51 protein-coding genes and 2 riboswitches (2 of these 53 running past the window's edge) are annotated in these 57,671 nt (G+C 71.1%); of the genes, 21 read left to right on the forward strand and 30 right to left on the reverse strand.

The window, feature by feature from the left end:
* The 12 genes from N553_RS0100785 to N553_RS0100840 all read left to right on the forward strand — a co-directional run.
* Positions 1-204: the end of a DUF1003 domain-containing protein gene (locus N553_RS0100785; protein WP_028044950.1), read on the forward strand. It extends 348 nt beyond the left edge of the window; only the last 204 of its 552 coding nucleotides appear in the window; the start codon falls outside the window, past its left edge; the stop codon is at positions 202-204.
* Positions 205-262: 58 nt separating this feature from the next.
* Complete coding sequence (locus tag N553_RS0100790; RefSeq protein WP_028044951.1) at positions 263-1,408, forward strand: Mrp/NBP35 family ATP-binding protein; 1,146 nt, start codon at positions 263-265, stop codon at positions 1,406-1,408.
* A gap of 76 nt (positions 1,409-1,484) precedes the next feature.
* Complete coding sequence (locus tag N553_RS0100795; protein WP_028044952.1) at positions 1,485-2,321, forward strand: DeoR/GlpR family DNA-binding transcription regulator; 837 nt, start codon at positions 1,485-1,487, stop codon at positions 2,319-2,321.
* A gap of 2 nt (positions 2,322-2,323) precedes the next feature.
* A complete protein-coding gene (gene galT / locus N553_RS0100800; RefSeq protein WP_034620935.1) occupies positions 2,324-3,517 on the forward strand; it encodes a galactose-1-phosphate uridylyltransferase in 1,194 nt (397 codons plus the stop codon).
* Positions 3,514-4,737: a galactokinase gene (gene galK, locus N553_RS0100805; RefSeq protein ID WP_034620435.1), complete on the forward strand. Its 1,224-nt coding sequence runs from the start codon at positions 3,514-3,516 to the stop codon at positions 4,735-4,737. The genes galT and galK overlap by 4 nt, the downstream gene beginning before the upstream one ends.
* 238 nt (positions 4,738-4,975) lie before the next feature.
* On the forward strand, positions 4,976-6,004 hold the full coding sequence (locus N553_RS0100810) for a secretion protein HlyD (RefSeq protein WP_028044955.1): 1,029 nt from the start codon (positions 4,976-4,978) through the stop codon (positions 6,002-6,004).
* Positions 6,001-6,783 (forward strand): ABC transporter ATP-binding protein, encoded by a 783-nt coding sequence (locus N553_RS20455; protein ID WP_034620936.1) that lies wholly within the window; start codon positions 6,001-6,003, stop codon positions 6,781-6,783. Before N553_RS0100810 ends, N553_RS20455 begins: the two co-directional genes overlap by 4 nt.
* Positions 6,780-8,030, forward strand: coding sequence for an ABC transporter permease (locus tag N553_RS0100820; RefSeq protein WP_028044956.1), 1,251 nt, complete (start codon positions 6,780-6,782; stop codon positions 8,028-8,030). Before N553_RS20455 ends, N553_RS0100820 begins: the two co-directional genes overlap by 4 nt.
* 138 nt (positions 8,031-8,168) lie before the next feature.
* Complete coding sequence (locus tag N553_RS0100825; RefSeq protein ID WP_156043646.1) at positions 8,169-9,179, forward strand: hypothetical protein; 1,011 nt, start codon at positions 8,169-8,171, stop codon at positions 9,177-9,179.
* A gap of 47 nt (positions 9,180-9,226) precedes the next feature.
* Complete coding sequence (locus N553_RS20460; protein WP_034620441.1) at positions 9,227-10,870, forward strand: peptidoglycan-binding domain-containing protein; 1,644 nt, start codon at positions 9,227-9,229, stop codon at positions 10,868-10,870.
* Entirely contained in the window at positions 10,867-11,586 is a 720-nt protein-coding gene (locus tag N553_RS0100835) for an ABC transporter ATP-binding protein (RefSeq protein ID WP_051639726.1), read from the forward strand. Before N553_RS20460 ends, N553_RS0100835 begins: the two co-directional genes overlap by 4 nt.
* Entirely contained in the window at positions 11,583-12,830 is a 1,248-nt protein-coding gene (locus N553_RS0100840; protein WP_028044959.1) for an ABC transporter permease, read from the forward strand. Before N553_RS0100835 ends, N553_RS0100840 begins: the two co-directional genes overlap by 4 nt.
* A gap of 61 nt (positions 12,831-12,891) precedes the next feature.
* Here the strand turns inward: N553_RS0100840 and N553_RS0100845 are convergent, their stop codons facing one another.
* The 8 genes from N553_RS0100845 to glyA form a co-directional block, all read right to left on the reverse strand.
* Positions 12,892-13,194: an SHOCT domain-containing protein gene (locus N553_RS0100845; RefSeq protein WP_028044960.1), complete on the reverse strand. Its 303-nt coding sequence runs from the start codon at positions 13,192-13,194 to the stop codon at positions 12,892-12,894.
* Positions 13,195-13,308: 114 nt separating this feature from the next.
* On the reverse strand, positions 13,309-13,971 hold the full coding sequence (locus tag N553_RS0100850; RefSeq protein ID WP_028044961.1) for a response regulator transcription factor: 663 nt from the start codon (positions 13,969-13,971) through the stop codon (positions 13,309-13,311).
* Positions 13,968-15,107 carry a sensor histidine kinase gene (locus tag N553_RS23990; RefSeq protein ID WP_156043647.1) on the reverse strand — a complete coding sequence of 380 codons (1,140 nt, stop codon included), beginning with the start codon at positions 15,105-15,107 and terminating at the stop codon, positions 13,968-13,970. The genes N553_RS0100850 and N553_RS23990 overlap by 4 nt, the downstream gene beginning before the upstream one ends.
* A 73-nt stretch (positions 15,108-15,180) precedes the next feature.
* A complete protein-coding gene (locus N553_RS0100860; RefSeq protein WP_156043648.1) occupies positions 15,181-17,907 on the reverse strand; it encodes an Ig-like domain-containing protein in 2,727 nt (908 codons plus the stop codon).
* Between the two features lie 66 nt (positions 17,908-17,973).
* The gene (locus N553_RS0100865; protein ID WP_028044963.1) at positions 17,974-18,786 is read right to left on the reverse strand and encodes an exodeoxyribonuclease III; all 813 of its coding nucleotides are present in this window, start codon (positions 18,784-18,786) and stop codon (positions 17,974-17,976) included.
* Between the two features lie 39 nt (positions 18,787-18,825).
* Entirely contained in the window at positions 18,826-19,305 is a 480-nt protein-coding gene (locus tag N553_RS0100870; RefSeq protein ID WP_028044964.1) for a VOC family protein, read from the reverse strand.
* A 73-nt stretch (positions 19,306-19,378) separates the two neighbouring features.
* Complete coding sequence (locus tag N553_RS0100875) at positions 19,379-20,263, reverse strand: bifunctional methylenetetrahydrofolate dehydrogenase/methenyltetrahydrofolate cyclohydrolase (protein WP_028044965.1); 885 nt, start codon at positions 20,261-20,263, stop codon at positions 19,379-19,381.
* Entirely contained in the window at positions 20,263-21,546 is a 1,284-nt protein-coding gene (glyA, locus tag N553_RS0100880; RefSeq protein ID WP_028044966.1) for a serine hydroxymethyltransferase, read from the reverse strand. Before glyA ends, N553_RS0100875 begins: the two co-directional genes overlap by 1 nt.
* 64 nt (positions 21,547-21,610) lie before the next feature.
* Positions 21,611-21,701: riboswitch (ZMP/ZTP riboswitch) on the reverse strand.
* A gap of 149 nt (positions 21,702-21,850) precedes the next feature.
* Here glyA and N553_RS0100885 point away from each other — a divergent pair.
* Positions 21,851-22,525, forward strand: coding sequence for a hypothetical protein (locus N553_RS0100885; protein WP_028044967.1), 675 nt, complete (start codon positions 21,851-21,853; stop codon positions 22,523-22,525).
* A gap of 8 nt (positions 22,526-22,533) precedes the next feature.
* Here the strand turns inward: N553_RS0100885 and N553_RS0100890 are convergent, their stop codons facing one another.
* Positions 22,534-23,025: a GNAT family N-acetyltransferase gene (locus N553_RS0100890; RefSeq protein WP_028044968.1), complete on the reverse strand. Its 492-nt coding sequence runs from the start codon at positions 23,023-23,025 to the stop codon at positions 22,534-22,536.
* Positions 23,026-23,073: 48 nt separating this feature from the next.
* Here N553_RS0100890 and purU point away from each other — a divergent pair, with 48 nt between their 5' ends.
* Together purU and N553_RS0100900 are read left to right on the forward strand one after the other, a co-directional pair.
* The gene (purU, locus tag N553_RS0100895; RefSeq protein ID WP_028044969.1) at positions 23,074-23,937 is read left to right on the forward strand and encodes a formyltetrahydrofolate deformylase; all 864 of its coding nucleotides are present in this window, start codon (positions 23,074-23,076) and stop codon (positions 23,935-23,937) included.
* 368 nt (positions 23,938-24,305) lie between these two features.
* Positions 24,306-25,604 (forward strand): ABC transporter substrate-binding protein, encoded by a 1,299-nt coding sequence (locus tag N553_RS0100900; RefSeq protein WP_028044970.1) that lies wholly within the window; start codon positions 24,306-24,308, stop codon positions 25,602-25,604.
* A gap of 62 nt (positions 25,605-25,666) precedes the next feature.
* Here N553_RS0100900 and N553_RS20470 read toward each other — a convergent pair whose 3' ends face one another.
* The 10 genes from N553_RS20470 to N553_RS0100955 form a co-directional block, all read right to left on the reverse strand.
* Positions 25,667-26,446 carry an ATP-binding cassette domain-containing protein gene (locus N553_RS20470; protein ID WP_051639728.1) on the reverse strand — a complete coding sequence of 260 codons (780 nt, stop codon included), beginning with the start codon at positions 26,444-26,446 and terminating at the stop codon, positions 25,667-25,669.
* A 63-nt stretch (positions 26,447-26,509) separates the two neighbouring features.
* The gene (locus N553_RS20475) at positions 26,510-27,721 is read right to left on the reverse strand and encodes an ROK family transcriptional regulator (RefSeq protein ID WP_369796641.1); all 1,212 of its coding nucleotides are present in this window, start codon (positions 27,719-27,721) and stop codon (positions 26,510-26,512) included.
* Between the two features lie 63 nt (positions 27,722-27,784).
* Positions 27,785-28,966, reverse strand: a complete 1,182-nt coding sequence (gene mmsB, locus N553_RS0100915; RefSeq protein WP_028044971.1) for a multiple monosaccharide ABC transporter permease — start codon at positions 28,964-28,966, stop codon at positions 27,785-27,787.
* Positions 28,963-30,501, reverse strand: coding sequence for a multiple monosaccharide ABC transporter ATP-binding protein (mmsA, locus tag N553_RS0100920; protein WP_028044972.1), 1,539 nt, complete (start codon positions 30,499-30,501; stop codon positions 28,963-28,965). The genes mmsB and mmsA overlap by 4 nt, the downstream gene beginning before the upstream one ends.
* 94 nt (positions 30,502-30,595) lie before the next feature.
* Positions 30,596-31,744 (reverse strand): multiple monosaccharide ABC transporter substrate-binding protein, encoded by a 1,149-nt coding sequence (gene chvE, locus N553_RS0100925; RefSeq protein ID WP_028044973.1) that lies wholly within the window; start codon positions 31,742-31,744, stop codon positions 30,596-30,598.
* 371 nt (positions 31,745-32,115) lie between these two features.
* Positions 32,116-37,926, reverse strand: a complete 5,811-nt coding sequence (gene pulA / locus N553_RS20480; protein ID WP_051639729.1) for a pullulanase-type alpha-1,6-glucosidase — start codon at positions 37,924-37,926, stop codon at positions 32,116-32,118.
* A 307-nt stretch (positions 37,927-38,233) separates the two neighbouring features.
* On the reverse strand, positions 38,234-38,566 hold the full coding sequence (locus N553_RS0100940; RefSeq protein ID WP_369796642.1) for a DUF167 domain-containing protein: 333 nt from the start codon (positions 38,564-38,566) through the stop codon (positions 38,234-38,236).
* Positions 38,505-38,915 carry a hypothetical protein gene (locus tag N553_RS20485; protein WP_051639730.1) on the reverse strand — a complete coding sequence of 137 codons (411 nt, stop codon included), beginning with the start codon at positions 38,913-38,915 and terminating at the stop codon, positions 38,505-38,507. The genes N553_RS0100940 and N553_RS20485 overlap by 62 nt, the downstream gene beginning before the upstream one ends.
* Position 38,916: 1 nt before the next feature.
* On the reverse strand, positions 38,917-39,909 hold the full coding sequence (locus N553_RS0100950; RefSeq protein WP_028044975.1) for a malate dehydrogenase: 993 nt from the start codon (positions 39,907-39,909) through the stop codon (positions 38,917-38,919).
* 194 nt (positions 39,910-40,103) lie between these two features.
* Positions 40,104-41,321, reverse strand: a complete 1,218-nt coding sequence (locus N553_RS0100955) for an NADP-dependent isocitrate dehydrogenase (protein ID WP_028044976.1) — start codon at positions 41,319-41,321, stop codon at positions 40,104-40,106.
* A 306-nt stretch (positions 41,322-41,627) separates the two neighbouring features.
* On the opposite strand from N553_RS0100955, the gene N553_RS20490 reads away from it, so the two are divergent.
* The gene (locus N553_RS20490) at positions 41,628-42,629 is read left to right on the forward strand and encodes an MIP family channel protein (protein ID WP_028044977.1); all 1,002 of its coding nucleotides are present in this window, start codon (positions 41,628-41,630) and stop codon (positions 42,627-42,629) included.
* Between the two features lie 70 nt (positions 42,630-42,699).
* Here the strand turns inward: N553_RS20490 and N553_RS0100965 are convergent, their stop codons facing one another.
* The gene (locus N553_RS0100965; protein ID WP_231505129.1) at positions 42,700-43,002 is read right to left on the reverse strand and encodes a DUF3017 domain-containing protein; all 303 of its coding nucleotides are present in this window, start codon (positions 43,000-43,002) and stop codon (positions 42,700-42,702) included.
* A gap of 173 nt (positions 43,003-43,175) precedes the next feature.
* Between N553_RS0100965 and N553_RS0100970 the strand changes: the two genes are divergently transcribed.
* Positions 43,176-44,429 carry an NAD(P)/FAD-dependent oxidoreductase gene (locus tag N553_RS0100970; protein WP_051639731.1) on the forward strand — a complete coding sequence of 418 codons (1,254 nt, stop codon included), beginning with the start codon at positions 43,176-43,178 and terminating at the stop codon, positions 44,427-44,429.
* Positions 44,430-44,439: 10 nt separating this feature from the next.
* On the opposite strand, the gene purH is transcribed toward N553_RS0100970, so the two are convergent.
* Positions 44,440-46,014, reverse strand: a complete 1,575-nt coding sequence (gene purH / locus N553_RS0100975) for a bifunctional phosphoribosylaminoimidazolecarboxamide formyltransferase/IMP cyclohydrolase (protein WP_028044980.1) — start codon at positions 46,012-46,014, stop codon at positions 44,440-44,442.
* Between the two features lie 33 nt (positions 46,015-46,047).
* Positions 46,048-46,135: riboswitch (ZMP/ZTP riboswitch) on the reverse strand.
* 4 nt (positions 46,136-46,139) lie between these two features.
* Positions 46,140-46,775: a phosphoribosylglycinamide formyltransferase gene (purN, locus tag N553_RS0100980; protein WP_028044981.1), complete on the reverse strand. Its 636-nt coding sequence runs from the start codon at positions 46,773-46,775 to the stop codon at positions 46,140-46,142.
* Between the two features lie 94 nt (positions 46,776-46,869).
* Here purN and N553_RS24895 point away from each other — a divergent pair, with 94 nt between their 5' ends.
* A complete protein-coding gene (locus N553_RS24895; protein WP_156043651.1) occupies positions 46,870-47,412 on the forward strand; it encodes a hypothetical protein in 543 nt (180 codons plus the stop codon).
* 1 nt (position 47,413) lies between these two features.
* Here N553_RS24895 and N553_RS20495 read toward each other — a convergent pair whose 3' ends face one another.
* The 4 genes from N553_RS20495 to N553_RS23995 all read right to left on the reverse strand — a co-directional run bounded on the left by N553_RS20495 (position 47,414) and on the right by N553_RS23995 (position 52,652).
* Positions 47,414-48,718 carry a DUF6350 family protein gene (locus tag N553_RS20495; protein ID WP_051639732.1) on the reverse strand — a complete coding sequence of 435 codons (1,305 nt, stop codon included), beginning with the start codon at positions 48,716-48,718 and terminating at the stop codon, positions 47,414-47,416.
* Positions 48,719-48,854: 136 nt separating this feature from the next.
* On the reverse strand, positions 48,855-49,742 hold the full coding sequence (sucD, locus tag N553_RS0100995) for a succinate--CoA ligase subunit alpha (protein WP_028044983.1): 888 nt from the start codon (positions 49,740-49,742) through the stop codon (positions 48,855-48,857).
* A 28-nt stretch (positions 49,743-49,770) separates the two neighbouring features.
* Positions 49,771-50,952, reverse strand: a complete 1,182-nt coding sequence (sucC, locus tag N553_RS0101000; RefSeq protein ID WP_028044984.1) for an ADP-forming succinate--CoA ligase subunit beta — start codon at positions 50,950-50,952, stop codon at positions 49,771-49,773.
* 155 nt (positions 50,953-51,107) lie between these two features.
* Positions 51,108-52,652, reverse strand: a complete 1,545-nt coding sequence (locus tag N553_RS23995; protein WP_081844305.1) for an OmpA family protein — start codon at positions 52,650-52,652, stop codon at positions 51,108-51,110.
* 184 nt (positions 52,653-52,836) lie between these two features.
* Between N553_RS23995 and N553_RS0101010 the strand changes: the two genes are divergently transcribed.
* The 3 genes from N553_RS0101010 (at position 52,837) to N553_RS0101020 (ending at position 54,084) form a co-directional block, all read left to right on the forward strand.
* Positions 52,837-53,049, forward strand: coding sequence for a hypothetical protein (locus N553_RS0101010; RefSeq protein WP_028044985.1), 213 nt, complete (start codon positions 52,837-52,839; stop codon positions 53,047-53,049).
* Positions 53,049-53,597 carry a Clp protease N-terminal domain-containing protein gene (locus N553_RS0101015; RefSeq protein ID WP_028044986.1) on the forward strand — a complete coding sequence of 183 codons (549 nt, stop codon included), beginning with the start codon at positions 53,049-53,051 and terminating at the stop codon, positions 53,595-53,597. Before N553_RS0101010 ends, N553_RS0101015 begins: the two co-directional genes overlap by 1 nt.
* 103 nt (positions 53,598-53,700) lie before the next feature.
* Complete coding sequence (locus N553_RS0101020; protein WP_156043652.1) at positions 53,701-54,084, forward strand: hypothetical protein; 384 nt, start codon at positions 53,701-53,703, stop codon at positions 54,082-54,084.
* A gap of 24 nt (positions 54,085-54,108) precedes the next feature.
* Here the strand turns inward: N553_RS0101020 and pcrA are convergent, their stop codons facing one another.
* The 4 genes from pcrA to N553_RS0101040 form a co-directional block, all read right to left on the reverse strand.
* The gene (gene pcrA / locus N553_RS0101025) at positions 54,109-56,610 is read right to left on the reverse strand and encodes a DNA helicase PcrA (RefSeq protein WP_028044988.1); all 2,502 of its coding nucleotides are present in this window, start codon (positions 56,608-56,610) and stop codon (positions 54,109-54,111) included.
* A gap of 61 nt (positions 56,611-56,671) precedes the next feature.
* Positions 56,672-57,154 carry a DUF456 domain-containing protein gene (locus N553_RS0101030; RefSeq protein WP_028044989.1) on the reverse strand — a complete coding sequence of 161 codons (483 nt, stop codon included), beginning with the start codon at positions 57,152-57,154 and terminating at the stop codon, positions 56,672-56,674.
* Between the two features lie 34 nt (positions 57,155-57,188).
* Positions 57,189-57,539: a hypothetical protein gene (locus tag N553_RS0101035; RefSeq protein WP_028044990.1), complete on the reverse strand. Its 351-nt coding sequence runs from the start codon at positions 57,537-57,539 to the stop codon at positions 57,189-57,191.
* 43 nt (positions 57,540-57,582) lie between these two features.
* A protein-coding gene (locus tag N553_RS0101040) for a response regulator transcription factor (RefSeq protein WP_028044991.1) crosses the window boundary here: on the reverse strand, positions 57,583-57,671 show its end. It continues 568 nt past the right edge of the window; the window shows 89 of its 657 coding nt (coding positions 569-657); the start codon falls outside the window, past its right edge — the gene reads right to left on this strand; its stop codon occupies positions 57,583-57,585.

Genomic DNA, 57,671 nt, shown 5'->3' on the forward strand with positions numbered 1-57,671 from the left:
AACCTCGCCGACACCGAGTTCCTCGCGCGCGAGATGGCCGCGCTCCGGATCGCGCTGTCCGAGGTGGCCACCCGTGACTTCGTCCGCTCGGAGCTGCGCGCGCTGCTCGAGGACATGACCGCCGAGCGCGACGACGACAAGGATCCCGAGGCCGACCAAGGGCCGAAGGAGTCCAAGAAGGCTCGTCGCAACCAGCGCCCGTAGCCTCCGCCGACCACGGACCCGGGGCGGACGGGCCGGCTCGCCGACCTACGATGGGCACATGCCCGAGCCGACCGACCCGTTGACCGCTGCGATCCGCGCCGCTCTGGCGGGCGTCCTGGACCCGGAGATCAAGCGCCCGATCACGGACCTCGGGATGGTGCGCTCGATCGAGCTCACCGACGGCGACGGCCGGGTGAGGGTCGGGATCGACCTGACGACTCCCGGCTGCCCGCTCAAGGACACGCTCACCCGTGACGTGTCCGCTGCGGCGGCGGCCGTCGAGGGGGTCCGGGCCGTCGAGGTGGTGTTCGGTGTGATGTCAGCGGAGCAGCGCGCCGACCTGCGCACGCTGCTGCGCGGCCCCGGTTCCGAGCCGGTCATCCCCTTCGCGCAGCCGCAGTCGCTCACCAAGGTGTTCGCGATCGCGTCCGGCAAGGGTGGGGTGGGGAAGTCGTCGGTCACGGCGAACCTCGCGGTCGCGATGGCCGCCGACGGCCTGCGGGTGGGCATCGTCGACGCCGACATCTACGGCTTCTCGATCCCCCGGATGCTCGGCGTGACGCGGCAGCCCACGCGGGTCGACGACATGCTGCTGCCGCCGGAGGCGTTCGGGGTGCTCGTCGTGTCCATCGGCATGTTCGTGCCGCCGGGGCAGCCTGTGGTCTGGCGTGGACCGATGCTCCACCGCGCCCTGCAGCAGTTCCTGGCCGACGTCTTCTGGGGCGACCTGGACGTCCTGCTCCTCGACCTGCCGCCCGGCACGGGGGACATCGCCATCTCCGTGGCTCAGCTGCTGCCGAGCTCCGAGCTGGTCGTGGTGACCACTCCTCAGCTCGCCGCGGCCGAGGTGGCTGAGCGGGCGGGGTCGATCGCCGTGCAGACGCGGCAGAACGTCGTCGGCGTGGTCGAGAACATGTCGTGGCTGGCGCAGCCGGACGGCACGCGGCTGGAGCTGTTCGGCTCGGGCGGTGGGCAGCGCGTCGCGGACAACCTGTCGACGCTGACGGGGAGCGACGTTCCCCTGCTCGGGCAGATCCCGCTGGACGTGCGCCTGCGCGAGGCGGGGGACGGCGGGGTCCCGGTGGTGCTGTCGGAGCCGGACTCGCCCGCCGCCGAGGTCCTGCGTGGCGTCGCGCGCTCGCTCGCCGGTCGTCGTCGTGGGCTGGCCGGCCGCTCGCTGGGGCTCTCCCCCGCGGCGCGGTGAGAAATCACCCGCTCAGGCGGCACGATCTCCACGAGCGCTCGTTGGATTCTGTTCGACCCTGTGCGACGATGTTCACATGCTCGCCAGCCAGCGCCAGGAGCGCATCCTCGCGGCCGTCCGCACGCACGGCGCCGCACGCGTAGCAGACCTGGTCGAGAGCCTCGACGTGTCGGACATGACGGTCCGTCGGGACATCGCCGAGCTCGCCCGCGCCGGACTGGTGCGCCGCGTCCACGGTGGTGCCGTAGCACCCGACGCGCCGGGGCGACCCACCGACGAACCAGGGTTCGACGCCAAGCGCGGGTGGGCGAGCACCGAGAAGCTCGTCATCGCGCAGGCCGCGCTCGGCACGATCGAGCCCGGGCAGGCCATCGCACTGTCTGCCGGGACCACGACCTTCCTGCTCGCCGAGCTCATCGCGTCGGATCCTGCCCTGCGCCCTCTCACGGTCGTGACCAACGGGCTGCGGATCGCCGAGGTGCTGCACAACGCCACCGGGGTCCAGGTCATCCTCACCGGCGGTGTGCGCACGCCGTCGGACGCCCTGGTCGGGCCCGTCGCGGACTCGACCCTGGCCAGCCTGCGCGTCGACCGCACGTACCTCGGCGTGCACGGGTTCGACGCCGCGGGCCTGACCACCCCGAACCTGGCCGAGGCGGCGACGGACCGCGCGCTCATGTCCTGCGCCGCGGTCACCACCGTCCTTGCCGACCACACCAAGTGGGGCGTCGTCGGCCTGGCCCGCATCGTGCCGCTGGACGACGTGGACACCGTGATCAGCGACGACTCCCTGCCGTCGGACGCACGCCGCCACCTGACGGGCGGAGCGACCCAGCTCCGGCTCGTCAGCGTGGACCCGCTCGGCTCACCGACGAGCACCGCCCCCGCACCGCTTCCTGGAGCCCCATCGTGACCGTGCCCGACGCGACGACACTGCCCGTCCGAGTCACCACCACCCGTCTCGCCGACGGTCGTGAGCTCCTCTACTTCGACGACAGCGAGCCGTACCTCTCGGGCGCCCTGACCCGTCGGCTCGACGACCCGCGGCCCCTGCCGGACCGCTTCGAGCCGCTCGTCGGTGAGGACGGTGTCGCTCGCCCCGTGACCGGGCCCGAGCTGCGCCGCGACCCGCTGACGGGCGAGTGGATCCCGATGGCTGCCCACCGGATGAACCGCACGTTCCTGCCGCCCGCCGACGCGAACCCGCTCGCCCCGGCGAAGCCGGGTGCGGTCTACCAGGACGGCGAGATCCCGGCCGAGGACTACGACGTCGTGGTGTTCGAGAACCGGTTCCCGTCCCTGCTGGCCGTCCCGGGCGTCCCGGACGCACCGACGCTGCGCTCGGACGAGCCGCTGTGGACCGTCCGGCCGGCCGCCGGCCGCTGCGAGGTCATCTGCTTCTCCTCGGACCCCACCGCGTCCCTGAGGACAGTCGGCCCGCGACGCATGCGGACGATCGTCGAGGCCTGGGCGCAGCGGACCGAGGCACTGAGCGCGCTGCCCGGGATCGAGCAGGTCTTCATCTTCGAGAACCGCGGCAAGGAGATCGGCGTCACCCTGCACCACCCCCACGGGCAGATCTACGCGTTCCCTTACGTGACGCCGCGCACGCAGGCGATGCTCGGTGAGGCCCGCGCCCACGCCGCACGCACCGGCCGTCTGCTCGGACGCGACGTCCTGGACGCCGAGCTGGAGCACGGCGAGCGGATCGTGATCGAGTCCGAGCACTGGGTGGCGTACGTGCCGTTCGCTGCGCGCTGGCCGGTCGAGGTGCACCTCGCCCCCCGCCGGGACGTCCCTGACCTGCCGTCGCTCACGGGCGACGAGCGCGAGGACCTGGCTCGCACGTACCTGACCCTCCTGGAGCGGCTCGACCGGTTCTTCGTCGGCCCGGAGGGTGAGGCCATCCCGCTCCCGTACATCTCCGGCTGGCACCAGGCACCCGTCGGCGAGGGGCGCGACGTGTCCCGCCTGCACCTGCAGCTCTTCTCGGTCCTGCGGGCACCGGGCAAGCTCAAGTACCTGGCCGGCGTCGAGTCCGGCATGGGGGCGTGGATCAGCGACACCACCCCCGAGCGGATCGCGGCTCGCCTGCAGGAGATCGCGTGAGCGCGGAGGCCACCTCGGTCCCGTGGCTCGATGCGTGGACGCCTGAGGAGGGCGCCGAGCGGGTCCGTGCACTCTTCGAGGCCCGCTTCGGCGACGGTCCCCCGGACGGCACCTGGTCGGCCCCGGGCCGGGTGAACCTGATCGGCGAGCACACCGACTACAACGGCGGCCTGTGCCTGCCCATCGCCCTGCCGCACCGCACCTACGTCGCGCTGCGGCGCCGCGACGACGACCGGGTCCGGCTCGTCTCCGCCCAGGAACGGACCGGGCAGCGCGAGCTCGAGCTCGCGGACGTCGCGCCCGGAACGGTCGACGGGTGGGCCGGCTACGTGGTCGGTGTCGCCTGGGCCATGCGCGAGGCCGGTCTGGCCGTCGGCGGGTTCGACGTCGCCGTGGACTCCTGCGTCCCGTACGGCGCGGGGTTGTCGTCGTCCGCGGCGCTCGAGGCGTCGGTCGCGGTCGCGCTGGATGCGGTGTTCGGACTCGGGCTCGCCGGCGCCACCGACGACGCCGGACGGAGCAGGCTCGCCGCGATGTGCGTGCGCGCCGAGAACGAGATCGCCGGCGCCCCGACGGGTGGCATGGACCAGGCGGCCTCGCTGCGCGCGCGCGCCGGCCACGCGCTGCTGCTCGACTGCCTGGACGGGTCGCTACGGCACGTGCCCTTCGACCTGAGTGCGCACGGGCTTGCGCTCCTCGTCGTCGACACGCGCGCCGAGCACCAGCTCGCGGACGGTCAGTACGCCGCTCGCCGGGCGTCGTGCGAGGCCGCCGCGGCGCGCCTGGGAGTCGCGACCCTCCGGGAGATCACGGTGGACCCCCGGGGCATGGAGTGGGCGCTCGACAAGCTCGACGACGAGGTCCAGGTGCGTCGGGTGCGGCACGTCGTCACCGAGATCGACCGCGTGACCTGGTTCGTGGCGCTCCTCGAGTCGGGCGCGGTCGACGCGGTCGGCCCGCTGATGAACGCGTCGCACGCGTCGCTGCGCGACGACTACGAGGTGTCCTGCCTCGAGCTCGACCTCGTGGTCTCCGCGGCGATGTCGGCGGGCGCGCTCGGTGCCCGGATGACCGGCGGCGGCTTCGGCGGCTCTGCGATCGCACTCGTCCGGGCTGACTCGGTCGACGAGGTGGCCCGCGCCGTGCACGCCGCGTTCACGAGCGCGGGCCTGCGGTCGCCCGCGTTCCTCGTCGCGACCGCGCAGACCCCGGCGGCCTGAGAGTCGCCCGTCGCGCAGGCGTGACCTGCGACGTGGCGTGTGCGCGCTAGCGCGGTTCGCACAGTAGTGTCTCACTCGCGGTTGCGGTTCCAGATCATCCTCGAGGCGGATCCGAGCCCTCTCCCGGGTCGATACCGTCCGACCAGCCGTTCGGCAACGCACCAGCTCATGAGCACAGGCACCACCCCGGGGCGACCACGTCGCACCCGCACAGCCACTCGACCCGAGGAGTCCGACCGTGGGGGTCACCCGCAGGATCATCTTTCCGATCGTCCGCCTGCTCCTGTGGGCGGTCATCGCAGCAGCACTGGTCAAGATCGCGTTCACCGGAGCGGACGTCGGCGGTGAGGGCACCTCGTTGATGCCGACGGGCGCCGCCGTGGAGCCGACCGTCCAGGTGGAGACGGCCGCGGTGACCAACGCCGTCACGATCCAGGCCTCCGTCGTCGCCGACCCGGCCGTCGTGGTCAAGGCGACGCTCGCCGGGACGGTCAAGAAGCTGCGGGCCAAGGACGGTGACGTCGTGGCTGTCGACACACCCATCCTCGAGATCCGCAAGGAGACGCCACAGGACCCCGTGGTCACCACGAACGCCGAGACGGGTGAGACCACCACGACCGAGGTCAAGCCCAAGGTCGAGGTGGTCGTCGTGAAGTCGCCCGTCGCGGGGACGCTGTCGCTGCCCACGCTGAAGGATCAGGAGGTCACGGTGGGGACCCAGGTCGCGACCGTCGCGCCCGGCACGCTCTCCGTGAGCGGGACACTCACGCCTGACCAGCAGTACCGGCTGGTCGGAGCCCCCACCCAGGCGAGCGTGACGCTCAACGGCGGACCGGCGCCGTTCGACTGCGCAGGGCTGCGAGTCGGTACCGCTCCGCAGAGCACCAGCGCGGACCCCGACACGGACCCGGGCGCGACACCGCAGTCGAGCGGCACCGTGGCCTGCGCGATCCCGGCGGGCGTCACCGCGTTCCCCGGTCTCGGCGCGACCGTGGAGATCCTCAACGGGTCGGTCGACGGCGCCGTCGTGGTCCCGATCTCTGCCGTGCAGGGCACGATCCAGACGGGCAATGTCTGGCTCGTCGGCGCGGACGGCGAGAGCACCAAGAAGGCCGTCTCGCTCGGGCTCACCGACGGGAAGGTCGTGCAGGTCACCGACGGCCTCGCCGCAGGCGACACGGTCCTGCAGTTCATCCCGGTGCCCGGCGGGGCCGGCCTGCCCGTTGACTGCACCATGAACTACGACCCGACGGTGTGCGGCGGATGAGCCTGCTCGAGCTCACCGACGTCACCCGTTCGGTCCGGCTGCCCGACGACCGCCTGCTGCACATCCTGCAGGGCGTCACCCTCTCGGTCGACGCCGGCGAGCACGTCGCCGTCGTCGGCCGCTCGGGAACGGGCAAGTCGACGCTGCTCAACATCCTCGGTCTGCTGGATGCTCCGACCAGCGGCGAGTACCTGCTCGAAGGCGTTCCGATCGGGCGCCTCTCCCACGGCACCCGCACCCGCCGCCGAGGCCGCGACTTCGGGTTCGTCTTCCAGCAGTTCAACCTGCTTCCCGGGCGGACCGCGCTCGAGAACGTGACCGCTCCCCTGCTGTACGCCCGCGGGAAGCAGTTCTGGCGCCGCGCCACGCTGGCGCGGCAGATGCTCGAGCGCGTGGGCCTCGGCGACCGGGTCGACACCATGCCGGACAAGCTCTCGGGCGGTGAGCAGCAGCGCGTCGCCATCGCCCGCGCCCTCGTGCGTGGACCGCGCGTGATCCTCGCCGACGAGCCGACCGGCGCGCTCGACGTCGAGACGGGCGGCTCGGTCATGGACCTGCTCGACGAGATCGCGTCCCAGACCGGCGCCGCACTCGTCACCATCACGCACGACCTGGCCGTCGCGGCTCGCGCCGAACGGCAGTACCGCCTGACCGAAGGAGTGCTGGTGCCGATCCGGCTGGACTCGGGCTCGGACTGGGTGGGCGACGTGCCGACCCTGGTCGCCGACCGGTCGCGAGCGACCGAACGGCCGATGCCCGAACCCGAGGTGCTCGCATGACCGGCATCGTCGGAGCGATAGTCGAGGCCTGGGACGAGCTGCGGATCCACAAGCTCCGCGTCCTGCTCGCACTGATCGGCGTCGCGTGCGCGGTCACCGCCATCACGAGCGTCACGGCGGTCATCGCGATGCTCAAGCAGGCGACCCAGGAGCAGACCGACCGGCAGAACGGTCGCCAGATCACCCTCATGGTGAGCGCCTACCCGAAGGGTCAGTCCGCCGCGACACCCGCCGAGTGGGACACCGCGTTCGGGGAGCTTCTCGACCGCTACTCGATCACCTACGCGAGCCGCGACGCGTGGCTGCAAGTCCCTGTGCGCCTCGCCGCCGGGAAGCGGACGATCCAGATCCGCACCGTGGACGCGGACCTGGGCACGATCAACCGCATCGTTCCTGTCGCGGGCCGCTGGTTCACCGACGTGGACGAGACCGCTTTCGCTCCCACCCTCGTCGTGAACGAGTCCTTCCTGCACCAGCTCGGGCTCAACGACCTGTCCAGCCACCCGACCGTCGAGATCGGGGACCGGGCGCCGGTCACCGCGACGATCGTCGGAGTGATGGCGAACGACTGGCCGCAGGCCGACCCGCTCGCGATGGCCCTCTACACCCCGTACCACCGGTGGATCGGCGCCGACGGGTCGGGCATCCAGTCCGGCGGTGCGGCACCGCCCGAGGGGTCGATGGCGGCGTCGATGAACCAGCAGGTTCCGACGGTGTACCTGTGGGTGCCGAGCGACCAGGCGCACGAGCTGACCGAGCGGATCACGCAGGACATGCAGAGCGTCGCGCCCGGCTGGCAGGTCGACGTCTCTGACAACGCCTACCGCGGCGGCGGGCTCGGCAGGGCGACGACGTACGTCGGCATCGGGATCGGCGGGCTGGCACTTCTGCTCGGCGGACTCGGCCTGGTGAACATCGCCCTCGTGACGGTGCGCTACCGGATCCGTGAGATCGGCATCCGACGCTCCTTCGGCGCAACGTCGGGCCGCGTGTTCTTCGGCGTGCTGCTCGAGTCGGTCGTCGCCACCTTCGTCGCGGGGCTCGTCGGCGTGACGATCTCGGTGGCGATCATCAAGAACATCCCGGTCGACCGCCTGTTCGGAGGCGGGATCCAGGACATGCCGCCCTTCCCGATCTCCGCAGCGGTCGTCGGGATGCTCTGCGCAACCGCGGTCGGTGCGCTGGCTGGGATCATCCCGGCGAGCTTCGCGGTGCGCGTCCGGGTCATCGACGCGATCCGCTACTGAGGGGGGATGCAGCGGTCGCAGGCCACCGGGGCCAAAAGTCCACCCACAGGCGGATCAACTGCCCCGGTCGGACCACTAACGTCACGTTCGGCGCCCCCGCGACGGGCGCCAACCACAACGCCGAGGGGGCAACCGCACGTGAGAAAGACTCAGTTCGCAGCAGCCATCACGACCGCTTCGGTGCTCGTCCTGCTGGTCGCCGGGTGTAGCGGCGGGCCGGCGGACTCCGAGCCCACCGGCGGATCCTCGACCGACGACATGGGTCCGCTCTCCGAGATCATGAACAACCTGGGCGGCGCCCAGGACGAGGCCAAGATGAACGAGCAGGCGGCCGCCTCCGAGGAGATCGTCGCCGCCTGCATGCGCGACCAGGGCTTCGACTACATCCCGCAGGACACGAGCGCGATGGCCCCCTCCGAGGCGGATGCCGACATGCCGGACTGGGACTCGCTCGAGTTCGCCCAGCAGTACGGCTACGGAGCGACCACGTGGCAGGACATGCCCGGCTCGCAGACCGAGGGTCCCGAGGACCCGAACGCCGATGCCGTCGCGGCCATGAGCGAGAGCGAGCAGACCGCGTACTACGAGGCCCTCTACGGCAAGCAGGAGGAAGAGCCCGCACCGACCGGCGTCGAGACCGCCGACGCGTCCGGAGAGTCGTCCGAGGACGACATGCAGGAGTACGACTGGACGACCGCCGGGTGCCAGGGCAAGGCCCAGCACGAGACGTACGAGCAGGGCCAGATCTGGGAGGACCCGGAGTTCAAGCCGCTGTTCGACGAGATCAGCAAGCTGTACGAGAACAGCGCGGACGACGAGAGCGTCCTCGCCGCTCAGGAGGAGTGGGCGCAGTGCATGGCCGACGCGGGCTTCGACTTCGACACCCCGCAGGACGCCCAGCAGAGCATCTACACCGCCTCGGACGGCATCCCCTACGACGAGACGACCGGTGAGCAGGACCCGACCGCCCTCGCCGACCTGAAGAAGACAGAGATCGCCACGGCCGTCGCCGACCGCACCTGCAACACGAAGGCCGATCTCGACAAGGCCACGCTGGCGGCCAGCAAGAAGGCCGAGCAGGAGTTCGTCGACTCGCACAAGGAGGAGCTGGACGCTCTCGTCGCGAAGGCCGCCGAGAACGCCGGCTGAGGCACGCCGCTCTCCCCACCGTGCCCGCTACCTCGCAAGGAGAACGCATGAGCTCCCCACTGTCCACCGGGCGCCGCACCATCGTCGCGATGGCGGTCGTCGCGGTGGTCTGCCTCGGCGCCGGGCTGCTGCTGAGTCGGCTGCTGACGTCTCCGGGCAAGGCTGCCGCCGACGCGGCGCCACCCGTCGCGGGGCCGATCACCGTCCCGGTCGAGAACCGGGTGATCGCCAACACCGTCGTCATCCGAGGCGACGTCGGGTACGACGACCCGGTGACGCTCCGGGTCGAGACCGGAGACCTCGGCGGACCGGCAGTGGTCACGGGCCAGGTGCCGGCGGTCGACGCGATCCTGCAGCCGGCGTCGGTCGCGCTCGAGGTGGTGGGCCGCCCGGTGATCGTGCTGCCCGGGGACCTGCCGACCTACCGGACGCTCCGGGCCGGTGTCTCGGGGCCCGACGTCGTCCAGCTCAAGGCGGCGCTGGCGTCGCTCGGGATCGACGCGGGCGCCTCCACCGACACGTACGACGCAGCGACGGCCGCCGGAGTCCGTGCCCTGTACCAGCGCGTGGGGTACGAGCCGCCGACGGCCGGCGAGGACCTGACCGCGGCCGCCGAGTCCGCGCAGGACGAGGTCAGGAGCGCGAAGTCCGCTCTGGCGGCAGCCCAGCGTGCGCTCGCAGCCGCAGGCACCGGTCAGGCACGCTCCGCGCTGATCGGTCTGGACACGGCGGTGGCGGTCGCCAGGCAGACCCTGGCGACCGAGCAGGCGCGGTGCGCCTCGCCGGCGCCTGCGCCTGCGCCTTCCCCTTCGTCCGAAGGGGGTTCGCCCGCACCTGAGCAGGGCGAGCCGTGCAGCCCGGTCGCCGTCACCCAGGCACAGGGCGCGCTGGACCAGGCCCTCGCCGCACGCCAGGAAGCCGATGCTGCGCCACAGACGGCTGCCGAGCGCGACGCCGTCGCCTCCGCCCAGCTGCAGCTCAGCACGGCGCAGAAGCGGCAGACGGAGGCCGAGAGCGCGACGATCACCCCCCTGCCGGCGAGCGAGGTGGTGTTCGTCCCGACCCTGCCGCGCCGGGTGGACAGCGTGGACGTCCAGCGCGGCGGCACGGTGTCGGGGAACTTCATGTCGGTGTCGGGCGCGACGATCCAGGTGGTGGGGGTCGTCTCGCGTGAGGACACCGAGCTGCTGCCCGTCGGCACCACCGGCACGGTGTCGGTCGACGACACCGACCTCACGGTCACCGTGACCGAGGTCCGCGACCCCAAGCCGAAGACACCAGCCGACCCGGCCGCCCCGGCGGACCCGGCCAAGGACGACGCTGCGGCCCCCGGTGACCGCAAGGAGGTCGTCTTCACGCTGCCTGCCCTGACCGCGGAGCAGGCCGCCTCGCTCCAGGACTCGAACGTCCGTGTCCGTGTCCCGGTCAGCTCGACCAACGGAGAGGTGCTGGCCGTGCCGCTCGCCGCACTGACGGCCGGACCCGGTGGCGAGTCCCGGCTCGAGCTCGCCGGCAAGGCCGGTGCGAGCACCCTGGTGACCGTGACGACGGGGCTGGCCGCGGACGGTTTCGTCGAGATCGCGAAGGCGGAGAAGCCGCTCGCCGCCGGCGACCTGGTGGTCGTGGGAACCGCCAAGAAGGACGAGCCGGACCCGAAGGCCACGGCCAAGGACTCGAAGGCGAAGGGATGAGCGTCCTGGAGCTGCTCGACGCGGCGGAGGACGTCGGACCGCAGGCTCCGGTGCTCGAGCTGCGGGCCGCGACGAGGTCGTTCGCGGGTGATCCGCCGGTGCACGCCCTGCACCAGACGGACCTCGTGGTGCAGGCGGGTGACTACGTCTCGGTGATCGGCCCCTCGGGCTCCGGCAAGTCCACCCTGCTCAACCTCCTCGGGCTGCTCGACCGGCCGACCGAGGGCGAGTACCTGCTCGACGGCATCCCGACGCGCGACTCGGGCGAACGAGAGCGCGCGGCCCTGCGGGCGGGGCACATCGGCTTCGTCTTCCAGGCGTTCCACCTCATGCCGCACCGCACGGTCCTGGAGAACGTCATGCTCGCGACCCTCTACAGCGGCGTACCGCGCGCGGAGCGCCGTGAGCGCGCCATGAGCGCCCTCGACCGTGTCGGGCTCGCCCACCGGACGGACTTCCTGCCGACCGTGCTGTCCGGCGGCGAGCGTCAGCGCACGGCGGTCGCACGAGCGGTCGTCGCCCAGCCGCGCGTCCTGCTGGCCGACGAGCCGACCGGCAACCTCGACTCCGAGAGCACGTCCGCCGTGCTCGACCTCTTCGACGAGCTGCACGCCGACGGTCTGACGCTGCTCGTGATCACGCACGACGCCGACGTCTCGGCGCGGGCTCAACGTCGTGTCCGGATCGCCGACGGTCACCTGCGGGAGCTGACGTGACGACGCAGACGGTGCGCGGCGCGCGCAGCGACCGGTTTGGCATCCGCGACCTGCTCGCCGAGGCCTCGGCCGGCATCGGTGCGCGACCCGGCCGGCTGATGCTCACCATCCTCGGCACGGTTCTGGGCATCGCGTCGGTCGTCGTGACGGTCGGTCTCGCCCAGACGGCATCCGGCCAGATCAACAAGCAGTTCGACGCGGTCGCCGCCACGCAGGCGTCCGCACGACCCACGACCTCGTATGGTCGCGACGGGCAGGAGCATGCGCAGGCGCCGCTCCCCTGGGACTCCGCCGCACGCGCCCTGCGGCTGGCCGGCGTCGAGGCGGCCGGCACGATCTCGCCGGTCACCGTCGGCGACGTCGAGGTGACGGCCGTCCCGGTGCACGACCCGTCCGCGCCGCGCACCACGTCCCCCGACGTCGTGGCCACGTCGCCCGGCGCGCTCGACGCGGTGCGCGGCCACGTGGTCCAAGGCCGCTACTTCGACTCGGGGCACGATGCGCGCGGTGACCGTGTGGTCGTCCTGGGTGCCAAGGCCGCCGAACGGCTGGGCGTGACGCGTGTCGACCGGCAGCCCTCGATCTTCATCGGGACCGACGCGTACCAGGTCATCGGCATCGTCGACGGTGTCGCGCGTCGCTCGGACCTCCTCGGCGCCGTCATCATCCCCGAGGGCACCGCACGAGCGGACTTCGGCCTCACGTCGCCGGCCGAGCTCGACCTGCACCTGGCCGTCGCGGCCGGCCCCGTGGTGCACGACCAGCTGCCGGTCGCGCTCAACCCGAACGCGCCGGAGACGGTCGACGTGGACACCCCACCGGCCACGTCCTCCGTCCGGGCTGGCGTGCAGACCGACGTCAACACGATCTTCCTGGCGCTCGGCGGTGTGGCGCTCCTGATCGGCGGCGTCGGCATCGCGAACGTCACGCTGCTGTCCGTGCTGGAGCGCGTCGGTGAGATCGGCCTGCGCCGCGCGCTGGGTGCCACGCGCCGGGACATCGGTGCCCAGTTCATGGTGGAGTCGGTCGTGGTCGGGCTGCTGGGTGGCCTGATCGGCGCGGCGGTCGGCGTCGCTGCCGTCGTCGCGGTGAGTGCGGCGCAGGACTGGACGCCGATCCTCGATCTGCGGATGGTGGCGGTCGCAGCGCTGGCCGGTGGCGTGATCGGTCTGCTCGCGGGCCTCTACCCGTCGCTCAAGGCCTCGTCCATCGAACCGATCGCCGCGCTGCGCGGGGGCGTCTGACGCGTCGCGACCTCCCCGACGTGCCCGTCCCTGACGGACCACCGAGGAGGTCGCCTGACGATCAGGCGGGCGGCTGCGGACCGGTCGCGAGCAGTACCTCGAGGCGGGCCCGGTACTCGGACTCGTCGATCTCGCCGCGGGCGTACCGCTCGGCGAGCACGGAGCGAGCGCTCTGGGTGCCGCCGCGCGGGCCCCACCCGCCGTACTCCGCCCAGTACGCGCGGCGGCGGCGAGCGCCGAAGAAGATGCACAGGGCGACGACGCCCAGCCAGAAGAACGGGATGAACAGGAACCAGGGGCCGGGACCCCAGCCCCAGCCCGTCCCCACGGGGTGTGCCGCCACCGCGGCGAGCGAGCTGAACATGATGACCTCCGGGTCGTGCGGGGCGGCCGACCGTCGGCCGCACCACCACACTCGCTCGCGGCAACCTCGGCCGTCGTCGTCCAGCCGGAGCGTCCGCCCGCTCCATCCGGACCGTCAGGCCCAGCCCGGCCGGACCACGCCCGACTCGTACGCGACGACCACCAGCTGCGCCCGGTCGCGGGCCCCGACCTTCGCCATCGCCCGCAGCACGTGGGTCTTGACGGTGAGTGGCGACAGGAACATACGAGCGCCGATCTCGTCGTTGGACAGCCCTTCCGCGACGAGCGTGAGCACCTCACGCTCGCGTGGCGTCAGGTCGGTCAGGCCCGGTACCTCTGCCACCTCACGGGTCGCGCGCGCGACGGTCGCGAGCAGCCGACGTGTCACCGTCGGCGAGAGCAGCGCGTCACCGGCCGCGACCACCCGCACCGCGCGCAGCAGGTCCGCGGGCTCGGTGTCCTTCACGAGGAACCCCGACGCTCCCCCACGGATCGCCTCGGCGACGTACTCGTCGAGCTCGAACGTGGTCACCACAACCACCCGCACCCCGCCCGTGCGGGGGTCCTCGATGATCCGCCGGGTCGCTGTCAGGCCGTCACCGCCGGGCATCCGTATGTCCATGAGGACGACGTCCGGCAGAAGCTCGGTCGCGAGCCGGACTGCATCGTCGCCCGTCGCTGCCTCGCCGACGACGGTCAGGTCCGCCTCGGCATCGATGAGCGCTCGAAACCCACCCCGCACGAGCGCCTGGTCGTCGGCGAGCAGCACCCGGATCACGAGTCCACCACCGGGATCTCGAGGCGCACGCGGAAGCCGTCAGGCCCCGGCTCGACCAGCAGGGCGCCACCGACGGCCGCGGCACGCTCGCGCATGCCGCGCAGCCCGTACCCCTCGACGAGCATGCTCACCGGCGGCCCGTCATCGTTGACCTCGAGCACGACCGGTCGACCGCCATCCAGCCTCACCTGGACGGACGCGCCCGGGGCGTGCCGCCGGACGTTCGTCAGCGCCTCCTGCAGCGTCCGGTGCAGCACGGGCGCGACCAGGGGCGGAACCGGCGTCTCCAGGCCCTCGGCGCGAACGGTGAGGCCGTCGGCACGCGCCCGGTCGACGAGGCGCACCAGACCACCTGCGGGGCTCTTCGGTGCCTGGTCGTCCGGCCCGCCGTCCGCGCGGAGCACTCCCAGGACATCACGGACCTCGTCGAGCGCGTCGCGGCTGGCATCGCGGATCTCGACGAGCGCTCGTCGGGCGGCGCCGGGCTCGCGGTCCATGAGGTGCAGACCGACACCGGCCTGCACCGTGATCCCCGACAGCGAGTGGGCGAGCACGTCGTGCAGCTCACGTGCGATGCGGAGCCGCTCCGCCACGACGGCCGACTCCTCGCGTGACGCCCGTGCCGCCCGCAGTGCCTGGAGCCGTTCCCCTCGACCGCGGGCACCCTCCCCGAGGAGCATCGCGGCAGCGAGCCCGGTGATGGTGAGGGTCGCGTAGATCCCGTTGAGCCCGTCGGGTCGGACGGCAAGGGCGCCCACCGCGAGGGCTCCGACCGTCCCCGACCCCCACGACAACGCGCGACGACGGGTGGCCCCCAGGGCCACGACCACGAAGCCGAGCGGCACCATCGCCGGACCTGGCCCGTACCCCAGCGCCAGGTAGCTCACCGGTCCGATGACCGACACGGATGCTGCGAGCGCGGCTGCCCGCCCGCCACGCACGGCCAGCACGAGCCCGGTGGGGGCCAGCAGCAGGAGCAGCGCCGCGACCGCGTCGAACGACCTGGCCGACGCCTGCCACGCACTGACCGCAGCACAGCCGAGGATCGTCACCAGCGCCAGGAAGGTCGCCGGAACCACGATCCATGTCGACCGGCCGCGGCCCCACGGTGGTCCGGTCCACGGCGCGGGCGTCATCCGCCCACCGTAGCCACGGTCCACCCGCCGCCACGTCGTCCGCACGGAGTGCTGGGCCGCTCCGCTTGGAGGACTAGGTGCGGCGTCGCGCCACGCGGACGAGCAGGCCACCGCCGAGCACCAGTGCGAGGGTGATCACGACCAGAGGCCCCGGTGTGGCGCCGGTGGCCGCGATCGTCCCACCGCCGCCTGCGACCGTGCCGGGCGCCGGGCCGGGGCCGGGGCCGGGTGCCGGGCCGGGTTGCGGCACGCCGGGCGTGGGCGGTTCCGTCGGGGTTGCGGCGCTCACCACCACGGTGACGGTCGTGGACGAGCACAGGTCGGGGGCCGTCGTCGCGCAGATCGAGTAGGTGAAGGTGTCCGTGCCCGTGAACCCGGCACGCGGCACGTAGTCCGCGATGCTGCCGGTGAACGTCACCGTCCCGTTGGTAGGCATCCGTCCCGCCGGACCTGCAGGTATCGGTGGCGCGACGAGACCTGCGTCGTTGGTCGCGACGTCGACCTGGACGGCGGTCCCCGCGGTGGTCTGCACGCTGTCCGGCGCAGCGACCGGGTAGACCTCCACGTCCACCCGCGCGGTCGCGCACAGCTGGGGGACGCCGTCGTCACACCCGTACACGCCGTACTGGTCGCGTCCGGCGTACGAGCCGGCAGGCGAGTACCTGGTCGAGCCGCCGGGGGCGACCAGCTCGGTGCCCGTCCGCGGCGGGATGCCGGACTGCGTGCTGACGTTGTCGTCGTTGGGGTCGTCGACGGTAAGGAGCCCGGTCGCCGGGATGCCGGTCGTCGTGACCAGGAGGAGCGGCGCGATCGTCGGCGGGTCGTTGCGCACCAGGACGGTGACGGTGACGACCGCGGTGTCGCAGAACGTGGGTTGCGTCGGCGAGCAGATCCGGTACCCGAACGCGTCCCCGCCGGTGAACCCCGCGACGGGTGTGTAGGTGGCCGACCCGGTCGCCGGGTCGAGGACGACCGTCCCGTTCGTCGGCGGGGTCACGGTGGTCGCGTCGAGGGGTGCCCCATCGGTGTCGTTCGCGACGACGGGCACGGTCACGGGGACGCTCACGAACGTCTGCGCGAGGTCGTCGGTGGCGACCGGCCGGACGTTGATCGTGACGAGGCCGTCGTCGCACAGGGACCCGGACCCGTTGTCGCACGCCTGGTAGGTGAACGTGTCCACGCCCGCGAAGTCGGGCTCCGACCAGTACTGGAACTCACCGCTCGGGGCCAGGCCGACGGTGCCACGCGCCGGCGGCGTCAGCAGCGAGAAGGTGAGCACCTGCCCGGCGTCGGGATCGGTCGCCTTCACCGTCCCGAGCACGAGCATGCCCGTCGTCGTGTCACGGACGAGGTCACCGGCTGCAGGGGGGACGTTGGCAGGCGGCGGAGCACCGACCACCTCGGTGGTCACCCGGCTCGACTGTGCACTCCCGTCGTTGTTGGACGGCGCGGGGTCCGCGGTGGTCGACGTGCTGCTCACCACGTTGACGAGCGTGGCGGGCGGTGCCGCCGTCACGACACCCGAGTACTTGAGCGACAGGCGCACTCCCGGGGGCAACGTCGCGAGCTGCCAGGTCAGAGCGCCACCGACGACCGTCCCGTTGGTCGACGCCGGGTCGAGGGCGAAGCCGACCGGCAGCGTGTCGCTGACCACCACGTCCCTCGCGGCGTCGGGCCCCTGGTTGGTCACCAGGATCTCGTACGTCACCGTGCCACCCTGCAGGGCTTTGGCCGGACCCGTCTTGAAGGCCGCCACGTCGGCGCCGGGAACCTCGCCCGGCAGTGCGCAACCCGCCGGCGGGCTGCCGGCCTCGACTGTCGTGCGGACCACGTTCTCGACCGTGCCGGTCTGCTCGTCGAACACCTGCCCCGGCGGCGCGACGGACTGCACGCGGATGGGGTCGTTGGCGGAGTCGCCGACGAACGCCCCCTGGACGCTCGTCGGGCCCGAGAACTGGTACCCACCGAAGCCCCCGACGGAGCCGTCGTCCGTCAGCGTGGAGGCAGTCAGCACGCCTGCGCCCGACTGACGCCAGCCGCCGTTGTTGAGGAAGGTGACGGCTGCCGTGACGGTCCCGGCGTTCTCCGAGGCGGAGCCGTTGTTGAGCAGGCTCCCGGCCGTGCTCAACGTGCAGGTGTTCTGCAGGACGCCGGACCCGTTGACCGTGAGCAAGGAACCGAACGTCACGACCCCCGAGTTGTCCAAGGTCCCGTCGACCGTCGCCGAACCGGCGACGTGCAGGGTGCCCGCGTTCTCCAGACGCACCGCAGAGTTGACGCCGAGGGCTCCCTGGACCTCGAACGCGCCCTCGTTGCGGAAGGCGCCGCCGCCCGGCGCGAACGAGCTCTCGACCACGAGACGGGCGCCGGGGTGGACGCGCACGTCGACGCTGCCGTTGGCGCCCAGTGCGTCGAAGCGAGCCGTCCCCTCGAGGTCCAACGAGAACCCGGCGCCGACCACGACCGGGGCGAAGTCGAGGGCACCCCCGGTGGCCACGACGAGCGCCCCCGCCGCGTTGTTCATGTAGAAGCCGTACAGGGTCGCCCCTGGCCCGATGCAGAGGGTCCCGCCCTGCGGGAGCGCGTCGATACCGCCGCTGAAGTCGGCGGCCACGAGGACGACCTCGCCCGGACGCACCGAGATCGAGCGTTCGGACTGACTTGCCACGCGGTCCGGGGCGCTGCACTGCGACGCGAAGTCCGCGCGGGCGACCGGCGCCGGGACGAGGACCGAGACGGCGACGGTCAGCACGGCAGCGAAGATCGCAACCCCTGGTCGCAGGATCGATCCTCGACTCATACCACCCGTCCGAGTCCGGCAGCTCTCCTGTCACGCTACCCGATCGGACATCCGGGACAGATCACCTCATAGGTCGTACTCGACGACGACCGGCGCGTGGTCGGAGAAGCGCTCGGCGTAGGTGGGCGCCCGGTCGACCGTCGCACTGACGGCCGCATCGGCCAGGTCGGGTGTCGCCAGCTGGTAGTCGATGCGCCAGCCGGCGTCGTTGTCGAAGGCCTGGCCGCGCCACGACCACCACGTGTACGGTCCCGGCCCTTCCCCGCCGAGCTCGCGGCCGAGGTCGCGCCAGCCGAGGTCGTCGAACCAACGGTCGAGGTAGGCGCGCTCGCGCGGGAGGAACCCCGCGTGCTTGAGGTTCCCCTTCCAGTTCTTGAGGTCGACCTCGCGGTGAGCGATGTTCAGGTCCCCGGCGACGACGGCGTACCCGCCGCCCTCGGCGATCTCGGCCAGACGCGAGGTCACGTGGTCGAGGAACTCGTACTTCGCGTCCAACGACGGCGTACCGGCGGTCGCGGAGTGCTGGTAGGTCGACACGACCGTCAGGGTCCGTGCCGGTGCGCCCTCGTGCGCAGCCAGCGCCAGCTCCGCTTCCACCCAGCGCCCCGAGTCGCCGGTGACGCCCGTCTTGAGCCCGATCCGCACGGCGTTCATCGGCAGCCGCGACGCGATGGCGACACCGGCCCGGCCGGCCTTCTCGCTCGCCTCGTGCGCGAGGTGCCACTCACCGGGCGGCAGGTGGTCGGCCAGGATCTCGTCGGACGCACGGACCTCCTGCAGGAGCACCACGTCGGGCTTGCGCGCCTCGAGCCACGCACCCATCCCCCGCTTGTAGGCGGCCCGGATCCCGTTGACGTTCACGCTCGCGATGGTCAGCACCGGACCATCCAAGCATCGCCCGAGGACACCGATCGACGGCTACCCGGCGTACGCGGCCTCGAGCGTCGCGAGGTCGAGCTTGACCATGGACAGGAGCGCCGCCATCACGCGAGCCGTGCCCTCCGGGTCGGCGCCCTCGCCCATCCAGCGCTCCAGGTCTGCGGGTGTGACCTGCCACGACACGCCGAACCGGTCCTTCAGCCACCCGCACTGCGACTCCACGCCACCGTCGGCGAGCAGCGCCGACCAGTAGTGGTCGATCTCGTCCTGGGTCCGGCAGTCGACGACGAACGAGAACGCGTCGTCCAGCGTGAGCACGGGCCCGCCGTTGAGGAACGTGACGGGCATGCCGTCGAGCGTGAGCTCCACGATGAACGCCGCACCCTCGGCCACCCCCGGCGTCCCCGCAGGTGCGCGCACGACCGACCGGATCGCCGTGTTGGGGATGACCGAGACGTAGAAGCGGGCGGCATCCTCGGCCTGGTCGTCGAACCACAGGTGCGGACGGACGATACCCATCATCGGCTCCTTCGGCGGCGGGGACGGCGTCACGCCCCGACAGCCGCGAGGGCTGCCGGGGCGTGACGGTGTCTCAGGCTCCGAGCAGTCGTTCTGCGGTGTCGACGACGTTGCTCAACAGCATGGCGCGCGTCATCGGACCCACGCCACCCGGGTTGGGTGACACCCAGGAGGCGACCTCGCGCACGCCCGGGTCCACGTCGCCGACGACTCGGCTCTTGCCGGTCTCCGCGTCCACCGACCGCGAGACGCCGACGTCGATCACGACGGCGCCGGGCTTGACGATGTCCGCCGTGATGATCCCCGGCACGCCGGCGGCCGCCACGATCACGTCCGCGTTCCGGGTGTGCTCCGCGAGGTCGTCGGTGCCCGTGTGGGTGAGGGTCACGGTCGCGTTGATCTCCCGGCGCGTGAGCAGCAGCCCGATCGAACGGCCGACCGTCACGCCCCGACCGACGACGACGACGTCCGCACCGTGCAGGTCGATGTCGTGCCGCAGCATCAGGTCGATGATCCCGCGCGGGGTGCACGGCAGCGGAGACGTGACCGGCTCGTTGACCCGCAGCACCAGGCGTCCGAGGTTGGTCGGGTGGAGGCCGTCGGCGTCCTTGTCGGGGTCGACCAGCTCGAGCACCCGGTTGGTGTCGATGCCCTTGGGCAGCGGGAGCTGCACGATGAACCCCGTACAGGTGGGGTCCTCGTTGAGCCGCCGGACCGCCGCCTCGATCTCGTCCTGCGTCGCCGTGGCGGGCAGGTCCTCACGGATCGAGGCGATGCCCACCTCGGCGCAGTCCTTGTGCTTGCCGGCCACGTACCACTGCGACCCCGGGTCGTCGCCGACCAGGAGCGTGCCCAGGCCAGGCCGGACCCCGCGGGTGGCCAGTGCGGCCACCCGCTCGGTCAGCTCGGCCTTGATCCGCTTCGCGGTGGCGGTCCCGTCGAGAAGCTGGGCCGTCATCAGTACTGCTGCAGGCCGTCGTAGAGCGGGAAGGAGTCGGTGAGCTTGAGGACGCGGGCCTTGAGCGCGTCGAGGTCCGTCGAGGCACCGTTGATCAGGGCGTTCGCGATGATGTCCGCGACCTCCGTGAACTCGGCGTCGCCGAAGCCACGCGACGCGAGCGCCGGCGTGCCGATGCGCAGACCCGACGTGACGCGCGGGGGGCGCGGGTCGAAGGGCACCGCGTTGCGGTTGACCGTGATGCCGGCCGAGTGCAGGAGGTCCTCGGCCTGCTGGCCGTCGAGGTCCGAGTGCCGCAGGTCGACGAGCACCAGGTGCACGTCCGTACCGCCCGTGAGGACCGAGACACCGGCCTTGGCGACGTCGGGCGCGGAGAGCCGCTCGGCGATGAGCCGGGCACCGTCCAGCGTGCGCTGCTGGCGGTCCTTGAACTCGTCGGTGCCGGCGACCTTGAACGCGACGGCCTTGGCGGCGATCACGTGCATGAGCGGGCCACCCTGCTGACCCGGGAAGACGGCCGAGTCGATCTTCTTGGCGTACTCCTCGCGGCTCAGGATGAAGCCGGAGCGCGGGCCGCCGATCGTCTTGTGCACCGTGCTGGAGACGACGTCGGAGTGCGGCACGGGGCTCGGGTGCAGACCGGCCGCGACCAGTCCGGCGAAGTGCGCCATGTCCACCCAGAGCTTTGCGCCGACCTCGTCGGCGATCGACCGGAAGGCCGCGAAGTCGAGGTGCCGCGGGTAGGCGGACCAGCCGCCGATGATCACGTCGGGCCGCTGCTCCAGAGCCTTCTCCCGGACCACGTCCATGTCGACGAGGAAGGTGTCCGGGTCCACGCCGTAGGCGCCGACCTGGTACAGCTTGCCGGAGAAGTTGATCTTCATGCCGTGCGTGAGGTGGCCGCCGTGGGCCAGCTCGAGGCCGAGGATCTTGTCGCCCGCGTTGATCAGGGCGTGCAGCACGGCCGCGTTGGCGGTGGCACCCGAGTGCGGCTGGACGTTCGCGTGCTCGGCGCCGAACAGGGACTTGGCGCGGTCGATCGCGATGTTCTCGGCGATGTCGACCTGCTCGCAGCCGCCGTAGTAGCGGCGGCCCGGGTAGCCCTCGGCGTACTTGTTGGTCAGCACGGAGCCCTGCGCCTGCAGGACGGCACGGGGCACGAAGTTCTCGCTCGCGATCATCTCGAGCGTGCCCTGCTGGCGAGCCAGCTCACCGTCGAGGACGGCGGCGATCTCGGGGTCGAGCTCGGAGATGTTCTGGTCGAGGATCGGGGTGTTGCTCATGGCACTCCCTGGCAGTCAGCGCGCACGGTGTCACCGCGCACTCGGTAGTCGGACCGGTGGGGTGACCGGGGGCCCAGGCGTCCGACCCATGGTCTGCTGCTGCTGCGTCGCTCCCCGGTGGTGACCCACCCGTTTCGCCAGTCGCGACGCCGCACAGACTAGCAAGCGGAACGCCGAGTGGGGAGCGGTCGATCGTGGGACGGTCGGCGGCGCGACGAGCTGCGCCTGTGCACAACCGTGACCCGAGAGCGTGCGATCTCCGTACCGTCCCCCCACGGCACCGACCGCCAGCCGAGGAGCACACATGACCCAGGCCCACGCCACCAGCACCACCACCCGCCCCGACGAGGACCAACCTGTCCCGGCCCGTCGTCGGCGGTCCCTGCCGCGACCGGCGTGGCGCCTCACGGGGCTGGTCGGCGTCGCAGCGCTGGCCGTCGCGGGCGTCCTAACGCTGGCCGGCCACGATGGCTCGGCACCCGTCGACGAACGCGCGGTCAGGTCGGTCGTCGTGGACGCCGCCGAGCCAGTCCATTCCGACGACGACATCGTGACCACTGCGTGCTTCAGCTATCGCGTGCCCGAAGGCCTGGAGCTCGACCGGCAGTCTGCGGGCTGCTCGACGGCGGTCGGCTTCGGATCTGACAGCCTCACCCAGATACAGGTACGGGCGCAGACGGGCGACCTCGGAACCGATCGCGGCGATCTCGCCGCCGCGGTTCGCCAGTCGCTCGTCGACGCGGGTGTCGACGGCGTCGACGTCGACGTCCTGACGGTCGACGGGCGCGACGCGGCCCGGTTGCGCTCCGTCGACTCGTGGGGGATTCGCCGCACGTCGTACGTCGTCCCTCTGCCCCCGGGCCGGTTCACGCAAGCGGGCAAGGATCTCGGGAGCATCTGGCTGACCGGCCCCTCGTCGCCGGAGTTCGACGCCTGGATGGCGACCGTCCTCGGCTCCCTGGAGATCCCCGGCGACTGAGCTGCAGGTCAGCCTTCGGAGCCGTCGCCGAGGATCTTGCGCAGGTAGGCGTACGTCAGGTCGCCGGCCGTCTGGTCGTGCTGGTGCTTGTAGCCGTGCTTGGCGTAGAGGGCGATGTTCTGCACGGAGTCGCGTCCGGTGAACACCCAGACCTCCTCGATGCCGTCGGGCAGGAACGGCAGGATCGCCATGAGCATCTGGGTGCCGAAGCCCTGGCCCTGGAGATCAGGGGCCACGGCGAACCGGCCGAGCGTCGCCTTCGAGCCCTCGATGAGCACGCGGATGGAGCCGACGAGACGGTTCCCGTACCAGCCGCCGAGCGTGATGACGCCGTCTGCCTGGAGGTCGGCCTGCAGCTCGCCGAGGGTCTGCGTCAGTGGCGGGATGTGCGGGTCGCCGTACTGCTGGGCCTCGGTGACGAACGCGGCGCGACGGAGCGTCAGCAGCTCCCCGGCGTCATCGAGGGTCACGGAACGGATGTCGAGGTCGGCCGTGGTCATGTCGCCCATCGTGTCAGCCGATCACGGCGACCACTACTCTCGGGACTCGTGTCCTCCGCCACGATCGAGCCGACCCACTGGGTGCTCTCCCTGTCCTGCCCCGACCGGCCCGGCATCGTCCACGCCGTCGCCGGGCTGCTGGCCGAGCTCGGCGGCAACATCACCGAGTCCCAGCAGTTCGGGGACCCGCTGTCGGGCCTGTTCTTCATGCGCGTGCAGGTCACCGCGTCAGCGCCGCGCGAGGCCCTCACCGCAGCCCTCGAGTCCCTGGGCGACGAGTTCGGCATGCAGTGGTCCCTCGACGTCGTGGGCCGGCCGATGCGGACGCTCGTCATGGGCTCCACAGCGGCGCACTGCCTGAACGACCTCGCGTTCCGCCAGCGGTCGGAGAACCTTCCCGTCGACCTCGTCGCCGTCGTCTCCAACCACACCGCCCTCGAGCCGCTGGCCGGGTTCTACGGGATCCCGTTCCACCACGTGCCCGTCACCGCAGCGACGAAGGCGCAGGCCGAGGCCCGCCTTCTCGAGCTCGTCGCGGAGCTCGACGTCGAGCTCGTCGTCCTCGCGCGGTACATGCAGATCCTGTCCGACGACCTGTGCCGAGCGTTGCAGGGCCGCGTGATCAACATCCACCACTCGTTCCTCCCGTCGTTCAAGGGCGCCCGACCGTACGCGCAGGCGCACGACCGCGGGGTCAAGCTGATCGGGGCCACCGCGCACTACGTGACGGGCGACCTCGACGAGGGCCCGATCATCGAGCAGGACGTCGAGCGGGTGGACCACTCCCGCGCGGTCGAGGACCTGGTCGCTCTCGGTCAGGACGTAGAGCGTCGGGCACTCGCACGGGCCGTCCGCTGGCACGCCGAGCACCGCGTCCTGCTCGACGGCCACCGAACCATCGTCTTCAAGTAGCTCCGCCGTGAGGCGGCAGGTCACGGCCCACCGTCGACCGACTCCACAGCGCTCCCCGGCACGGTTTCACCTGCGGCTGTACGGGTGAATCACACCGCGCCCGGCGCGGACCTCACGGCGGCCCATACGGGCTTGACCTGCTGTCTAGCCTTGGGGAGCCCAGATCACGATGTGGCGAAGCATTCGGTCAGTTCATTGACTTCGACGGCGAATCAGCCGATGGAATGCCATGCGGATCGTTCTGGGCGTGTCGCCGGGCCTGCGACGATCGCTCCCGTCTCGTCGGGCGGCGGATCAGTCCGCTGCCGTTCGGGTCACTCGGCGAGCATCACCTCTTTCACCAACGGCAAAGAAGGCGTAGGAAACACATGCGTACAGGACGCAAGTTCACAGCGGTGGCCGCCGGGATCGCAGTAGCGACCCTCGCGCTGGCAGCCTGCTCGGGGAACGACGGCGACTCCTCCGGCGGTGGCGACACTGGTGACGCCGCCCAGGCTGAGGTCTTCACCTGGTGGGCCGACGGTTCCGAGAAGGCCGGCCTCGACGCGCTCGTGACCGTGTTCAACCAGCAGTTCCCCGACACCGAGTTCGTGAACGGTGCGATCGCCGGTGGCGCCGGTTCGGCTGCCAAGGAGCTGCTGCAGACCCGCCTGCAGAGCAACAACCCGCCGGACACGTTCCAGGCGCACGCCGGAGCCGAGCTCACCGACTACATCAAGGCCGGCCAGGTCCAGGACGTCTCGAACCTGTACGACGAGTTCGGTCTGCGCGACTCCTTCCCGAAGGACCTGGTGGACCGGCTCACGGTCAACGGCAAGATCTACTCGGTCCCCTCGAACATCCACCGCGCCAACGTCGTCTGGGCCAACCCTGAGGTGCTCAAGGGCGCAGGGCTGGACCCGGCCGCCACCTACGCCACGTTGGACGACTGGTTCGCTGCCATGGACGCCGTCAAGGAGAACACCGGCCTGACGCCGCTGTCGATCGCGACGACCTGGACGCAGATCAACCTGCTGGAGACCGTCCTGCTGTCCGACCTGGGCGCCGACGCCTACACGGGTCTGTGGAACGGGAAGACCGACTGGCAGGGCCCCGAGGTCACCAAGGCGCTGACCGACTTCGGCAGGGCGATCAGCTACACCAACGAGGACCGTGACGGCCTCGAGTGGCCGGACGCCACGCAGCAGATCATCGACGGCACCGCGGCGTTCAACGTCATGGGCGACTGGGCCGCGGCGGCGTTCGACGGGGCCGGCAAGCAGGCACCCACCGACTACGTCTACTTCCCGGTGCCCGGCACCGACGGCGTCTTCGACTTCCTGGCCGACTCCTTCACGCTGCCCGTGAACGCCCCGCACCCCGCCGGCGCGAAGAACTGGCTGAGCACGATCGGCTCGCTCGAGGGTCAGGTCGCGTTCAACAAGGCCAAGGGCTCGATCCCGGCCCGCACCGACGCCAACCCGGCAGACTTCTCGGCCTACCAGCAGACGGCCATCACGTCGTTCGGCCAGGACACCATCGTGTCCTCGCTCGCGCACGGTGCCGCTGCCCCGGGAGCGTGGGTGAGCGCGATCAGTGACGCCACGGTGAACTTCACGACCGGCGTCTCGGACCTCGAGACGTTCCAGACGGAGCTCGTCGACGCGTGGCTGGCCAACGTGGGCTGACACGCCGACCACCAAGAAGAGGGCCTCCCGACGCTGCGTCGGGAGGCCCTCTTCTTGTCGGCTCAGCGGAAGGCGGCCATCCGGCGCACCATCTCGTCGTCCGGTGAGGTCGCACCCGTGATCGCGGCGAGGATCGACTCGTAGCTCGCGGTCGCGGCGTCGAACGACCCGTTGTTCCTGCCGTGCCGCAGCACGACGATGCGGTCGGACACGGCCCGCACGTCGTTCATGTTGTGGCTGATGAGGATGACGCCGTGGCCCAGCTCGCGCAGTCGCTCGATGTAGGTGAGCACCTCGGCGGTCTGGGCGACCGAGAGTGCGGCGGTGGGCTCGTCGAGCACGACGAGCCGCGGCGACCCGATGAGAGTCCGGGCGATCGCGACCGCCTGACGCTGACCCGCCGACAGCTCCGACAGCGGGGTGCGCACCGACGGGATCCGGCTGGTCAGGTCCAGCAGGAGGCGCCGGGCCACCTGCTCCATCTGACCGTCGTCGAGCAGTCCGCCGTCGGTGAGCTCGCGCCCGAGGAAGATGTTCGACGTCACGTCGAGGTTCCCGCACAGGGCAAGGTCCTGGAACACGGTCGCGATGCCCAGGGTGTGCGCAGCCGAAGGTGAGGCGATCGTCTGGGCGTCACCGTCGATCTCGATGAGCCCCGAGTCAGGCTGCAGGACCCCGGAGATGACCTTCGCCAGGGTGGACTTCCCCGCACCGTTGTCGCCGACGAGCGCGACGACCTGGTGGGCGTAAACGTCGAGGTCGACACCGACGAGAGCTTCCACGGCCCCGAACCGCTTGGTGATCTGCCGGAGCGAGAGCAGCGGCACGCGACTTGCGATCATGTTGTCACCTGCTCCCCTTTGGGCACGTGGTAGGACGTAGTGAAGACCCGTTACGCATGCGCGTCAATCACCCATCCCCGGTTCGCTCGGGGAGGAGTGCTCCGACGGGCGCGCGACGAAGTCGATGGACCGGAACACCATCTCGAGCGCACCGATGACCTCCGCACGTTCGCCGAGCTCGGCGGGAACCACCTCGAGCGGAGCGATCTGGTTGAGCAGGACACGATGGCGGATGGCGTCGCGCAGCGGCGCGAGCAGGGTCTCACCGGTCTCCGCCAGCTCACCGCCGACCACGACGGCCTGCGGGTTGAGGGCGATGGCGAGCCCGGCGACGACGGCACCGATCGTCGAGCCCGCGTCGGCGACGACCCGCGCGCAGCCGGCGTCGCCGTCGGCCGCCCTCTGCACCACGTCGCGCAGCGTCAGCGGGCCGTGGCTCGCCCGCAGAGGTTCGATGAGGGAGGACGCACCCACGACGGTGTCCAGGCAGCCACGGCTCCCGCACCGGCAGATGTCGCCGGCCGGGTCGACCTGGACGTGCCCGATCTCCCCCGCTGTTCCCGCGAAGCCCGGGTGCACCTGGCCGCCGAGAACCACCCCGGCACCGGTGGTGTAGGACGCACGCACGAAGACGGAGTCCCGATAGAAGCGTGAGGCGCCCTGCACGCTCTCGGCGAGCGCTCCGAGGTTGGCGTCGTTGTCGACGAACACAGGACACCCGAGCCGCTTGGACAGGATGTGTCCGATGTGGATCTCGTCCCAGCCGCGCATGATGCCGCGGACGGAGATCATGCCGGTCGCGCTGTCGACGGGCGCGGGCAGCGCGATGCCGACACCGACCACCTCGTCGAGCCCGGAACCCACCCGCTCGAGCAGGTCGGTGACGAGCAGGGCAGCGCGGTCCAGGCTGGTGTCCATGCGGTGCTCGTGCGGCAGCGGGAGGGTCTGCTCGGCGACGACCTCGTGCGAGACGTCGCCGAGGGCGACCCTGAGCTGCCGCACCCCGATGTGGATCCCGACGGCCAGGCCGACGCGGTGCGCGATGGTGACCATCTGCGCCCGACGGCCGCTGCGGGTGGTGTTGCGGGTGTCCACCACGCCCGCCGACAGGAGCTCCTTGACGATCGTGGAGATCGTCGCCGTCGAGAGCCCGGTCGCCCCGGCGAGCTCGACCTGGGTGAGCCCACCGTGGCGGTGGACGGTCTCGACGATGAGCGCGCGGTTGGCCTCGCGCAGCGCGGACTGCGAGCCCGACATCGCCACCCGCCCTTCCACGGTCGCGAGCATAGACGCCCCGCCCCGCTCGCAGCGGGGAACGGGGCAGGGCGTCCTACCAGGTCAGCGGGCTGCGCTCGCCCGCCGCTTGTTGAAGATGTCGAAGGCGACGGCCAGCAGGAGGACCAGACCCTTGACCACCTGCTGGACGGCCTGGTCGATGCCCATGAGCTGCATGCCGTTGCTCATCACGCCGACGAGCAGACCGCCGACGATGGCGCCGGAGATCCGTCCGACACCGCCGGTCGTCGACGCTCCGCCGATGAAGCAGGCGGCGATCGCGTCGAGCTCGAACATGTTGCCGGCACCCGGCTGGGCGCCGTTGGACCGCGACGAGTAGACGACGCCCGCCACCGCGGCGAGCAGGCCCATGTTCACGAAGATCAAGAAGTTGACCCGCGGGACCTTCACACCGGAGAGCTGGGCGGCCGACAGGTTCCCGCCGATCGCGTAGACGTGGCGCCCGAACTTCGTCTTCGACGTCAGGACGGAGTAGGTGATGATCAGCACGCCCAGGATGAGCAGCACGATCGGCAGGCCACGGCTGCGCGACAGCTGGTAGGCGAACGCCATGACGACGATCCCGACGAGCGCGATCTTGGTGATGAAGATCGGCATCGACTCGACCGCCTGCTGGTAGCGGATGCGACCCTGGCGGCTGCGCAGCTGGCTGACGGCGTAGCCCACCACCGCCACGGCACCGATGAGGATGGTGAACACGTCGTACCCGTTGCCGCCGAGGAACCCGTTCAGGAAGCCACCGGCGATGCGCTGGTACTCGGCCGGGAACGGCGACAGAGAGATGTTGTCGAGGACCTTGAGGGTCAGGCCGCGGAATATGAGCATCCCCGCGAGCGTGACGATGAACGCCGGGATCCCGACGTACGCGACCCAGAGCCCCTGCCACATGCCGCACAGGAGCCCGACGGCGACGCCGGCCAGGACGCCGACCCACCAGGGCTGACCGTGCCGGATCACGACGACGGCGGACACGGATCCCGTGAGGGCCACCAGCGACCCGACCGAGAGGTCGATGTGGCCGGCGATGATGACGATCATCATGCCGATCGCGAGGATCAGGACGTAGGAGTACTGCAGCACGATGTTGGTGACGTTGCCGGGGCTCAGCAGCGTCCCGTCCGTCAGGATGGCGAACAGGCCCACGATCGCGATGAACGCGACGAAGATGCCACTCTGCCGCAGGTTCCTCGTGAAGAGGTCCTTCAGGCCTACCACTGCGGTCATCGGACCGGGCCCCTTTCCATAGTCATGAGCTCCATCAGGTGTTCCTGTGTCGCGTGCTCCTTGCCGACCTCACCGGTGATCCGGCCTGCCGAGAGCGTGTAGATCCGGTCGCACATGCCGATGAGCTCGGGCAGCTCCGAGGAGATCAGGATCACTGCCCGGCCTGCCTCGGCCAGCCTGTTGATGAGCGTGTAGATCTCGTACTTGGCTCCGACGTCGATGCCACGGGTCGGCTCGTCGAGGATGAGCACCTGCGGATCGGTGAACAGCCACTTGCTCAGCACGACCTTCTGCTGGTTCCCGCCCGAGAGCTTGCCGGTCACGGCCATCACGGAGGGCGCCTTGATGTTCATGCTCTGGCGGTACTCCTCGGCAACCTTGATCTCCTCGTTCGAGTTGACGAAGCCCCCGCGGGAGATCTGGTCGAGGTTGGCCGACGAGATGTTGGTCCGGATGTCCTCGATGAGGTTGAGGCCGAACTTCTTGCGGTCCTCGGTGGCGTAGGCGATGCCGTGCTCGATCGCTTCGTCCACCGTGCGCGTCTGGATCTCGTTGCCGTGCAGGAAGACCTTCCCCGAGATATCACGGCCGTAGCTGCGGCCGAACACCGACATCGCCAGCTCGGTTCGTCCCGCGCCCATGAGGCCTGCGATCCCGACGATCTCCCCGGCGCGCACCGAGAGCGACGCGTTGTCGACGACGACGCGCTCGGCCTGGGTCGGGTGGTTGACGGTCCAGTTCTCGATCCTGAGCACCTCCTCGCCGACGACGGAGTCGTGCGGGGGGAACCGGTGGCCCAGGTCACGGCCGACCATGCCGCGGATGATGCGCTCCTGGGTGACCTCGTCGGCCACCATGTTGAGCGTCTCGACGGTCTTGCCGTCTCGGATGATCGTCGTGGAGTCCGCGATCTCCGCGATCTCGTTGAGCTTGTGGGAGATCATGATCGACGTGATCCCGTGGCCCTTGAGCTGACGGAGCAGCTCGAGCAGGTGCTCGGAGTCGTTGTCGTTCAGCGCGGCGGTCGGCTCGTCGAGGATGAGGAGCTTGACCTCCTTGGACAGCGCCTTCGCGATCTCCACCAGCTGCTGCTTGCCGACACCCAGCTGTCCGACGGGAGTCACCGGGAGCTCGTCGAGGCCGACCCGGGCGAGCAGCGCGGCTGCGTCCTGGTTGGTCAGGTTCCAGTCGATGAGCCCGCGTCGGACGCGTTCGTTGCCGAGGAAGATGTTCTCCGCGACCGAGAGGTACGGGACGAGCGCAAGCTCCTGGTGGATGATCACGATCCCGCGGGCCTCCGAGTCGTTGATCGACCCGAACTCCATCTCCTCACCGTCGAAGATGATCTTGCCCTCGTACGTCCCGTGGCCGTAGACGCCCGACAGCACCTTCATCAGGGTCGACTTGCCAGCCCCGTTCTCACCACAGATCGCGTGGATCTCGCCGCGTTCGACGCTGATCGACACGTCCTGCAACGCCTTGACGCCGGGAAACGTCTTGGTGATGGACTGCATCTCCAGAATGGGTGTCGCCATGGCGGCCTCCACCATCCTTCGTGGTCGTGGGCACGCCCCCACGCCGGCCGGACGCTGCCGGCCGGCGTGGGGAGCGCGATCCCTGCAGGGTGGGTCAGGACGCCTGGCCGCTGGCGACCTCGTCCGCAGACCAGTAGCCGGAGTCGATCAGCAGCGACTGGATGTTGTCCTTGTAGACGATGTCCGAGTCGAGCAGGAAGGACGGGACGACCTTGACGCCGTTGTCGTACGACTCGGTGTCGTTCGCCTCGGGCTTGTCGCCGGCCAGGAAGGCCTGGGCCGACGTGACGGCCTGGTCGGCGAGCTTGCGCGTGTCCTTGAAGATCGTCGAGTACTGCACGCCGTCGTTGATGAGCTTGACGGACGCGATCTCGGCGTCCTGGCCGGTCACGATCGGCATGCCTGCGTCGATGCCCGGGCCGTAGCCGGCGTTCTGCAGCGCGGTGATGATGCCGCGGGACAGGCCGTCGTACGGCGACAGGACGCCCTGGACCTTGGAGCCGTCCGAGTAGGTCGACGTCAGGAGGTCCTCCATGCGCTTCTGCGCGGTCTCCTGCAGCCAGCGCAGCGTGGCGACCTGCTCGATCTTGGTCTGGTCGGACTTCACGACGAGCGTCTTGTCGTCGATGTACGGCTGCAGCGTGTCCATCGCGCCCTTGAAGAAGAAGTGCGCGTTGTTGTCGTCCAGCGAGCCGGCGAACAGCTCGATGTTGAACGGTCCGGCCGCGTCGCCCTTCGAGCCGTCAGCCTTGAGGAGGCCCAGGCCGACGAGCAGGGACGTCGCCTGCTGGACGCCGACCTTGTAGTTGTCGAACGTCACGTAGAAGTCGACGTTCTCGCTGTCACGGATCAGACGGTCGTACGCGATGACCGGGATGTCGTTGTCCGCGGCCGACTGCAGCTGGTTGGACAGTGCGGTGCCGTCGATCGAGGCGAGGATCAGAAGGTCGGCGCCCTTGGTGATCATCTGGTCGATCTGCTGCTGCTGCGTGGGGATGTCGTTGTTCGCGTACTGGAGGTCGACCTTGTACCCGGCCTTCTCCAGACCCGACTTGACGGCGTCGCCGTCCGCGATCCACCGCTCGGACTCCTGCGTCGGCATGGCGACACCGATGGTGAGGTCGCCGGTGTCGGCCGGAGCCCCGGTGCTCTCGTCGTCGGTGCTGCCTGCACCGCTGCCCGAGCATGCGGCCAGGGAGAGCGCGAAGATCGCACCCGCCGCAGCCATCGTGATCCGTCGCATTGCTGTGCTCCTACTCGTCGTTGAGAGAGGCCCGGAGAGATCGGACCTGGGATGCACGGGCGCTCCTGAACCGCGCGCGATCTGGTACCTCGCTGCGGTCGGTCCCCGGCTGCACCGACCCCAGGGCGTGGTCTGCGGCGGTGCAGCGGAGAAAGATTCTTACGTTCGGTTCGCGAAGTCAATGGATCGTGGTGATATTGCTTTGTATCTGTTTGATAACGGCCGGATTCCTGCGGGTTCCGCGACGCATACGGGTGATGTGAGCGCTCACCCGAACACCCGAACGGTGCGGAGTTCAGTCCAGCACAGAGGCCCGCGACCACCTGGTCGCGGGCCTCTGTGTCTGCGGTCCTGGCGTCACCTGAGGCGACTCACGACCGGTGCGCACCTCCCCCGGAGCCCGAGTGCGCCCTCTCCACCAGCACCGCGACGGTCCGAGGCGGGACGGTGACCGTCCCCGTGGCCTTCTCCCACGTCGTCGCACGCACCACCGGGTCACTGCCCCGCGCCTGGACCGGCGACAGCGTCAGCGCGTGGCGAGCCAACGCCGGCACGCTCTGCGTCGTGGTCACGTCCGAGGCGTTCACCACGACGAGAACACCGTCCAGTGCCTTGTCCACGTCCTTGCTCCACCGCTTGGCGGTGCCGTCCCAGTGCGGTCGGTCGTCGATCGTCATGACGACCACGCCAGGGGCGGCGTCCGGCCCCGAGCCCGGGAACGCCACCTTCTGCTCGATCAGGGACGCCGAGCCCAGGCGGAACAGAGGCGTCGAGAACCGCAGCTTCAGCAGGTCGTCGGCAGCGGCCGAGGCCGTCGCGATGTCGGCCGGCGTCGGCTTGAGCGCAGGGTCGGCCAGCAGCGGCTGCTGGAACGGCCACTTCGGCTCGTTGTCGCCCTTGGGCGGCAGACCCCGACCGAAGCCGTTGTCCTTGCCGGACAGGTCGAGCGAGTTGAACCAGTCGCCTGAGTCGTAGCTGTTGCGGTCGAGCGACTTGCTGCGCAGCAGGTCGGCGCCCGCGTGCCAGAAGGACGGCGTCTGCGCCAGTGCCGTCGTGGCCAGCGAGACCGTGTTCATCCGCACGCGGTCCGCCATAACGGTGTCCGTCGGCAGCTTGTACGTCAGGGAGTCCCACAGGGTCTCGTTGTCGTGGGCGTCGACGTACGTGATGACCTCCTCCGGGGAGTCGGCGTAGCCAGCCGGCTGCCCGTTGTAGTCGATCTCCGCACCGGTCTGGACCGTGCCGCCACTCGTCTCGAAGGCGAAGTCGCGCAGGTTGCCGGCCATCCCGAGCCTCACGAGGTCGGCGTCGTGCGCCGCTCGCGCAGCCTGTTCGGCGTCCGTGCCGTTGACCGGGTCACCGTTCGGGTCCGTCCCACCGCCCGAGCCGAAGCCCTGGATGTGCGGGTTGGTGTCGAACGGGCCGCCGCCGCGGACGGCGTCGCGCAGGCGGTCGGAGAACGTCCCGATGCCCGTGCCGCCCAGCTGGCCCTGCGTCGCCTGCGTGAACAGGGCGTTGTTCGCCACCTCCCCGAAGTTCCAGCCCTCGCCGTAGAGGTAGACCTCCGAACCGTCGACCCCGTCTGCACGCGGTGTCAGCTTGTCCAGCGCCTTGCGGACGGCCTTCATGGTGTCGACCGAGTGGTGGCCCATGAGGTCGAACCGGAAGCCGTCGACCTTGTAGTCACGAGCCCACGTCACCACCGAGTCGACCATGAGCTTCTCGGCCATCGCGTGCTCGGTCGCGACGTTCTGGCAGCAGGTGGACGTCTCGACGGATCCCGTTGCAGACAGCCGCTGGTAGTAGCCGGGGACCACGCGGTCGAGGATCGACTGCGGAGCCTGCCCGCTCGCCGTGGTGTGGTTGAACACCTGGTCGAGCACCACCTGCAGACCGTCGGCGTGCAGCGCGCCCACCATGGTGCGGAAGTCGGCCACGCGGCCGCCGCCGTCCTGGTGCACCGCGTAGGACCCTTCAGGCGACTGCCAGTGCAGCGGGTCGTAGCCCCAGTTGAACCCGTCGCTCGACGCGACCGCGGTGACGCAGGCCTGCTGCTGGTCGGAGTCCGCGGCGTACGACGCCAGGTCGCACGCGGGGGTCGACTGCTGGGTCCGGTCCTCCTGGATGGACGCGATGTCGAACGTCGGCAGCAGGTGGATCGTGGTCAAGCCGGCCTTCTCCAGCGAGCGCAGGTGCTGGCGGCCCGCACCGTGGGACGCGAACGCGAGGTACGTCCCCCGCTGGGCTGCCGGCACGGTGGGGTCACTGATCGAGAAGTCACGCACGTGCAGCTCGTAGATCGTCTGGTCCACGGGCCGCACGACCGGCTGCTTCGCCTTCTCCCACTGGCTCGGCCGGAAGGCCTTGTCGGCGAGGTCGACGAGCACGGACCGGGTCGAGTTCACGGTGAGCGCCACCGAGTAGGGGTCGGTGACCTGGTTGACCTCGACCTTGTCGGTCGTCGGGGCGTAGACCGTGACCTCCCAGAGGAACTGCTTCCCGGTCCACGACTTCTTGCCGCCGACCGTCCACGAGCCGTCCTTCTGGCGCTCGGCGGTCACCCGGGCCGGGTCGGCCCCGCTCCCGGCCCAGACGAGCAGGTCGACATGCTGTGCGGTCGGCGCCCACAGGGCCAGCGACGGGACACCCCTGGACCACGTGGTCCCCAGCGTGCGCTTGCCCGCCTTCGCCGCGTAGAGGTCGTCGAGGACCCCAGGGACCTGGACGCCGGTCGCGGCCTGCAGCGTGTCTCCGCTCGCCTGGGTGACCAGCAGAGCCCCGCGGAGCAGGTCCTGCGCACGCTGCGACGACGCCTCGACGTGCAGCGCGAGGTAGCCGGTCGCCAGCGCCGGGAAGCGTGCCTTCTGCGCGTCCGAGAGTCCCGCGGGGACGTACGTGAGCGTCACCGGGGAACCGTCGCCGCCCGTCACCGCACCGTCGGCGACCACGGGCCGCTCGTCCGGCGACCCGTGCAGCCGCCAGGCGAGCGACGCGGGGTCGGTCCCCGACGGCACCCACGCGGCCGGCCACGCGATGGTCGACGCGTCGATCCACTGCGCTCGCTCCTCGCCCGTGCCCTGCAGCGGCGGGTCGGTCACCTCGACCGTGAGCGTGTGCGTGGCGAGCACGTACGTGAAGGTCACGGGCTTGCCACCGGGTGCGGTGAACGGGATGTTCGCGCCACCCCGCGCTCCCCCGGCGCCGTAGTTCTCGTCCCACGAGAGGTTGTGCGCGACCTTGACCTCGTAGGCGCCGACGGGCAGGTCCGGTGCGACGAACGTGTAGGTGCCGTCGCCGTCGGGGTCCTGAAGCCAGGTCGCCATGCAGTCCGGCGCCCAGTCGCCGGCGCAGCCCAGCTCGCTGTTGTCGGAACCGGGGACCGTCAGGATCGGACCTTGCGCGGTCGAGGTGAACCAGTGGGTCGACGGGTCGTAGTAGAACGTCACGGGTCCGTCGGACGCGAGCGTGTAGGCGACGTTGCCTCCGCCCGCCGCTCCGCCGGCACCGTAGTTCTCGTCCCAGGTGCCGCCGATCGCGACCTTGTACTCGTAGGAGCCGGCCGGGATCGTGAAGGTCCCGGCATAGACCCCGTCGGCCCGCTTGGTGAGCTTCGCCGACGTGCACTCCGGCTGCCAGTCTCCCGGGCAGCCCATCTCGGTGTTGTGGCTGCCCGGCACGGTCACCAGCAGGTCGCCCGGCTCGGTGGGCGGCACCACGCCGTCGACGGCGTTGCCGACGCTCGCGAACGTGGAGGCGGCACTCCTGTGGCCTGCCGCGTCGACGGTCACCGCGCGGTACTCCACCAGTGCCCCGGCGTCCAGGCCGCTCACGTCGGCGTACACGCGCGGGGTCGTCGACTCCGCCGTGCCCAGTGCCGTCCACGTGTCGTCACCGACCACCCGGTACGCGAACGACGTCTGGCTCCACACGTCCGCGGCCACGTCGGCGGTGACCGGGACCAGGCCCTTCAGCGCCGTGCCCGCGGCCGGGGTGCTGAGCGTGATGGCGCCCGCGGTCGTCGGGGACCCGACAGTCGAGCCGGCCTTCAGCACGACGGCGCCGAGCGCCGGGACGGTGATCGTGAGGTTGCCGTCGGCCGCTGCCGTCGCACTCGTCGACGTCCCGTACAACGGAGCGAACGTCGCACCGGGCGTCAGGGTGTCGACCGTGACCGTCGCGGGCGCCGTGCCGCTGTTGAGCGCGACGAGGTGCTCGATCTTCTCCGTCGCGTCGACACGCGAGAACGCGTAGACGGAGTCCGTGGCGTACCGCTCGATCTGCGCTCCGTCTGTCAGAGCCTTGCTCGAGGCCCGCAGGGCCGCAAGCTCGGAGATGTGCCGGTAGAGCACCGAGTCGGTGTCGTAGCGGTCCACCGACCCGGCAGTGGTGCCGTCCAGGAGCGGCTGGTCCGCGTACTCGGGCACCTGCGTGGCGAACAGCGACTGCCGGGCGTTCTTGTCCTGCCCGTTCCCTGCACCCTCGAAGCCCTGCTCGTCGCCGTAGTACACGACCGGCTGCCCGCGGGTCAGGTACATGAGCGAGTGGGCCAGCTCGGAACGCTGCTCAGGGTTGCTCGCGTCCTTGACCATGTAGCCGACGCGGCCCATGTCGTGGTTGCCGAGGAAGGTGGGCAGCGCCTGCGCGTTCGTCGTGGGTGTCGTGTACATGTCGTCGCCCGCGAACAGCGCGTGCAGACCGGCTGCCGAGAAGCCCTTGGCGTAGGTCGTCGCCGCGGACTGGAACGTGAAGTCCAGGACGCCGTTCATGTCGCTGTTGCGCAGGTACGGCGAGAGCTTGGCCGGGTCGGCGTCGTAGACCTCACCGAACATGAAGAAGTCGGGGTTGCCGACGGACGCCGCGTGGTCACGCACCGCGGTCGTGAACCTCTGCCAGAACTCGAAGTTGACGTGCTTGGCGGTGTCGATGCGGAAGCCGTCCACACCCCGGTCGACCCACTGGTCGTACACGTCGACGAACCCGTTCACGACCGCGGGGTTCTCCGTCATGAGGTCGTCGAGGCCCGAGAAGTCTCCGTACGTCGTCGACTCGCCCGTGTAGGTCGAGTTTCCGCGGTTGTGGTAGAGCGTCGGGTCGTTCAGCCAGTCGGGGACCTTGGCGTGCTCGTCCTCGGGCTTGATCACCGGCGTGTAGGGGAAGCTCGTCGCAGCGTCCATCGCCGGGAACGTGTCCGTGCCCGCATAGGTGTGCGGGTCGAACGTCGTGCCGGCCGCGTCCTTGTACGGGCTCGTCGCCTGGTCGACGTAGTCGTACGTCTGCTGCGCGTAGTCGATGACGTCGGCGGTGTGGTTGGCGATGATGTCGAAGTACACCTTGATGCCGCGCGCGTGGGCGTCGGCGATCAGCGACTCGAGCTCGGCGTTGGTGCCCAGGTGCGGGTCGATCTGCGTGAAGTCGGTGATCCAGTACCCGTGGTACCCGGCCGAGGCATCCGCCCCTGTGCCCTGCACCGGCTTGTTCTTGAACGACGGTGTCAGCCAGATCGCCGTGGTGCCGAGTCCCTGGATGTAGTCCAGCCTGTCGTGCAGGCCCGCGAGGTCGCCGCCCTCGTAGAAGCCCTTGTCGGTCGGGTCGAAGCCGGTGGTGAGGCGGTCACCCGTCAACCCACCCGTGTCGTTGGTCGCGTCGCCGTCGGCGAACCGGTCGGTCATGACGAAGTAGAACTGCTGCCCGGCTCCCGGGTCGCGCACCGGGTCGGCGACGATCGCGTCGTCGGCGGCGGTGTATCCCCCGGGCAGGCCGACCGGGTTCAGCGCCGTGCGGTGCGTCGTGTCGTCGTAGGTGAACCTGATCGTCGACGGGCCGGCCAGCACGAGCGGGGTGTTGTCACCGCCGCCGTTGCCGCCGTAGGCCTCGTCCCAGGTGTCGTTGAGGGCGACCTTGTACGCGTAGGTCCCGGCCGGCACCGTGAACTCGGCGGAGTACCGGCCGGCCACGTCCGTCGGCGTGAGCTCCGTCTGCGCACAGTCCGGCTGCCAGTCGCCCGGGCAGCCGAGCTCGCTCTGCAGGTCTCCGACGAGGGCGACGGTGCGTTCGGCCGCCGCGGCCGGGGTCGCGACGACCGCAGCCCCCACGAGGCCGAGAAGCGTGACTGCGACAGCGGTGGTTGCGGCGACCGGACGGCGCCAGCTCGTGGCGCGTCCGGGGGCGTCGGCGGGCGACATGGCGACTCCTTCGTCTTCCCGCGGACGTCACTGTTCGCGGGCTGTGCCGGGTGATGTCGCAGACCGTATCCGTTTGCAGTAACTTGCAGCAAGAGAATCGGTCAAACGTTGCAAAGCACCGGCTCGCGGACCGCACCGCCGCCGGGGCGCTCTCAGTCGTGCCCTCGCAGGCCTTGATCACGGGGTGGGCGGCGTGGCCCGCCACCGCACTGGCGGGCCTCCCGGCACGACGCGGCCAGCTGCTCGATCCGCTCGAGTCAGACGACGGCGAGGCGGGGCTCGGCGTGGCCCGCAGTGGAGGTGCGTCCTAGGCCGCAAGGAGCTGAGCCACCCGCGCCTGGAGGTCGGAGGCCGCAGCATCGTCGATCTCCACCACCTTGTCCCGGCTGGTGGACCCCGAGACCAGCCGCACGTGCCGCGGCCGGACCCCCAGCGCCGCCGCCAGCGCCCTGAGCACCGCCGCGGTTGCCGCACCATCGACGGCACGCGCTGTCACGGCGACCACCAACCGATCGCCGTACGTCCCTCCGACCGCGGTCCTCGACGCGCCAGGCCTGACGCGTACGGCAACGCGCACGTCATCGCCTCGGCGGGTCGATGAGTCGGGGCGCGCGCCGCATGCGCACGAAGAGCACGGCACCGAGGACGACGAGGACGACGCCGACCAGCGCGAACGGCAGGGGCGACATCGACGTGCTGCAGGAGATCGGCATCGTGGTCGTGCACGAAGCCTCCGGCCAGTTGCGGTTCTTCCAGGCGAGCGAGAAGGGCAGTGCGCTCAGGCCGGCGACCAAGCCCCACTGCGCGGGCCGCAGCCCCTGCCGGGCGACCAGCACCCCCGCGAGCAGCATCCCGGCGAGGCCGACGACCAGCCCGAGCACCGCAGGGCGCCCGAACCCCGCCCCGACGCAGACGCCGAGCAGGAGCCAGCCGACGAATGCAGAGACGCTCGTGCCCGCGCGTGGGACGGCGACGTCCTGCGCCCACATGTCAGATCAGGCCGAGCGCCCGCACCGCGTCGCGCTCCTCAACGAGCTCCGCGACCGAGGCGTCGATGCGGCTCCGCGAGAAGTCGTCGACGGACAGGTCCGGCACGATCTGCCAGCTGCCGCCCGCCGACGTCACGGGGAACGACGAGATCAGGCCCTCGGGAACCCCGTACGACCCGTCCGAGACGATGCCTGCCGAGGTCCAGTCGCCCGCCGGGGTGCCGTTCACCCACGAGAACACGTGGTCGATCGCCGCGTTCGCCGCCGACGCCGCCGACGACGCACCGCGCGCCTCGATGATCGCCGCGCCGCGCTTGGCCACGGTCGGGATGAACGTGTCACGGACCCACGCCTCGTCGTCGACGACCGCTTGCGCCGGCTTCCCGTCCACCGTGGCGTGCGACAGGTCCGGGTACTGCGTCGCGGAGTGGTTGCCCCAGATCGTCACGCGCGCGATGTCGGACACCGGAGAAGCGGTCTTCTTCGCGAGCTGCCCGACCGCCCGGTTGTGGTCCAGGCGAGTCATGGCCGTGAACCGGTCGCTGGGCACGTCCGGCGCGTGGGAGGCGGCGATGAACGCGTTGGTGTTGGCCGGGTTGCCCACCACGAGGACGCGCACGTCGGATGCCGCACCAGCGTTGATCGCCTCGCCTTGCGGCTTGAAGATGCCACCGTTCGCCGACAGCAGGTCACCGCGCTCCATGCCCGCGGTCCGAGGTCGGGCGCCCACCAGCAGGGCGACGTTGACGCCGTCGAACGCCGCCGTGGCGTCGTCGTAGATCTCCACGCTGTCGAGCGTCACGAATGCGCAGTCGTCGAGCTCCATCGCGGTGCCCTCGGCAGCCTTGACCGCCTGCGGGATCTCCAGCAGCCGCAGCCGGACCGGGACGTCCGGCCCGAGCAGCTGACCCGAGGCGATCCGGAAGAGCAGTGCGTAGCCGATCTGCCCGGCGGCTCCGGTGACGGTGACGGTGACAGGCGAGCTGGCGGTCACGAACGGGCTCCTTCGGTCGGCCGATGGCGCATCAGATGGACGTACCTGCGCTACGGGCACGCTACCGCGGTCGCGCGGCGAGGGCGCCGCGGGACCCTTCACGTGGCGAACGCCCACCGAGCCGGAGCCGACACGACCGGCGACGCACGAACGGCGCCCACGGTGACCGTGGGCGCCGTTCGTGGGGTGGGTCGTCAGGCGAGCTTGGCCGCCAGGTTGGCGTCGAGCGTCGCGAGGAACTCCTCGGTCGTCTGCCAGGCCTGGTCGGGGCCGACCAGCGACGCGAGGTCCTTGGTCATGGCACCCGACTCGACCGTCTCGATGACGACCTGCTCGAGCGTCTCCGCGAACTGCGTCACCTCGGGGGTGCTGTCCAGCTTGCCGCGGTGCTTGAGGCCGCCGGTCCAGGCGAAGATCGACGCGATGGGGTTGGTCGAGGTCGGCTTGCCGGCCTGGTGCTGGCGGAAGTGACGCGTCACCGTGCCGTGCGCCGCCTCGGCCTCGACCGTCTTGCCGTCGGGCGTCATGAGCACGGACGTCATCAGGCCGAGCGAGCCGAAGCCCTGTGCGACCGTGTCCGACTGGACGTCACCGTCGTAGTTCTTGCAGGCCCAGACGTAGCCGCCCTCCCACTTCATCGCGGCGGCGACCATGTCGTCGATGAGGCGGTGCTCGTACGTCAGGCCGGCCTCGGCGAACTGCGCGGCGTACTCGGCGTCGAACACCTCCTGGAAGATGTCCTTGAACGCGCCGTCGTAGGCCTTGAGGATCGTGTTCTTCGTCGACAGGTAGACCGGGTAGCCGCGCTGCAGGCCGTAGGCGAACGAGGCGCGCGCGAAGTCGCGGATCGAGTCGTTGAAGTTGTACATGCCCATCGCGACGCCGCCGCCGTCGGGGTACGTCACGACCGTCTGGTTGATCGGCTCGGAGCCGTCCGCCGGGGTGTAGGTCAGGGTCAGCGTGCCGGCGCCGGGGACCTTGAAGTTGGTCGCCTTGTACTGGTCGCCGTGGGCGTGACGGCCGATGATGATCGGCTTGTTCCAGCCCGGCACCAGGCGCGGGATGTTGGAGATGATGATCGGCTCGCGGAACACGACGCCGCCGAGGATGTTGCGGATCGTGCCGTTGGGCGAGACCCACATCTTCTTCAGGCCGAACTCCTCGACGCGGGCCTCGTCGGGCGTGATCGTCGCGCACTTGACCCCGACGCCGTGCTCCTTGATGGCGTGGGCCGCGTCGATCGTCACCTGGTCGTCGGTGGCGTCGCGGTTCTGGATCGACAGGTCGTAGTAGCGCAGGTCGACGTCGAGGTACGGGTGGATCAGGCGGTCCTTGATGAACTGCCAGATGATGCGCGTCATCTCGTCGCCGTCGAGCTCGACGACCGGGCCGACAACCTTGATCTTCGCCATGCGGGATCTCCTGTGCTGGGGACGGGTGGGGGCACGGCACGAGAAAGAGATCGAGGTGCCGGCGCGGGTCCGTGGGCAAGATTACTCGACATCGAGAGACTTGCGGGAGGCTGCGAGGGTCAGACCAGGACGAAGCGCTCACACTGATCAGCAACGCGCATCGGCGCGCACCGTGACCCGCGCCCGCTCAGACTGGCATGCTGGCCCCCACGGGCGGACGCCAGCCGGCCGACGTGTGCACAGGCGGGCGTGGCACGCTCCACGCGCACCTGCCCGACACCTCCCGATTCTCACGACAGGAACGACATGTCACAGGACAACGCAGACAAGGCCGCGGCCCTGCCTGAGCCCGCCGCCGACGAGACGATCGTCGAGAGCACACCCGAGCCCGCCGCCCCGGCGGGCGAGGCCACGCCGCAGAGCGAGCCCGAGAGCGCGCCCAACGAGTACGAGGCCGTCTTCGTGCCCGCCGGGTCAGTCATCGTCGCCGGGCCGAGCCTGCTCGCGAAGCTGGGGGCCGAGGCGTTCGGCACGTTCCTTCTCGTGCTCGCAGGTCTCGGCGTCGCCCTCTACCTGGGCGTCAGCGGTGTGAGCAGCGCACTCGCAGTCGGTCTGGCCTTCGGGCTCGCGGTCCTCGCGGGCGCGGTCGCGGTCGGGCACGTCTCCGGTGGGCACTTCAACCCCGCGGTGACCGTCGGCGCGGCGATCGCCGGACGCACGGCGTGGAAGGACGTCCTGCCCTACTGGCTGGCACAGCTCTTCGGGGCGACCGCCGCTGCGGCAGTGCTGTTCACGACGATCCCCGACAAGCTGCCGAGCCTGCTCGCGCAGGGCGCCGAGGCCACCAAGCAGTCGTTCTTCTCCGGTGTCGCGAACGGCTACGAGGAGCACTCGCCCCTCGCCGTCGCCTCGCAGGGTCAGGTCAGCTTCACGCTGGTCTCCGCCCTCCTCATCGAGATCGTCGTCACCGCGCTGTTCGTCGGCGTCATCCTGGGCGCCACGGACCGCCGCGCGACGAGCGTCTCGGCGCCCCTGGCGATCGGCCTCGCGCTCGCCGTCCTGATCCTCGTGGCGATCCCGATCACGAACGCGTCGCTGAACCCGGCACGCTCGTTCGCCGCGGCGGTCTTCTCCGAGAGCTGGGCGTGGAAGCAGCTGTGGCTGTTCGTGGTCGCCCCGATCGTGGGCGCCGCCCTCTCCGGCCTCGTCTACCGCGCCTTCGCGGCCGAGCCGGTGCAGGACAACCTCCTGGAGGAGGACGAGGAGTTCGTCACGACCGAGGACACGTTGGTCGTCACCGAGCGCTGAGCCGACACCTCGACGACGAGAGCCCGGGACCGCTGCGGTCCCGGGCTCTCGTGCGTCTGCGGAGGTGCGCTCAGACCCAGCCGTCGGGCAGCACCGCCGCCAGCAGGCTGAGGCCGAGCGCGAGCAGGAAGAGCACCGTGACGTCGATCCCCTTGGCGCGGACCGACAACGCCACCGGTCCGGGTGCAGGTGCGGTCCATCGGACGACGGCGCACGCCGCGACGACCGCGGCGAGCACGACCGAGCCCGCCCGCGTGCCCACGGCGAGCGACACGACGAGAGCGACGAGGATCCCGCCACTCACCCACCACAGGGACGCGTTGCGGTCCGCGGCGAGCGACGCACGGGCGATGGCGCGCGGGTCGAGGGGCACCTGCTCGACCGGGATAGGCCCGGACGAGGCGAGTGGCTCCGGAGCCGGGGCGGCGGGCTGTTCCGGCCCTGGCTCACCGACGCGTGGTAGCGGCGTCGGGCGTAGCCCCGCGCCGCTGCTCGTCCGCTCGTGCACCATCGATCAGCCTCCCGTCCGGAGACTACCGTTGCCAGGTGAGTGAGCCGGAATCCGTCGCCCCTCCAGCCGCCCTCCCGCGATCGGTCCTGGTGGTCGGCGGCGGACTCGCGGCCACGCGAACCGTCGCGGAGCTGCGGGAACGGGAGTTCGACGGTCGCATCGAGGTGCTGTGCGCGGAGGGGGTCGCGCCCTACGACCGTCCGCCCCTGTCCAAGCACCTCCTGGACCGCCCGACCCCGACCTGGCTGCGGGACGAGATCGGCGCGGACCTGCAGGCTCTCGCCGACGAGGTGCACCTCGGCACACCCGCACGCGGGCTGCGGGTCACCGGCACGGGCGTCGAGGTGCAGGCCGCCGACGGCTCCCGCACGGCCGACGCGGTCGTCCTGGCGACCGGCGCCCACGCCGTCCTGCCACCGGGATGGGAGGCGGCGCTGACCCTGCACACCGCGGCCGACGCCGAGGTCCTGCGCACGGCCCTCGTGCCCGGCGTCCGGCTTGTCATCATCGGGGCGGGCTGGATCGGTGCCGAGGTCGCGACCGTCGCCACGGCAGCCGGCGTGGACGTCACGGTGCTGGAGGCCACGGGAGACCCGCTCGGGGCGGCGCTCGGGCCGGTCGTCGGCGCGTTCACCGCCCCGTGGTACGCGAGCGCGGGCGTGCACCTGCGACGGGGTGCGCACGTCGTCGAGGTGGGCAGCAACGGGGTGGCACTGGCCGACGGGACCCTCACCCCGGCCGACGTGGTGCTCGCCGCGATCGGTGCGCGCCCGACGACCGCGTGGCTCGGCTCCGCGCTGCCGCAGGAGCCGGACGGCTCACTGCGCGTCGACGAGCACCACGTCGTCCTGGGTGCACCCCGACGGGTCCGCGCGGTCGGGGACGTCGCGCTCCGACGGTCGCCTCGGCACGGCTGGGTGCCCGGCGGGCACTGGGACGGAGCTCTGCGCGGTCCCACGGACCTCGTCGCCGACCTTCTCGGCGCGGGCGGGCCGGCGAGCGACCCGGCCCCGTACGTGTTCTCCACGCAGCTGGGCCACGAGCTCGCCCTGTTCGGTGTCCGGCACGTCGACGACGAGGTCCTGCTGCGCGGCGACCCGGCGGGTGGGGACGGGTGGAGCGCGCTGTGGTTCCGCCCCGGGACGGAGACCGTCAGCGCGATCCTCACGGTCGACCGTCCGCGCGACGTCGGGGCGGCCCGGCGGCTGTTCACCGCCGCCGGGCTGCCCAGGCTCGACCGGGTGCGAGCGCGCGACACGTCGGTCGCGCTGCGGGACGCCTCCCGCTAGCGCGACGACCTCAGTGTGCGAAGTGCCGCGTGCCGGTCAGGTACAGCGTCACCCCGGCCGCCTGCGCCGCCGCGACGACCTCCTCGTCACGCACCGAGCCACCCGGCTGCACGATCGCGCGCACTCCGGCGTCGATGAGCACCTGGGCGCCGTCGGCGAACGGGAAGAAGGCGTCGGAGGCCGCCACCGCACCCCGGGCGCGCTCGATGTCACCGCTGTTGGCGCGGGCCACCGCCAGCGCGCACGAGTCAACCCGGTTGACCTGGCCCATGCCGACGCCGACCGACGCACCTCCGTCGGCGAGGAGGATCGCGTTCGACTTCACGGCGCGCACCGCACGCCAGGCGAAGACGAGATCGGCGAGCGTCGCGTCGTCGGCCGCCTGGCCGGCCGCCAGCGTCCAGGTGCTCGGGTTGTCCCCGGGGGCGTCCACGCGGTCGACCTGCTGCACGAGGAGCCCACCCGTCACGGGGCGCTGCTCCGTGGCGGCGGCCTCGAGGCCGCGCACCTTGAGCAGCCGGATGTTCTTCTTGCGGCTGAGGATCTCGACGGCCTCGGGCTCGAAGTCCGGTGCGACCACGACCTCCGTGAACACCGGGGCGATCTGCTCGGCGGCCGCGGCGGTCAGCGTGCGGTTCGTGGCGATGACACCGCCGAACGCTGAGACCGGGTCGCACGCGTGGGCCTTGGCGTGTGCGTCGGCGACGTCGGCGCCGACCGCGATCCCGCACGGGTTGGCGTGCTTGATGATCGCGACCGCCGGGGCGTCGTGGTCGTGCGCGGCGCGCCAGGCGGCGTCGGCGTCCACATAGTTGTTGTAGCTCATCGCCTTGCCGTGCAGCTGCTCACCCCCGGCCAGGCCTCGACCGGCCGCGCCGTCGGGCGTGAGGTAGAGCGCGGCCCGCTGGTGCGGGTTCTCGCCGTACCGCAGGACCTCGCCGCGCAGGTGCGTGCTGCCGGTGAACTTCGGGAAGCCGCTCTCGTCGTCGGGCGCGTACGACCCCGCGAACCACGAGGCGACGGCCGTGTCGTACGCGGCGGTGTGCGCGAACGCGTCGGCCGCGAGCAGGCGGCGGGCCTCGAGCGTGAACCCGCCGGAGCGCACCGCCTCGACGACCTCGTCGTACCGGGCGGGGTCGACGACGACGGCGACGCTCGGGTGGTTCTTCGCGGCAGCGCGGACCATCGAGGGACCACCGATGTCGATCTGCTCGACACACTCGTCGGGCGACGCGCCGGAGGCCACGGTCGCGGTGAACGGGTAGAGGTTGACCACGACCAGCTCGAACGGCGCGATGCCGAGCTCGTCCAGCTGGCGCAGGTGCTCAGGCAGCCGCGTGTCCGCGAGGACGCCCGCGTGCACGCGCGGGTGCAGCGTCTTGACGCGTCCGTCGAGACACTCGGGGAAGCCCGTGAGGTCCTCGACGCGGGTGACGGGCACGCCCGTCGCGGCGATCGTCGACGCAGTGGAACCGGTGGAGACGATCTCGACACCGGCGGCGTGGAGCGCACCCGCGAGGCTGATCAGGCCGGTCTTGTCGTAGACCGAGACGAGGGCGCGGCGCACAGGACGGACAGAGGTCACAGGAGCTCCCGGAGGATGGGTCGGAACAACGGACCCATGCACCCAGGCGGGCGGTGCGTGGCGGGGAACTGCGGCCGCTTCCCGGTGGTTGAACCCACCTGCGCCAGTCACGACCGCGGCCGAGTCTAGCCGACGGTCGCGTGGCGCCCTTCGACCGTCAGACCCCCGCGTGCGATGCGTCCGACCCAGTCCACGAGCAGCGACCGCTCGACGACCTTGATCCGCTCGTGCAGCGTCGACTCGTCGTCGTCCGGCTCCACCGGGACGGAGGCCTGCGCCAGGATCGGGCCCGTGTCGATGCCCTCGTCCACGACCATGACCGTGCAGCCGGTGATCTTGGCGCCGTACGCGAGTGCGTCCCGGACCCCGTGCGCCCCCGGGAAGGCCGGCAGCAGAGCGGGGTGCGTGTTGATGATCCGTCCACCGAACCGCTCGAGGAACGTCGTCCCGAAGAGCTTCATGAAGCCTGCGAGGACGACGAGGTCCGGGTGGAACACGGCCACCGTCTCGGCGATCGCGGCGTCCCACGCGGCACGGTCCTCGAAGTCCTTGACCGAGACGACCGCCGTCGGGATGCCGGCCTCCGCCGCGATGTCGAGGGCGCGGATCCCCTGACGGTCCGCGACGACCGCGACCACGCGAGCTCCGTAGGCGGGGTCGTCGTGCGCCGAGAGCAGCGCCGCAAGGTTCGAGCCGGTTCCGGACACCAGGACGACGAGCCGACCGGAGCTGCGGGTGGGCGGGGAAGGTGGCTGACTCACGCGCCGACCCTACCCGCGCGTGCAGGGCGCCTCGGCAGCGGGGCGCCGGTCAGCGGGTGTCCGCGTCGCGGCGTCCGTGGGCGAGAATGCAGGCGTGAGCAACCCGTACGCGCCCCCCGAGGACCGCCCGCGCCAGCCGGGCGGGGAGCAGTCGGACGCGCCCACGCAGGATCAGGGCCGGCAGCCCTCCGCGCACGAGGCCTGGCAGCACGGCTCGCCGACGCCCGTACGGAGCCGCGTCCCGACCGATCCCGCCGGGGCGGCCCGAGCGGCTCGGATCGCGCGAGCATTCGCGCTCACCGTGCTGGCGTCCGTGCTGGTGAGCATGATGCGTCTGCCGTACTCCCTGGCAGCGGGCGCCCTGGGTCTGGTCGCCCTCGGCATCGGCGTCTGGGCGCTGGTCGTGGCCGGGCGGGCGCACGTACGGGGCACCCTGCCGGTCATGCTCACGGCGGGTCTCGGCATCGCACTCCTGTGGTCGATGGCGACGGCCGCTCCCCTGTTCGCGCTGCAGACCGAGCTCGACCGGCAGGCCTGCCTCGACGGAGCACTGACCGTCTCGGCACGAACGGCGTGCGAGGCCGACTACCGCAACGAGCTGAACCAGCTGCGCGACCGGCTCGGCCAGCGCGGCTGAGTCAGTCGACCAGCTCGTCGACGAGCGGCTCAGGTGCGACGTCGCGACGTCGAAGGTGGGTGACGAGCCGCCGGACCCGCGCGTGAACGAGCGGTTCGCTCGGTACGGCGACGAGCAGCGCTCCGCACAGCACGCCTGCGCCGACGAGCAGCCCGACCAGGATCGCGGATGCGCCGACGTGTGCGAGCCGCCCAGGACCGACGCTGCCGCTCGCCGCAGCGACGAGGAGGCCCAGCAGGACGCCCACCGTCAGCGCCGCGCTCCCGCAGGCGGCCAGCACCTCCCACCACCGTGTTGCCTGCAGCCTCCGGTGGACGTGGAGCCCGACCACCGCGCCGACGCCGATCAGGACGATCGGGATGATGCTCGTGGCCGGACCGACGACGTCGGGCATCGGGAGCGCCCCGAGGAGCGGGAGAGCGGGCAGCGGGCCGCCGACGACGGCGTCAGGAGCGAAGTGCGTGCCGGACCCGACAGAGAACCCCGAACCGCTGAGCCAGGCGGTCGCCCACACCACCAGGTTGGGCACGAACGCGATCTCCGCGACGGCGAGCACGATCCCCCCGACCGCGTCGAGGCCCAGCCCACGCACCACGTCGCCGATCGTGGCACGCCCCGCAACCACCCACAGCGTGGTGACGGCGGCGGCCACGACGAACACGAGCGCCAGGCCGAGCAGGCCAGCGGCGGCGCCGGTACGGATCGCCGACGGGACACGCCCCCAGACGGGCTTCGTGAGGTCACGCCACGCAGGCGCCTCGGGACGGGCGAGCAGACCGGCTCCCGTCCCGGTCCCGGCGACGGCCAGTCCTCCGAGGACCGCTCGGGCGACGCCGAGACCGCTGACCCCCGCCAGGAACGCCACAGCCACCGTGACCACCACGTACGCAGCGACGCCCGCGCCGTAGCCGGACCAGCTCACGAGGCCGGACCGGCGGGCGGACGCGTAGCAGGTGAACAGGGCAAGGGCTGTCACGCCCAGCGGCACGATCGTCACCGAGACGGGACCCACGACCACCGGGACACCGTGCCCGAGGAGCCAGATCGACGCTCCCACACCCACCGAGCGGAACCATCCGACACCGTCGTTGGACGGGTCGGCGGACGTGGCCACGTAGGCCGCGATCGCCGGGAGCACGATGACCAGGAACGACAGCAGCGCGCCCTGGAGCGCCGAGAGGACTCCCGCGACCCAGCGCGGCGCCCCGTCCAGCGCGCTCGTGAAGAACTGCTCGGAGCGGTCCGGCCGGCGTCGCCCCCGGGACCGCGGGCGCGTGCGGTCGAGGTCGCTACGGCTGGCACTCACGCAGCCATGGTCGCCGCCGCACGCGCCGCTGCGGCGTAGCCGGCTCGGCGCGTCGGCGCGGCAAAGACCACACCGCGTCGGCCGGGTACGCGAGAGGCGCCGGTCCCACCTCGGACCGGCGCCTCTCGTGGACGAGTCAGGCCAGGAGCTCGCGCGCGAGCGCCGCGGTCTCGGACGGGGTCTTGCCCACCTTCACACCGGCGGCCTCGAGGGCCTCCTTCTTCGCCTGCGCGGTACCGGACGACCCCGAGACGATGGCGCCGGCGTGGCCCATGGTCTTGCCCTCCGGGGCGGTGAAGCCCGCGACGTAGCCGACGACCGGCTTGGTCACGTGCTCCTTGATGTACGCGGCCGCCCGCTCCTCGGCGTCGCCACCGATCTCACCGATCATCACGATGACCTCGGTGTCGGGGTCCGCCTCGAACGCCGCGAGCGCGTCGATGTGCGTGGTGCCGATGATCGGGTCGCCGCCGATGCCGATGGCCGTCGAGAACCCGAAGTCCCGCAGCTCGTACATCATCTGGTAGGTCAGGGTGCCGGACTTGGAGACCAGGCCGACGCGTCCGGGGCCCGTGATGTCGGCCGGGATGATGCCGACGTTCGACTTTCCGGGGCTGATCAGGCCGGGGCAGTTGGGGCCGATGAGCCGCACGCCCTTCTCCTGCGCCAGCGCGAAGAACTCAGCGGTGTCGGCCACCGGGACGCCCTCGGTGATGATGACCACGAGCGGGACACCTGCCTCGATCGCCTCGACGACGGCGCCCTTGGTGTGCGCCGGCGGGACGAAGATCACGGAGACGTCGGCCCCCGTCGCGGCCACGGCCTCGGCGACGGTGCCGAAGACCGGCACCTCGACGGCTGTGTCACCCGAGCCGAAAGCGACAGCCGTCCCTGCTTTTCGCGGGTTCACCCCACCGACGACGGACGTGCCGGACGCGAGCATGCGGGTCGTGTGCTTCTGGCCCTCGGCCCCCGTCATGCCCTGGACGATGACCTTGGATGCCTCGGTCAGGAAGATCGCCATGTGCTTCTCTCTCTGTCAGTCAGGTCGGTCAGGCGGCGGCGTGGGCGAGCTCGGCTGCCTTGTCGGCGCCGCCGTCCATCGTCTCGGCGAGGGTGACCAGCGGGTGGCCGGCGGCCGCGAGGATCGCGCGCCCCTCGAGCACGTTGTTGCCGTCCAGACGCACGACGAGGGGCTTGGAGGCCTCGTCGCCGAGGATCTCGAGGGCCGCGACGATGCCGTTCGCGACGGCGTCGCACGCCGTGATGCCGCCGAAGACGTTGACGAACACCGACTTGACCTGCGGGTCCGTGAGGATGATGTCCAGACCGGCGGCCATGATCTCGGCGCTCGCGCCGCCACCGATGTCCAGGAAGTTGGCCGGCTTGACGCCACCGTGCTGCTCGCCGGCGTACGCGACGACGTCGAGCGTGCTCATGACGAGCCCGGCACCGTTGCCGATGATGCCGACCGAACCGTCGAGCTTGACGTAGTTGAGGTCCTTCTCCTTGGCGCGCGCCTCGAGCGGGTCGGCCGCGGCGGAGTCCTCGAGCGCCTCGTGGTCGGGGTGCCGGAAGCCGGCGTTCTCGTCCAGCGTGACCTTGCCGTCGAGCGCGACGATCTCGCCGTCCTCGGTCAGCACGAGCGGGTTCACCTCGACGAGCGTGGCGTCCTCGCTCTTGTAGACGGTCCACAGCGTCTGCAGGACCGCGGCCACCTTGGGGGCGAGCTCGGGCGTGAAGCCTGCTGCCGCGACGATCTCGTCGGCCTTGGCCTGGTCGATGCCCGTGCGGGGGTCGACAGCAACCTTGGCCAGGGCCTCCGGGCGCTCGACGGCGAGCTGCTCGATCTCCATGCCGCCCTCGACCGAGCACATCGCCAGGTAGCGACGCTCGGCGCGGTCCAGCAGCAGGGAGAAGTAGAACTCGGTGGCGATCTTGGCACCGGCCGCGATCATCACGCGGTGGACCGTGTGGCCCTTGATGTCCATGCCGAGGATCTCGTCGGCCTTCTCGGCCGCCTCGTCCGCGGATCGCGCGAGCTTGACGCCGCCCGCCTTGCCGCGGCCGCCGACCTTGACCTGCGCCTTGACGACGACCACGCCGGGCTGTCCACCCAGAAGCTGCTCCGCGCCGGCGCGGGCCTCCTCCGTGGTGGTGGCGACGACGCCACCCAGCACGGGGACGCCGTGCTTCTCGAAGATGTCACGTGCCTGGTACTCGAACAGGTCCACCTGGTCTGGGTCCTCTCATCACCGGCGCTCGACGGCCTCTGTACGGCCGAAACGCCCCGGTCGATGGTAGCGGCAGGGGCGAGATGCCTCGACGTCGAGAGATGTGGCGTGCGCGACGTTCGCCGGAGCGCCCACGCGCGCACCTCTGCTCTCCGTCAGCCCTCGGTCACCGGGACGTCGGTGAGGCGGAACGGCGCGCCGCCGTCGTCGATGACCGTGCCGCCGACTACGTGGCTCATTCCCGGCGCGTCGATGATGACGGTGTCGCCACCCGGGTCACCCCAGACCACCGTGACGACGCGTGCCGTGCCGGGTTCTATGCCGTTGAGGTTGCGATCGGCCAGGACGTCCCGGCGGTCGCCGTCCAGGTAGTCGACGGGGTAGAACCGCGTGTCCCCGACGAGCAGCGTCACGTTGTTCGCCGCCGCCTGCAGCCTCGGCACGAACGTGCCCCGCGGGTCGAAGGCGCCCGCAGTAAGCGCGCCCCCGTTGAGCGGCTCCTCCGTGCCGGTGCTGGTCACGAGGAGCTGCCCGACGAGGAAGCGACCGACCCGCCGCACCTCCTGCGCCGCCACCGAGAACGTGTCACCGTCCCACGAGACGACGGCCTGGACCGGCTCCGTGCCGGAGGCGACCGGACCTGTCGCGTCGGGCACCTGCCCCTCGACCGGCGTGGCTTCGGCCGGCTCCCGCGCCGGCGCGAAGGTGAGGGTGACCCGTCGGTTCAGCGCCCGGGCCGAGTCCGAGGTGTCGTCGACGGCCGGTTCGCTCTCGCCCACGCCCGTGACCGTCACGTCGAACCGGGTCAGCGCCACGAGCCCGGCGAGGCCGTCAGCGACCGACCGGGCACGCCGCTCCGAGAGCGCTTGGTTGTAGCCCTCGTCCAGCACGTCGTCCGTGTGACCCACGATGGTCAGCGCACCGCCCGGTGCGCTCTCGATCCGTGCGGCGACCGCAGCGAGGGCGGCACCGGCATCGGGGCCCAGCTGATCGGAGTCCACAGCGAACAGCACGTCCGACCCGAGCTCGACCTGCACCTGTTCCTGCGTCTCACGCGTGCGGACGGCGCCACCCGCCTGCGCGGTGAACGACTCGAGCGTGGCCACCGGCTGCGCAGTGACGACGTCGTCGGTGATCTCCGAGACGGGAACCGTGAGCTCGCCCGCATCCGCCGCATCGACGACCGGGACGTCGTGGACCACTCCGCCTTGCGTGAGGACCACGTCGACCGTCGAGCCGGTCGGCGCCGTGTACGTCGTGTACAGGATCTCGACGCCCTCGCCCGCAGCGGCCTGGGCTGCGTCGGTGGCCGGACCGCCAGGCGAACCCGAGCCCGACGCGGCGACGCCGTGCTCATCAGGCGTGGGGAGCGAGACCGTTCCGGCCTCGAGGTCGACGAGACGGACCCCGGAGGCGGACACGCTTCCGGTGCCCACGAAGACGTCCCACATGTCCAAGGCGAGATGGGGGGCGGTGTTCGGCGCCGCGAGCCTCAGCACGCCGAGACCGTCGGCGACCGCTACCGGACCGACCTCCACGTCGACGAGCACCCCGTTGACGCTCATCGAGTGGGTCACGGTCATGGCCACCGGCGAGGGCGACGGTCCGGCGGTGGGAGTCCGCTGCCCCGGCGCGGGATCGGGGGAACTGCCTCCCGTGCAGCCCGTCAGCGCAGCCGCAGCGAGCACCAACGCGGCCATGATCGATGTTCTTCGCACGCTGCTGCCGCCCCTGAAGCCCACTGTCACGCGCCCCCGGTGGGGTCACGCGCACCCCCGGTGATGCCGCGGTGAGTGCCGAGTATGTCAGGCGCTACGGCCCGACCGCGCGGCCCGGTGTCAACCGCAGTTGACGGCACGAGAGTGTCAATGTAAGTTGACAGCCATGTCCGAAGAACTGATGACGGCAGCAGCCGGCGCCTCCGAGCCGGCCGAGGGTCTACGCGCCGTGCGTGCGCTTCGCGCACTCGCCGACCGGCTCGAAGCGCTGCACGTCCAGCGCGCTCGCGAGCTCGGCTGGTCGTGGCAGGACGTCGCCGCGGAGCTCGCGGTGTCGCGCCAGGCGGTCCACAAGAAGTACGGGAAGAGGTTCAGCTGATGTTCGAGAGATTCGCGAGCGACGCGCGTGACGCGGTCACCCAGGCAGCCGAGGAGGCTACCGGCGCCGACCGGATCGGTCCCCAGCACGTGCTGCTCGGCGCCGTCCGGAGCCCTGACTCCGTCGCGGCACGGGCACTGTCGCAGCTCGGCGTCGACCGGGCGCGGCTGCGGTCCGCGGTGCGGGCGATCCCGTCGGACGGCCTCGATGCCGACGCCCTGGCCGGCGTCGGCATCGACCTGGAAGCCGTCCGGGCCCAGGTCGACGCCGCGTTCGGCGCCGGTGCGCTCGACGACATCGCAGCGGCTCCGCGGTCCGGCGGGCGCAAGCCGTTCGACGCGCAAGCCAAGAAGCTGCTCGAGCTCTCGCTGCGCGAGGCCCTGCGGTACAAGCACAACCGCATCGACACCGGCCACCTGCTGCTCGCGGTCGTCCGGCTCGACGATGCGCATGCCGCCGCGGCACTGCACGCGCTCGGGCTCGCCGACGACGACATCCGGACGGCCGTGGTGGTCGCCTGGGCGGAGTCCCCCGTGGGCCGGCCGTGATCTTCCTGCCGTCGTCGGGCACGTTCCGCCCACCGCGACCGCCCCGCCCTCCACGAGCGGACGGCACACCGGGCCGCCCGGGCGGACGACGTACGCTCGGCGCGTGATGGCACAGAGCGTTCCTGGGGGCGGGCCGGGTCGTGGCCCGAAGATGAGCCGTCGGTCCGTGGCGACCGTGCTCGGGATCGGCGTGCTCGCGCTCGCCGCCCTGGTGTACGTCTCGACCGACAACCTGTCGGCGACCGTCACGACCGTGGTCGTCCTGGTGGCGGTCCTGCTCGGCGGCTGGGCGCTGACGGTACGCGGCGACCGACGGCGCCAGCGCCCCCGCACGAGCCCGCTCGACGAGGCGCGCAGGTCGCTCGACGTGTCGCTGGTCCACCGGGCACGCGCAGAGCATGGCGAGTCCGCGGGAATCACGGAGATCCGCCGCCAGGTGCCGTCGCTGAGCTACGAGCAGGCCGTCGAGCTGCACCGGTACGTCTGACCGGGCCTCACGGCAGGGTCACCCTCAGAGCTTGGTGACCGGCGAGAAGCGGAGCAGCAGACGCTTGACGCCGTCCGTTCCGAAGTCGACCTTGGCCACCGCGTTCGGGCCCGCCCCTTCGATAGCGACGACAGTGCCCAGGCCGTAGGAGTCGTGCGTGACCCGGTCGCCGATCGCCAGCTGCGGGATCGCGGAGTCCGGGCGCGGCGTGGCCGACCCGAAGGTCGCACCGGTCGAGGGCAGCGCGGGACGCGCCTCCCGGTCCGGCTTGCGATAGCTGGCCCCCGAGGACTGGTTGCGGTACCCGCCGCTCGTCCCGTAGCCCGATCCCCAGCCGCCACGCAGCTGCGACGTCGAGGACTCGCGACGACGCCAATCGATGAGCTCGTCCGGAAGGTCGTCGAGGAACCGGCTGGGAGGGAACTCGTTGGGCACGCCCCAAGCCGTGCGGACCGCCGCACGCGAGATGTAGAGCCGCTCGCGAGCCCGGGTCAGGCCGACGTACGCCAGCCGTCGCTCCTCCTCGAGCTGGTCGGAGTCGGACAGCGACCGCAGGTGGGGAAACGTTCCGTCCTCCATGCCGGTCAGGAACACGACCGGGAACTCGAGCCCCTTCGCGGTGTGCAAGGTCATCAGTGTGACGACGCCCGGGTCGGGCCGCACCGGGCCCTCCGGGTCCGCCTCGTCCGGGGTCGGGATCTGGTCGGAGTCGGCCACGAGCGACACGCGTTCCAGGAAGTCGGCCAGGTCGCCCTCGGGGTCGCTCTGCGAGAACTCGGAGGCGACCGCGTGCAGCTCCGCGAGGTTCTCGACGCGCGACGCGTCCTGCGGGTCGTCGCTGCTCCGCAGCTCGGCAAGGTAGCCCGACCTGTCGAGCACCGCGCCGAGCACCTCCGCGGGCCCCGCCTCGGCGGCGAGCGAGCGGAGCTCGGCCATCATCTCGGCGAAGGATCCCATCCCGACGATCGCCCGCGTCCCCAGCCCGGGCACCTCGTCGAGACGCTCGAGGGCAGCGCCGAACGAGATCCGCTCGCGCTCCGCGAAGCCCGCGACCATCGCCTCCGACCTGTCCCCCAGCCCGCGCTTGGGCACGTTGAGGATCCGGCGGAGGTTCACGTCGTCGTCCGGGTTGGCGATCGCGCGCAAGTACGCGATCGCGTCCTTGATCTCCTTGCGCTCGTAGAACCGGGTCCCACCGACCACCTTGTAGGGCAGTCCGACGCGGACGAGCACCTCCTCCAGAGCCCGGGACTGGGCGTTGGCGCGGTAGAAGATGGCGACGTCGCCAGGGCGCACGCTCTCCGCGTCACCCAGCCTGTCGATCTCCTCGGCGACGAACCGCGCCTCCTCGTGCTCGGTGTCCGCGACGTACGCGACGATCTGCGCACCGGCGCCTGAGTCGGTCCACAGTCGCTTGCCTGCGCGGCCGGGATTCCGGCTGATCACGGCGTTCGCCGCCGAGAGGATGTTCTGCGTGGAACGGTAGTTCTGCTCCAGCTTGATGGTTCGGGCGTCCGGGTAGTCGGCCTCGAACTCGAGGATGTTGCGGATCGATGCCCCGCGGAACGCGTAGATCGACTGGTCGGCGTCCCCGACCACGGTCAGCTCGCCCTGCGGCACCTCGTCGTCGGGTCTGCCGTTGCCGACGAGCTCACGGACCAGCACGTACTGCGCGTGGTTGGTGTCCTGGTACTCGTCGACGAGCACGTGCCGGAACCGGCGGCGGTAGTGCTCCGCGACGGCCGGGAACCCCTGGAGCAGGTGCACCGTGCTCATGATCAGGTCGTCGAAGTCGAGCGCGTGCGCCTGCTTGAGGCGCGCCTGGTAGCGCGTGTAGACCTGCGCGAGCGCCGCGTCGAAGTCGTTGGTCGCGCCGTTGCCGTTGGTCGCCGCGAACGTCTCCGGGTCGACCAGCTCGTCCTTGAGGTTCGAGATCTTGTTCGCGAGCGCCTTGGCCGGGTACCGCTTCGGGTCCAGGTCGAGCTCGCGCGCGACGAGCGTGAGGAGCCGCTGCGAGTCCGCCGAGTCGTAGATCGAGAAGCTGGAGCGCAGCCCGAGCGTCCCGGCCTCGCGGCGCAGGATGCGCACGCACGCGGAGTGGAACGTGGACACCCACATGCGACCGGCCGCCGGCCCGACGAGCTGCTCGACGCGCTCGCGCATCTCGGCGGCGGCCTTGTTGGTGAACGTGATCGCCAGGACCTCACCGGCCCGCGCCCGCCTCGTGGCGAGCAGGTACCCGATGCGGTGCGTGAGGACCCGGGTCTTGCCCGACCCAGCGCCGGCGACGATGAGCAGCGGCCCGCCATGGTGCAGGACGGCCTCGCGCTGCTGAGGGTTCAGCCCGTCGACCAGGGCGTCGGCCCTGGCCTGCTGACGCGCCCGGCGTTCCTGCGCCTCAGCCTCGGCCTCTTCGTCCGAGGTACGTGGCGCGAGACCCGACGGGAGGATGGCGGACGCGTCCCGGGGCGGCCGTGAGGGCACGCCGGGGACGGAGAGCGAGAGGCTGTCGAAGAGCGAGGTCATGGCACTCCCAGAGTAGGCGCCGCCGCCCACATCGACGGCCTCGCTGTGGACGCCCAGGGGCTCAGGTCAGGAGGAGTCCGACGATCCAGGCGGTGGTCGTCATGAGGGCTCCCGCCAGCTCGACGAGTATCGTCAGCCCGGTCGCCTGCAAGGCAGCGACGGTCGAGCGCCACGCGGTGCGGTGGTCCCCCGAACGGAGCCACTCCGCGAGGAACACGCCGAGCACGAAGCCGACCAGGAGCCCCACGACGGGGATGAGGAAGAAGCCGACGATCCCGAGGATCCCGCCGACGACCATCGTGACGAAGGGCACACCAGCGCGCTTGAGGTGCCGACCGGCGAGCAGGTACTGGCCGACGAAGGCCGCCCCCGTGGCCAGCACGGTGAAGACGACGACGGTCCAGCCGACGGCGCCCCCGGTCAGGACCCCCCACGCGACCACGGCCCCCGCGACGAGGAACAGCCCGGGCAGGACCTGCACCACGATCCCGACGAGTCCGACGAGCACGACGAGTCCGACGACGACCTCTCCGAGGGTTCCCACGGCGGGAACCCTAGATCAGTGCGGCGGCCCCGGCTCAGTGCCAGATGACGGCGATCCCGACGTTGACCGCGACGAGACCGGCGATCGCGCCGAGGTAGCCACGGGTGACGACCGTGGGCTTGCGCACACCGCGCACCACGAGGACGGTCGCGACGAGCGCGATCACGAGCTTGACGGCGAGCTTGGTGCTGTCGGGGTCGTGGTCGGTCCAGCCGTCGGCGGAGGCGAGTCCCGCGAGCGCGATACCGGTGACGAGCGCGGTCAGCATGCCGTGCAGCACCCCGGGGGCGATGCGGGGCTCACGCAGGCTGACGAGGGTGCCGCCCAGCACGATCGCCCAGCCGAGCAGGTGCAGGACGACGAGGAGCTCGTAGACGAGGTGCATGCGAGGAGCCTATCTGACGCGCAGTCAGATAAATGCCGGGTCGCTAGAGCAGGCGGCGCGCCGCGGCCCAGCGGGTCAGCTCGTGGCGGCTGGACAGCTGGAGCTTGCGCAGGACCGCGGAGACGTGGGTCT

Origin of the sequence: Cellulomonas sp. URHE0023 (assembly GCF_000688475.1) — a bacterium.
In the GTDB taxonomy this organism is placed as follows: Bacteria; Actinomycetota; Actinomycetes; order Actinomycetales; family Cellulomonadaceae; genus Cellulomonas.

Coding starts and splice junctions, on each gene's coding strand:
- N553_RS0100790 (WP_028044951.1), top strand. CDS start 263: ATGCCCGAGCCGACCGACCCGTTGACCGCTGCGATCCGCGCCGCTCTG.
- N553_RS0100795 (WP_028044952.1), top strand. CDS start 1,485: ATGCTCGCCAGCCAGCGCCAGGAGCGCATCCTCGCGGCCGTCCGCACG.
- N553_RS20455 (WP_034620936.1), top strand. CDS start 6,001: ATGAGCCTGCTCGAGCTCACCGACGTCACCCGTTCGGTCCGGCTGCCC.
- N553_RS0100820 (WP_028044956.1), top strand. CDS start 6,780: ATGACCGGCATCGTCGGAGCGATAGTCGAGGCCTGGGACGAGCTGCGG.
- N553_RS20460 (WP_034620441.1), top strand. CDS start 9,227: ATGAGCTCCCCACTGTCCACCGGGCGCCGCACCATCGTCGCGATGGCG.
- N553_RS0100835 (WP_051639726.1), top strand. CDS start 10,867: ATGAGCGTCCTGGAGCTGCTCGACGCGGCGGAGGACGTCGGACCGCAG.
- N553_RS0100845 (WP_028044960.1), bottom strand. CDS start 13,194: ATGTTCAGCTCGCTCGCCGCGGTGGCGGCACACCCCGTGGGGACGGGC.
- N553_RS23990 (WP_156043647.1), bottom strand. CDS start 15,107: ATGACGCCCGCGCCGTGGACCGGACCACCGTGGGGCCGCGGCCGGTCG.
- N553_RS0100860 (WP_156043648.1), bottom strand. CDS start 17,907: ATGAGTCGAGGATCGATCCTGCGACCAGGGGTTGCGATCTTCGCTGCC.
- N553_RS0100870 (WP_028044964.1), bottom strand. CDS start 19,305: ATGGGTATCGTCCGTCCGCACCTGTGGTTCGACGACCAGGCCGAGGAT.
- N553_RS0100875 (WP_028044965.1), bottom strand. CDS start 20,263: ATGACGGCCCAGCTTCTCGACGGGACCGCCACCGCGAAGCGGATCAAG.
- glyA (WP_028044966.1), bottom strand. CDS start 21,546: ATGAGCAACACCCCGATCCTCGACCAGAACATCTCCGAGCTCGACCCC.
- N553_RS0100885 (WP_028044967.1), top strand. CDS start 21,851: ATGACCCAGGCCCACGCCACCAGCACCACCACCCGCCCCGACGAGGAC.
- N553_RS0100890 (WP_028044968.1), bottom strand. CDS start 23,025: ATGACCACGGCCGACCTCGACATCCGTTCCGTGACCCTCGATGACGCC.
- N553_RS0100900 (WP_028044970.1), top strand. CDS start 24,306: ATGCGTACAGGACGCAAGTTCACAGCGGTGGCCGCCGGGATCGCAGTA.
- N553_RS20470 (WP_051639728.1), bottom strand. CDS start 26,446: ATGATCGCAAGTCGCGTGCCGCTGCTCTCGCTCCGGCAGATCACCAAG.
- mmsB (WP_028044971.1), bottom strand. CDS start 28,966: ATGACCGCAGTGGTAGGCCTGAAGGACCTCTTCACGAGGAACCTGCGG.
- mmsA (WP_028044972.1), bottom strand. CDS start 30,501: ATGGCGACACCCATTCTGGAGATGCAGTCCATCACCAAGACGTTTCCC.
- chvE (WP_028044973.1), bottom strand. CDS start 31,744: ATGCGACGGATCACGATGGCTGCGGCGGGTGCGATCTTCGCGCTCTCC.
- pulA (WP_051639729.1), bottom strand. CDS start 37,926: ATGTCGCCCGCCGACGCCCCCGGACGCGCCACGAGCTGGCGCCGTCCG.
- N553_RS20485 (WP_051639730.1), bottom strand. CDS start 38,915: ATGTGGGCGCAGGACGTCGCCGTCCCACGCGCGGGCACGAGCGTCTCT.
- N553_RS0100955 (WP_028044976.1), bottom strand. CDS start 41,321: ATGGCGAAGATCAAGGTTGTCGGCCCGGTCGTCGAGCTCGACGGCGAC.
- N553_RS20490 (WP_028044977.1), top strand. CDS start 41,628: ATGTCACAGGACAACGCAGACAAGGCCGCGGCCCTGCCTGAGCCCGCC.
- sucD (WP_028044983.1), bottom strand. CDS start 49,742: ATGGCGATCTTCCTGACCGAGGCATCCAAGGTCATCGTCCAGGGCATG.
- N553_RS23995 (WP_081844305.1), bottom strand. CDS start 52,652: ATGGCCGCGTTGGTGCTCGCTGCGGCTGCGCTGACGGGCTGCACGGGA.
- N553_RS0101010 (WP_028044985.1), top strand. CDS start 52,837: ATGTCCGAAGAACTGATGACGGCAGCAGCCGGCGCCTCCGAGCCGGCC.
- N553_RS0101015 (WP_028044986.1), top strand. CDS start 53,049: ATGTTCGAGAGATTCGCGAGCGACGCGCGTGACGCGGTCACCCAGGCA.
- pcrA (WP_028044988.1), bottom strand. CDS start 56,610: ATGACCTCGCTCTTCGACAGCCTCTCGCTCTCCGTCCCCGGCGTGCCC.
- N553_RS0101035 (WP_028044990.1), bottom strand. CDS start 57,539: ATGCACCTCGTCTACGAGCTCCTCGTCGTCCTGCACCTGCTCGGCTGG.